Here is a 56952-nt window from a genome sequence, read left to right on the forward strand (position 1 = left end):
TGCTCCTCGCCGCCGGTGAGGGTGGTGAGGTCCGGTTCGCCGAGGGGGTGGCCGGGGGCGGTGTGCGCCTCCGGGTCCTTCCAGGACCGGGCGATGTCCTCGTCGCTCATCGTTCGACTCCTTCCTGGTCGCTCAGCAACAGCCGACGCTGAAGCTGCCGCAGGTGCCGCATCCGGTCTGCATGGAGGCGCAGATGTCGAAGATGGTGATCTGCTCCTCGCCGCCGGTGAGGGTGGTGAGGTCCGGTTCGCCGAGGGGGTGGCCGGGGGCGGTGTGCGCCTCCGGGTCCTTCCAGGACCGGGCGATCTCCTCGTTGCTCATCGTTCGACTCCTTCCGGGCCGTTCAGCAGCAGCCGAAGCTGAAGCTGCCGCAGGTGCCGCATCCGGTGATGTTGGTGGTGCAGATGTCGTACACGGTGATCTGCTCCTCGCCGCCGGTGAGGGTGGTGAGGTCCGGTTCGCCGAGGGGGTGGCCGGAGGCCGTGTGCGCCGTCTCCGGGTCCTTCCAGGACCGGGCGATGTCCTCGTTGCTCATTGTTCGACTCCTTCCGGGCCGTTCAGCAGCAGCCGTAGCTGAGGCTGCCGCAGGTGCCGCACGCGGTCTGGTTGCTGCAGATGTCGAAGATGGTCATCTCCTGCTCGCCGCCGGTGAGGGTGCTGAGGTCCGGCTCGCCCAGCGGGTGGCCGGGGGCGGTGTGCGCGGCCTCCGGGTCCTTCCAGGACCGGACGATTTCCTCGTCGCTCATGGCGTTCCTTCCGTTTCGGGTTCCGGGAGTGGAGGCGGGCCGAGCGTCAGCAGTGGGTGCCGGTGGCCCAGGTGGGGCAGCAGCCGGCGCTGCCGAGGGCCTCGCTGCCGCCCTCCTCGTCGGAGAGGCCGCCGATCATCAGGCCGAGGTCGACCTCGCCGGAGGGGTGGGCGGGGGCGGTGGCGCGGGCGGTGTGCTCCGGGTCCTTCCAGGCGCGGGCGATGCTGTCGTCGCTCATGGCGGTCCTGCCTTTCGGTGGGTTGTTGCGCGACCGGGCGGCCGAGTGGCCGACCGGGGCTCGGGGGACGGGCGTCGGGCGCCCGTCGGATTCGGTCCGTCGGAGACTCGGTCCGTCGGACTCGGCTCGTCGGATTCAGTGGCTCGCGGCGGGGCGTGCGTCGCTGTCGGCCGCGCCGAACAGCAGGCGGTAGACGCCGTCCTGCTCGATCAGCTCGTCGTGGCGGCCGCGTTGGACGATCCGGCCGTGTTCGAGGACGAGGATCTGGTCGGCGTTGCGCACGGCGTTGAGCCGGTGGGAGACGACGATCCGGGTGACGGCGAGGTCGGCGAGCGCGCCGTCGACGTGGCGTTCGGTCTGCGGATCGAGGTGGCTGGTCGCCTCGTCGAGCAGCAGCAGCCGGGGCCGGTGCACCAACGCCCGGGCCAGGGCGACCCGTTGGCGCTGTCCGGCGGAGAGGGCCGAGCCGCTCTCGCCGACGGGCGTGTCGTAGCCCATCGGCAGGGCCAGCACGTCCTCGTGCAGTCCGGCGATCCGCGCGGCCCGGATCACCTCGGCGTCCTCGGCGTCGGGCCGGCCGAGGGTCAGGTTGTCCCTGATGCTGCCGCCGAAGAGGCTCAACTCCTGGAGGACGGCGCCGCAGTGGGCGCGCAGGTCGGCCAGGTCGAGCCGGTCGATCGGCACGCCGTCGTGCCGTACCGTCCCCTCCTCGGGTCGCAGCAGGCCGAGCAGCAGCAGGGCCAGGGTGCTCTTGCCGGAGCCGGTCCTGCCGACGATGCCCAGCTTGCCGCCGGCGGCGACGGACAGGTCGATCCCGCTGAGGGCCGGCGCCCCGGACGGCTGGTAGCGGAACGTCAGCGCGCGGACGTCGACGGCGGTGGCCCGGTCCGACGCGAGCCGCAGCCCGCCGCCGGTCTCCGTGGGTGCGTCCAGGACGTCGAAGAGGCGTTCCACCTGGGCGTTGACGGTGAGGTAGAGCTGGCCGGTGGTGGACAGGGTCTCCAGCGGTGCCAGCAGGGACAGCACCAGGCTGTTCGCGGCCAGCATGGTGCCCAGGGTGGAGCGGCCGGTCATGACCATCCAGGCGCCGACGCCGAGCATCAGCAGCGGGCCGAGCGAGGTCATCGCCCGCTGGGCCCCGGAGAGCCGGGCGGTGGCCCGGCCGCGCCGCAGCATCGCGCCCTGGTAGCGGGTGAACAGCCCCTGCCAGTGCTCCACGGCGCGGCCCTCCACGCCGTTCGCCTTGAGCGGCAGGATCGCCTCCAGTGCCTCGACCAGGTAGCTCTGCTCCTCCGCCCGTGCCACCAGCTCCAGTTGGGCGAGGTTGCGCAGCCGGCGGTGGGACTGGAGGACCAGGAACAGCTGCAGCAGGAACAGCGGGGCGACGGCGAGCAGGTACAGGGGCTGCAGCAGCATCACGGCGACCAGGTAGCCGACCAGCAGGACGCCGTCCAGGGCGACGGTCATCAGCTGCTGGGTCATGGTCTCCCGGGTGCTGGAGACGCTGGACATGCGCATCAGCAGGTCGCCGCGTCCGCGCTCGAGGAAGAACTGCAGCGGCAGCCGGAAGAGGTGCTCGACGAAGGAGCGGGTCAGCACCAGGTCGCCGCGCCGGCGCAGCGCGAGCAGGGCCAGCGCGCGCAGGGCGGTGAGCAGCCCGGTGAGCAGGGCGATGCCGACGGCGGACAGCGCCAGCAGGACGGGCAGGCCGGTGCGGTGCTGCGGCAGGAGCGTGTCCACCACGGTGCGGGTGAGCAACGGGACGGCCAGGCCGAGCAGTTGCAGCCCTCCGGTGACCAGTGCGGTCAGGGCGAGCAGTGAGCGGCCGCCCGGGGCGGCGAGGAAGCGCCGCAGGTAGCGCACCATCGGACGGTCGCGCAGCGGGGTGTGCCGCTCCTCGAAGTGCTCGCCCGGTTCCAGGGCGACGGCCACGCCGCCGAACAGCTCGTCGAAGTCCCGCCGGGAGATCTGGCGGCGTCCGCCGGCCGGGTCGACCAGCCGGACGGAGCGGCGGTCGACCCGTTCCAGGACGACGAAGTGATGGGTCCTCAGGTAGGCGATCACCGGGCCGCGCAGCGGTCGTTCCAGGGCGGCCGGTCCGCGGTCGACGCGGACGGTCAGGCCGACCCGCCGCGCCGCGTCGACGAGCACGGCCACCGAAGCGCCGTCGCGTCCGGCGCCGAGCAGCGGGCGGCAGTCGGCCACCGTGGAGTCGCGTCCGTAGTGGCTGAGCACCATGGCCAGGCAGGCCGCGGCGCACTCGGTGCGGGTGAACTGGAGCCGCAGCGGCACGCGGTGGGCGCGTCGCCGGGGGCGGGTCCGGGCGGCGTCGGACGGGGAGGTCACGGGGCCTCCTGCGGCGCGAGCAGGAGCACGGGGGCGACGCGCTCGGGCGCGGCGATCCGCAGCAGGCCGTGGCCGATGCCGGCCAGGCCGGTCATCAGACCGGGCGTGGGGATGCCGCCCGGGGTGCCGCAGACCGGGCCGCGCTCCTCGATCCCGGCCAGCAGGGTGTCGCGGGTCCGCCGGAAGTGGTCCCCGGCCCGCGCGACGCCGGCTCGGGCGGCCGCGGCGAACAGCTCCAGATTGCCCAGCCCGCCGTGGCAGAGGCTGTCGTTGCCGTCCTGGCCGAAGGCGGCGGTCGAGCGTACGGCGCGCAGCAGGGCCCGATCGTTCGCCGGGGTGCGGACCGCGGCGGGCAGGTCGGCCCGGAGCAGTCCGATGCCCGGGGCGCCGTGGCACCAGGCGTGCACGTGGGCGACGGTGCCCGGGGGCGGGGTGGCCTGCCAGGGCCTGGGGGTCTGCTCCCGGAAGTCCGGCCAGTTGTCGAGTTCGGGGTCGAAGCCGTCCTCCTCGTAGGCCAGGGCGGCCCGCCCGGTGCGCAGCGCGTCCACGTCCCCGGTGCGGGCGGCGTGGCGCAGCAGCGCCCAGCCGATCCCGCCGGCGCCGTGGGACAGCCCCAGCAGCGGCCGTTCGCCGGTCAGCGCGGTGCGCCAGGCGACGGTGCCGCCGGGGTGCGGCTCGGCCTTCTCCACCAGCAGTCGGGCGCAGCGCCGGGCGCAGTCCCGCGCGGCGCGGCCGTGCCGCCGCACCAGGGCCTCGGCCACGGCGAGGCAGCCGGCGGCGCCGCCGATCAGGTCGAGCTGCCGGTCGTCGTCGAGGCCGTGGGCGGCCGCGGTGAGCAGCTCCGGTACGGGCTGCGCCAGCGCGGGGTCGTCGAGCAGGACGGCGGCGCAGTCCAGCGCGTAGGCGGTGCCGGACAGCCCGCCGAACGCCCCCCAGGTCCGCTTCGGGGTGCGGTGCAGCGCGTGCGCGAGGTGCTCCGGGAACGGTGCCAGGACGCGGCGGGCCCACTGCGCGTAGCGCTCCTCCCCGGTGACGGAGGCGAGCTGGGCGAGGAACAGCGCCGGGCCGGGGTAGCCGCCGTAAAGGTCGTCGCGCAGGGCGGTGACCCGCCACTGGTCCCGGGCCAGGTCGAGCCCGAGCCACCCGGTCCGCGCGCCGGTGTGGCGCGCGTCGGCCATCAGGCGGTCGGCGACGGACCGGGCGAGGCGCAGGGCGCGCTCGGCGGGGGAGCGGTCGGGGGCGGGCCGGGCCGGCCGGGCGGCGGTGGCCGCGGATTCCGGTCCGCCCGCCAACGGGTTGGTGGCGCGGGCGGCGAAGGCCGCCCGGATGATCCAGTCCTGGGTGGCGAGGTCGCGCTCGTCCATGGCGGCGATGATCCGCCGGGCCCGGTCGAGCCCGGACTCGGGCAGCGCCCGCGGCAGCGAGTGCCCGCGGTGGGTGTGCAGGTCGCGGGAGCCGACGACGGCGCGGAACAGCGGGACGTCGCCGCTCCAGAGGTCCTCGGCCTCCAGCGCCAGCAGCGGCCGCAGCGCCGGGTTCTCGGCGGACTGGGCGAAGATCAGCCCGAGCACCCGGTCGCGGTCGAGCGCGTCCCGGGTGACGTCCGGGTGGGTGCTCTCGCCCAGCAGGTGGGCGTAGACGCGGGTGGCGCGGACGATGGTGCGGGCGGTGTCCTCCCGGAACCGCTCCAGCGGGCCGTCGGGCGCGAGCAGCGCCTCGCGGTGGGCGGCGATCGTCCGGTAGCCGGCCTCGAACCCGGCGCGCAGGGACGGCAGGTGGTCCGCCGGGTCGACGTCCCGGCCGTCCAGGCTCGGCCGGTTCGCGCTGCCGCCGAAGGCGCGCTGCACCCGGGTCAGGCGCATCCCGTCGGTGCCGCCGTCCTCCCAGGCGGGCATCTTGAAGGGCAGCACGGCGCCCTTGTCGGCGCCCATCCCGCCGACGTCCAGCACCGCGCCGCCGTCGCCGACCAGCACCGAGGGCAGCAGGCCCACCCGCTGCACCGAGTGGGCGAGCAGGTGCTGCGCCGGGTCGTCGTCGACCAGCGGGCTGCCGCTCAGGTGGGGCACGCCCACGTGGAACAGCGACTCCAGGTCGACCGCGATCGGCTGTTCCCCCACGGCGATCACGTTCTCGAAGTGGAAGTCGGTGGCGGCGAGCGCGTAGAGCAGGGCGAGCAGCGCCCCGAGGCGGTGGTAGAACCGTTCGGCCGCCGCGTGGTCGGCGCAGGGCGTCGGCTCCACGAACTCGATCCAGCCGTACTCGCCGCGGTCCCACACCGCCACGGTGCCCAGGCCGAGGCCCGGCAGGGCGGTGTCGTACCAGTCGACCACCGCGTTGAAGTGCTCGTGGACGGCCAGCGGCCGGGGCTTGTACACCAGCCGGGCGCCGGAGGAGAAGGTCAGCAGCGCGACCGAGCGGCCCGCCTCGTGGCCGTCGCCGTGGCCCATCCGGACGTCGGTCAGCTCGCCGGGGTCGCGCCCGTCGAAGAGCCGCTCGACGAGTGACGGCCGGTCGGCGGTGAAGCGGTCGAGGAACTCCCGGTGCGCGTGGACGGCGTTCGCGGTGACGGACGCCAACAGCCGGGCCAGGACGGCGTATTCGTCGAGGAGCGCGGCCAGCCGCTCGGGCTGTCGCTGCCAGGCGACGAAGGAGCGGAAGCGTTCGCGCGGGGTGTCGCCGGCCAACTGGCCGGAGAGCCGGGCCACGTGGAGTTCCAGGACCAGGGTGCGGCCGAGCGAGGAGACCAGCTGGTCCCGCAGGCTGTCGGTGAGCGAGCGCCGGACCGCCGTGCGGGCGTCCTCGGCCGGGTCGGCGGTGGCGTTCCCGGCGGGGGCGGAGGCGGGGTCGGAGGCCGCCAGCAGGCGGTGGGCCTCGGCGAGGAAGGGTTCGACGAGGACCGCGAAGTCGGCGAAGCCGTGCTGGTGCTGGTCGCCGGGGGCCGCGTCGTGCTCGTCTCCGGGCTCGCCGCGGTGCGCCTCGTCGGGCTCGCTGCGGTGCGCCTCGTCGGGCGCCGGCGGCCGGTGTGCGGCGCGCGCCATGACGTCCTCGACGAACCGGGCCCAGTCCGGTTTGGCGGTCCGGGCGGCCAGGCTGTCGGGGTGTTCGGCGAGCAGCCGGCGCAGCAGCGGCGGGTCGATGCCGAGGGCCCGGGCCTGGGCGTCGGCGGTGTCCGGGGTGTGGTCGGGGAACGCCGAGCGCCAGCGGGCCAGCCGGCGGTCGGCGCGCCAGCCGAGGCTGCCCTCGGCCGGGCTGTCGGGCACCGGGGTGGGCGGTTCGCCGTCGGCGGTCAGGCGCTCGGCCAGCCACAGGCCGCGCGCCCACCAGCTGCCGGTCAGCGGTGCGCGGTCGACGCGTGACCAGGGGGCGGCGGTGTCCGCGGCATCGGGCGGGGTCTTCGAGGGCATGCTGAACTCCTGGGATGCGGAGGGCGGACGAGCCGGGGCGGACGGGGCGCGGCGCAGAGGCGGCCGTCGGCTGTCGTGAATGGAAGTACCCAGTCGATTCATATGAGCTGATGTCGACGCCAGGCGAGTCTGCCCGCGCTCATGACGGTGCGTCAAGTGGTGTGAATGGACATGCCCGAGCCATTCATCTCAGCTGTTGAAGCGAGGCGGTGAAGGCGGGTGGTGTGACCTGCCGGAACGCGCGCAGGTGCCCCCGGAGTGCCGAACACCCGGGGACACCTGTGGAGTTGGTCGGATCGATGCGGTTGTCGAAGGCGGAGCGCGGTGCTCAGCCCTCGTTCGGCGCGGTGCTCAGCACTCGTGCAGTGCCCACTTGTCGCTGTCGACCCGCACCGAGCCCGGCAGGGCGATGAGCTCGGGCTTGAACAGCGGCTGGGTGTCCATCGCGGGCTCCCAGGTCGCCAACCGCTCGTCCTGGGGGACCTCGATCCGCCGGTCCGCGGCGAGGTCGGCGACCACCTTCAGCAGCAGCCGCACGCCGAGCGGAGCCAGGTGGTCGCGCCACAGGCTCTGCGCGGTCGAGCCGGGCGGCACGAACAGGTGCTCCTGGGCGGCGATCGGGCCGCCGTCGGTGCGCTCGGTGAGGTGGTAGACGCTCCCGCCCGTCACCTTGTCGCCGTCGCGGATGGTCCAGCGGATCGCGTCCCGGCCGCGGTGCAGCGGCAGCAGGCTGGGGTGGTACCCGATGGTGGCGACGGCGGCCCTGGCCCGCGTCCGGCGGCCGAGGAAGGCGTGCGAGTGCGCGGCGAGGATGACGTCCACCCCGTCCGGGACGTGCATCGCGCGCAGTTCGGCCGAGTCCGTCCAGGGGATGTCCCGGGGGAACGCCCAGGCGCGCAGGCGGTCCCAGGACATCGGGTCGCCCTCGTCGGACTTCCCCTTGCGCAGCCGGGGCGCGGCCGCCCCGACGATCTTGTGCCCGTTGTCCAGCAGGGCTTCCGCGACCTGCACCGCGAACGCCCCTTGCCCTGACATGTAGATGTTCATCCGCACTCCCGCGGTCACTGGTCGGGTGGTTGCCGGTCCCTCAGGCCTCCGTCGGCGCGTCCAGCCCGGGGCGGTCGGGCTCGAAGCGCACCGGCATGGTGGAGAACCCGGTCAGGAAGTTCGACCGGATCGGCAGCGCCTCGCCGGTCTGCTCGAACCCGAGGGTGAAGTCCCGCAGGGCCTTGAGCAGTTCCGCGATCTCCACCTTGGCCAGGTACGAGCCGACACAGAAGTGCGGGCCGTAGCCGAAGGCCAGGTGCTTGTTGGGGGTGCGGCCGAGGTCGAACACCCCGGGCCGCGCGAAGACCCGTTCGTCCCGGTTGCCGGAGGCGTGCCAGAGCGTGACGATCTCGCCCGGCCGCAGCCGTACGCCGTGCAGTTCGGTCTCCCGCTCGACGCTGCGCCCGAAGTGCATCGTGGGCGAGGCCCAGCGCAGCACCTCGTCCACCGCGGTCTCGACCGCGACCTCGCCCCGCTTGAGCCGCCGCCACTGCTCGGGCTGGGCGGCGAGGGTGCGGACGCAGTCGATCATCGTCAGCCGGCTGGTCTCGTCGCCCCCGATGATCAGGCTGTAGCAGTTCAGCACGACGTCCTCGTCGGACAGCGGCACCCCGTCGATGGCGCTGCCGATCAGCATGCTGATCACGTCCTCGCCGGGCGACTCGCGCCGCTCCTCGACGACGTCCATGAAGTACATCAGGATCTCGTTGCGGGCCATCTCGGAGTCGACCTCGTCGACGTCCTCGTCGTCCGCCGACAGCGCGGTCCTGGTCAGCGAGAGCAGGTAGTCCCGGTCCCGCTCGGGCACGCCGAGCAGGTTCGAGATCGTGGTCATCGGGATCCGGCTGGCGATCCGCTCCGCGAAGTCGCAGCCGCCGGACTCGACGGCCTCGCGGATCCACCGCCGGGTGTTGGTCCGGACGGTCTGCGCGACCTCGTCGAGCACCCTCGGGGAGAGCACCCGCTGGAGGATCTTGCGCAGCTCCAGGTGCCGGGGCCCGTCGGTGACGGCCAGCATCCGGCCGGCCCCGGCGTCGCCGCCCTCCAGGAGGGTGACGAGCACGTTGCCGCGCTGGGACGTGAAGTTCACGTTGTCCCGGTAGGTGGCCATGATGTCGTCGTGGCGGGAGAGCACCCAGAACCCGGGGCGACCGCCGGCCGGCGGGTTCCAGTGCAGCGGCGCGGTGTCCCGCAGGGTTCGCCAGAACCCGTCGAGGTCGTGGTCCGCGAAGGTGGCCGGGTCACCCAGGTCCACCGTCTCCAGGGAGGGTGTGGTCGTCGGCGCGTTCATGCTCACCAGTCCGTGCGCCAGAACCGGCGGGGCTGGAACGGGTAGGTGGGCAGCGGCACCCGGCGGCCGGCCTCCCCGAGGTGCAGGGCGTCGAAGTCCACCTGCCGGCCGGTCACCCAGGCGGCGGCCAGCTCGGCGAGGGCCCCGGCGTCCCGGCCGGCGGGCACGATCCCGTCGCCGGTGCGGGAGAAGGCGTCCGGGTCGGTCCGCGGGGCGGCGGCGGTCGAGGTGGCCGGGCCGCGGGCGCCGTCGTCGGACAGCGCCGCGATCAGCTCCTCGCGGCTGCGGACCACGGCCGCCCACCGGCGGGCCATCACCTTGCGGCCGAGGTTGAGGGTGAAGCAGACGTCGTCCAGGCGCAGGCCCGGGTCGGCCTCCAGCCGCTCCCTGAGCCGGGCGCGCTGACGGGCCAGCGCGTCGTCGTCCATGGCGGACAGGGTGGCCAGCCACGGCCTGCCCGCCTCCTCGGGGGCGCGCTCGGCGGGCGTCGGCGCCTCCTCCAGCACCAGGTGGGCGTTGTAGCCGCCGCCGCCGATCGAGGTGACGCCCGCGCGGCGGATGCCGGCCTCCGGATCCCAGTGCGCGCCCTCGATCTGCGGCACGAAGGGGGTGCTGGGGAAGTCGAGGTCCGGGTTGACCTCCGTCAGGTTGATCGTGGCCGGGAGGGTCCGGTGGTACAACGCCAGCGCGGCCTTGACGGCACCGAAGCCGCCGGACACCACGCCGCCGTGGCCCACGTTGCCCTTGACCCCGCCGATCGAGGTGGTCGCGGTCTGCTTCCCGAACGCCATGGTCGCCGCGTGCACTTCGAGTTCGTCGGTCATCGGCAGGCCGAGCCCGTTCGCCTCGTACATGGACACGGTGTCCGGGGTGACGCCGCCCACCTCCATGGCGGCGGCGATGCAGGCGCTCAGCCGCTCGGGCTGGGCCAGGCCGTACGCCATCGCGCTGACGCCGTTGTTGTTGACGGCCGAGCCCCGGACCACGGCGTAGACGTGGTCGCGGTCGGCGACGGCCCGGCCGAGCGGCTTCAGCAGCACGGTGACGACGCCGCTGGAGAGCGCGGTGCCGGTGCCGTTGGCGTCGAACGGGCGGCAGTGGCCGTCCCGCGACAGGATGCGGTTCTCCTCCCAGAGGTGACCGCGGGGGTGCGGCAGGCGGACCAGCGCGCCGCCGGCGATCGCCAGGTCGCTCTGGCCGAGCAGCAGCGACTGGCAGGCCAGGTGCACCGCGTAGTGGAAGCCCGCGCAGACCGCGGCGACGGTGACGGCCTCGCCGGTGAGGCCCATGTAGTACAGCGCGTTGGAGGTCATGGTGTCCGGCGACCACGCCAGGCTGGCCTCGATCGCCTCGGGGCCGACCGACACCCGGTCCGGCGGGGAGCTGTACTGCGCGGCGGTCTGCGGGTTGTTGGCGCCGTACATGCCGACCTCGGCCTTGAGCCGGTCCGGGTCGTAGCCGCCGTCCTCCAGCGACTCCCACGCGCTCTCCAGGTACAGCCGGTTCTCCGGGGTCATCCTGGCGGCCATCCGGTCGCTGATGCCGAAGACCGACGGGTCGAACTTGTCGTACGTGTCGAGCACGCCGCAGGCCCGTACGTAGAACGGGCTGTGGATCAGGGTCTCGTCGACGTGGATGTCGTCCTTGGTCAGGAAGGACACGGACTCCCGGCCGTGGACGAGGTTGTCCCAGAACTCCTCCTTGGTGCGGGCGCCTGGCGCCCGCAGGGACATGCCGATGACGGCCACGTCACCCGGGTCGTACTCCTGCTCGGGGCTGTCGGTCATGGGAAGGCTCCTGCTTCGTCGGCTTCGTTGGCTTCGGGTGGGGCAGGGGGTGCTCAGCGTCCGCCGGCAGCGCCACCGCCGCCGCGGCCGCGCAGCGCGGCACGGCGGGCACCGGCGCGCTGGCGGGCGGACTCGACCACCTCGGGGGTGGCGCCGCTCTCGTCGTCCAGCCAGCGGGCGAGGGAGGCGATGTCGCGGAAGCTGAAGAGGTCGGGCACGCGGACGCGGCGGTCGAAGCGCCGGGTCATCAGCCGGGCGAGTCGGACCAGCAGCAGCGAGTCGCCGCCGAGGTCGTAGAAGGCGGACTGCACGTCGATGGCCGACGGTTCGAGGTCGAGCAGCTGGCCCCAGATCTCCGACAGCGCCACCTCGGTCGGCGTACTGGCGGCCGTCAGCGGACCGCCGGAGGCGGCCGGCGGCTCGGGCAGCGCGTCGCGGTCCAGCTTGCCGCCCGGGCCCAGCGGGAGGGCGGGGAGGACGACGAGGGTCGCGGGCACCATGTAGTCGGGCAGTTCGACGGCGAGCCGGCCGGTGACGGCGCTCTGCAGCGCGGCGTCCAGCCGGGGGCCGTCCTGGGCGGCGCCACCCGGGGCCGTGCCGTCCTGCGTCGCGCCGTCGCCCGCGGGCACGACGTAGCCGACGAGCCGGTTGCCCCGCACGACGGCGGCCGCCTCCCGGACCTCGGGGCAGGCGGTCAGCCGGGCCTCGACCTCCTCCAGCTCGATCCGGTAGCCGCGCAGCTTGACCTGGTGGTCGGAGCGGCCGAGGAAGCGCAGTTCGCCGTCCTCGGTGAACTCGACGAGGTCCCCGGTGCGGTACATCCGCTCGCCCTCGCGGAACGGGTCCGGCAGGAAGCGCTCGGCGGTGGTGCGCGGCCGGTTGACGTAGCCGTGCGCGACGCCGACGCCGCCGAGGTAGAGCTCGCCGGGTCGGCCGGGCGCCACCGGCCGCAGGTTCCCGTCGAGCACGTGGACCACGGCGTCGGCGGTCGGCGGGCCGATGGTCGGCTCGTCGGTGCCGTCCTCGGGCACCAGCCCGAAGGAGCAGAAGACGGTTCCCTCGGTGGGGCCGTAGGCGTTGAACACCCGTACGGCACCGGTCTCCCGGTAGGCCCGGTCCACCAGCTTGCGGCGCAGCGCCTCGCCGCCGAACACGATCGAGCGCACGTTCGGCGGCAGGGCGCCGGCGTCCAGCAGGCCGTTCATGACCGACGGGACGACGGTCAGATGGGTGATCCGGTCCGCGTACCGGCTCTCCGGCAGGTGCACGGCGCTCTCGACGAGCACCACGGCGCCGCCGCGGCAGAGCGCGTTGAAGACCTCCATCACGGACATGTCGAAGCAGATCGAGCTCGCCGCCGAGACGCCGCTCAGGTCGCAGCCCTCGAGGACCCGGTCCATCGCGGCGAGCATCGCCACGGCGCCGGCGTGCCGGACGGCCACGCCCTTGGGCCGGCCGGTGGAGCCCGAGGTGTAGATGACGTACGCGGTGTCCTCGGGCACGACCGCCACCGGCTTCGCGCCGGGCTCGGTCGTCACGGTGTCCCCGAGCACGACGACGGTCGCGCCGGGCGGGCAAGCGGCCCGGGACGCGGGCGTGGTGAGCAGCAGGCGGGTGCCGCTGTCCTGGACCATGAAGGCCAGCCGGTCGGCGGGGTAGTTCGGGTCCAGCGGCAGGTAGCAGGAGCCGGTGCGCAGGACGGCGAGGACGGCGACGAGCAGGTCGGGGGTGCGCTCGACGCAGATGCCGACCGGGACGCCAGGGCCCGCGCCGTCGGCGGCCAGCCGCTCGGCCAACTCACGTGAGCGCTCGTTCAGTTCGCCGTAGCTCAGGACGCCGGCGTCGGAGTAGACCGCCGTCGCGTCGGGGTTCTTGACGGCCTGGGCGATGAACTCGGAGTGCAGGGTTTCGGTCAACGGTCCGTCTCCTTGGGGAGGCCGGCCGGCGCGACGGCGCCGAGGGCCTGGTCGGGTCGGGCGATCGAGTCGAAGAGCACGGTGCGGTACAGCGACAGCAGCGCCGTCACGGTCCGCCGCTCCAGGTAGGCGGGCTTGAACTGGACGTGGCCGGCCACCCGGCCGTCGATGTCGGCCATCGAGATCTCCAGGTCGAACTTGGCGAGGTGCCGGCGGACCTGGAGGGGTTCGAGCGGCAGCGCGCCGTCCGGGGTGAGCGTGTCGCCGACGCCGTGGAAGAGCTTCACGGAGCGCGGGAAGGCCTCCGAGGAGAGCCAGTTCACCACCACGTCGAACCACGGGGAGCGGCCCTCCGCGCGCGGCGGCTTCAGCTGGGCGGCCAGCAGGTCGAGGGGGTAGTTCATGTGCTCCAGCAGGCCCAGCGAGAAGGCGTGGACCTCGCGCAGCAGCTCGCGGAAGCTGCGGTCGGCGGTCGGGTTCGCCCGCACCAGCACGGTGTTGAGGTAGTAGCCGATGGCGGACTCCCAGCCGGGTTCGGCCCGTTGGGCGATGGCCGTGGCGAGCACCGAGTCCTCGGTGCCGACCGCGCGGTTGAGCGTGGCGAAGAACCCGGCCAGCACGACGGTGCTCACCGACACGCCCTCGCGCACCGCGAACTCCCGCAGCAGGCGCGTCTCCTCGGCGCTCCAGCGGAACGCGACGTCCCGGCCCTCGTAGGTGACGCCCGGCGGCCGCTCCTTGTCGGAGAGGTCGAGGTGGGCGGGCGGGTCGGCGAGCTTGCGCGACCACCAGTCCAGCGCCGCCTCGGCGGCCGGCCCGGCCAGCCACTGCCGCTCCCACGCGACGAACTCGGTGTACGGGGCGACCGGCGCGCTGCGGGCCGGGTCGGCGCCCTCGTAGTACTCCTGGATCTCGCGGATCATGACGTCGGCCGACGCCGCGTCCGAGGCGATGTGGTGAACGAGCACCAGCAGGTAGTGGTCGGCGGGGCCGCGCCGCATCAGGACGATCCGCACCAGCGGCCCGTTGTCCAGGTCCAGCGGCTCGTGCCCGTACCGGGCCAGTTCCTCGCGGGCCTGTTCGTCGTCCAGGTCGGCGGTGTCCACGACGAGGAACTCGTACACCGGCTCGTCCAGGATGACCTGGTACGGGCTGCCGCCCGCCTCCACGAAGACGGTGCGCAGCGCGGGATGCCGGTCCAGCACGGCCAGGACGGCGCGCTCCAGGGCTTCCTCGTCGACCGCGGCCCGGATCCGGGCGGTCACCATGAAGTTGTACGGCACGGCGTCCGGCGCGACCATCTGCATGAACCACAGCGAGGCCTGGCCGTGCGAGGCGGGCGCCACCTCGAGGCCTAGGCCGTCGACGAGCAGCTGCTCCAGCGCCGGGGCGTCGGTCGCCTCCAGCAGCCCGCGCGCGTCCAGTTCCTCCAGCAGTTCCTCGGCGTCCAGTTCGGAGAGGTCCGCCAGGAAGCTCCGGTCCGGCCGGGCCTCGGGAGCGGTGACGGGAGCCGTGACGGGAGCGGAGACGGCGGGGACGGCGGGGACGGTGGGGGAGCCGGCGGGTGCCGGAGCGGGTGCGGCCGGTCCGGCGGTGAGCCCGACGAAGTGGGCGACGACCTCGGTGATGGAGCGCCCGTCCAGGAACACCACCGGAGACACCCGGTGCCCGAGTACGGCCTGCAGCCTGTTGACGAGGCGGATCGCCAGCATCGAGTCCAGGCCGAAGTCGCGCAGGCCCGCCGCGGTGTCGAACCTGCTCACCGGTACGCCCAGCGCGTCGGCGAGTTCGGCGAGGACGACCTCCGCCACCGGCCGGTCCGCCGCCGCCGGGCTCTCGACCACCGGCCGCGCCTCGACGGGAGCCGTGACGGCCACGCCCGCCGCCGCGGTCCCGACCGCCGCAGCCGGGGCGGGCACGGCCTCGCGGCGGGGCTCGGTGTCGATCCAGTAGCGCTCCTTCTGCCACTGGACGAGCGGGGTCTCCACCACCTCGACGTCGTCGCCGAACAGCGAGTCGAAGCTCAGCGGCAGCCCCCTGACGTACAGCGAGGCGACGGCGCCCAGCAGGCAGCGGACGTCGCTCTCCCCGCGGCGCAGCGAGTTGATCGCGTGCACCTCGGTGCCGCGGGACAGCCCGATCTCCTCGACCGCGCCGCGCAGCGTCTCGTGCGGACCGATCTCGACGAAGGTGGTGACGCCCCGGTCCACCAGCGCGCCGATCGTCTCGGCGAACCGGACCTGGTTGCGCAGGTTGTGCACCCAGTAGTCGACGTCGGTGACCGGGTTCACCGTGTCGGCCAGGGCGGTGGAATGGAAGGGGATGCCCGGTGTCAGCGGGGTGATGCCGTCGATGCCCGCGCGCAGCGGTTCGAGCAGCGGGTCCATGCCGGGGCTGTGCACCGGCCGCTCGACCCGGATCCGCCGGACGGAGACCCCGTCCCGCAGGAGGTCCGCCTCCAGGGCGTCGACGGCCTCGGGCGAGCCGGAGACCGCGGCGCTGGTGGGGCTGTTGACCACGGCGACGGCCGCGTGCTCGGCGTACGGGGCGAGCCGGGGCCGCAGCTCCTCCTCCGGCAGGTCGACCGAGATCATGGCGCCCTCGGCGGCCTTGCGCTCCAGCAGGTGCGAGCGGGCCACCACGACCCGGGCGGCGTCCTCCAGGGACAGCGCGCCGGACACGCAGGCGGCCGCGACCTCGCCCAGGCTGTGGCCGACGACGGCCGCCGGCTCGACGCCCAGGTCGAGCCAGACCTGCGCCAGCGAGACCTGCAGGGCGAACAGCACGGGCTGCTGGAAGTCCATCTCCTCGTACCTGGCCTCCTCGGCCGGGGCGGCGAGCAGGTCGAGCACCGAGAACCCGCCGGCCGCGCGGACGGCGGCGTCGCAGGCGGCCATCCGGGCCCGGAAGCCGGCGTGGGAGCGCAGCAACTCGCGGCCCATGCCGACCCACTGGGTGCCGCCGCCGGAGAACACCAGCGCCACCCGCCGGTCGGCGTTGCCGGAGACCGTACCCGTGACGACGTCGGGGTGCGGCCGGCCGGCGGCGACCCGGGCGAGTCCGTCCAGGACGTCCTGCCGGTCGCGGGCGAACAGCGCGATCCGGTGGCCGTGGTGGCTGCGCCGGGCGGAGAGGGTGTAGGCGAGGTCGGACACCCGTAGGGCCGGGTCGCGTTCGACGTGGTTGGACAGCTCGCGGCAGGTGTCGGCCAGCGCGCCGGCGGTCCGGGCGGTGACGGGCACCAGGTGCAGCTGCCCGTCGGCGGCGGCGTCGCCCGGGCTCGGCGCGAGGTGGCGGCCCCGGTCGCCGGCCAGGAACGGGTGGGCCGCGACGGGGAGTCCGGCGGTGTACAGGGCGCCGAGCGAGCCGAGCAGGGTGGCGGCCTCGTCGGCGCCGCGCCGCAGGGAGGGCAGGGTGGCCGCCGCCGGGAGGATCTCCGAGACCGACTTGAGCAGGAGGGGGTGCGGGCTGAGCTCGACCACCGCGTCGACGTCGTGGTCGCGCAGGGCCGTCAGGGCGTCGACCATCCGGATCTCCCGGCGCAGGTTGTCCGCCCAGTAGTCCGGCCCGAGCTCCGCGCCGTCGACGAGTTCGCCGGTGACGGTGGAGATCATCGGGATGCGGGTGGACCGGGCCCGGATGCCGTCGAGTTCGGCCTTCAGCGGGGCGAGGACGTGGTCGACCAGCGCGGAGTGCGGGGCGTGGCCCATCCGCACCCGGTGGTTGGTGACGCCGGCCTCGGTCAGCCGCAGGACGAGGTCGTCGATCTCCTGCGGGGTGCCGGTGACGAGGGTGGAACCGAGGCCGTTGCGGCCGGAGAGGGTGAGCCCGCCGGTCAGGTGCGGCAGCACCTCCTCCGCGGGGGTCATCACCACGATGCCCTCGCCGCGGCCCACGGCCAGCAGTTGGAGGAGCCGGCCGTGGTGGGCGGCCAGCCGGGAGGCGTCCTCGAAGTCGAGCGCTCCGGCGATGTGGGAGGCGGCGAACTCGCCGACGCTCTGCCCCACCACGACGTCCGGCTCCACCCCCAGCGAGCGCCAGGTCTCGGCGAGCGCGACCTGGAGGGAGAACAGCAGCGGCTGGAAGACGTCCATGTCGTCCAGGCGGCCGTCGGGGTCGAGCAGCTGCTCGACCAGCGAGAAGCCCAGCAGCTCCCGCATCCGCCGGTCGGACCTCATCATGGAGCGGCGGAACACGGGCTGGGCGGCGAGCAGTTGACGGCCCATGCCGACCCACTGCGAGCCGTTGCCGGAGAACAGGAACGCCACCCGCGGCCTGCGGCCGGCCTTCCCGACCTCCCCGACGCTCAGTCCGGGGGCGTCCGCGCCGTTGCCGAAGGCGTCCAGGCTGCCGCGGAGTTCGGCCATGTCGCGGGCGGTGGCGGCGAGCCGGAACGGGCCGTCGCCGGGGGTGCGGCGGCAGAGCGCGCGCAGGTCGTCCGCGTCGCGCACCGCCCGGGCCCGCTCGGCCAGCTCCTCGGGGGAGTCCGCGGCCAGCAGGAGCAGCGAGGCCTCGGGGCGCGGCAGTTCCTCGACGGCGAGGTGGCAGATCGAGCCGCCGAACCCGAACGAGCTGACGCCGCCGCGGCGGGCGTCGGAGCGCCGCGGCCACGGCTCCAGCCGGTCCTGGACGGTGAGGTTGTACTCGTCGAACAGGATCTGCGGGTTCGGCGCGCTGAAGTGCAGGCTCGGCGGCAGCACGCCGTTGCGCATCGACATCGCGAGCTTGACCAGGCCGACGATGCCGGCGGCCGCCTCCAGGTGGCCGACGTTGGATTTGACGGATCCGAGCCGCAGCGGCTCCGCGCGGTCGCCGCCGAGGACGGCGCCGATGGCGTTGGCCTCGATCGGGTCGCCGAGCGGTGTCGCCGAGCCGTGGCACTCGATGTAGTCGACGAGGTGGGGTGCGATGCCGGCCCGCTGGTAGGCGGTGCGGAGCATCTTCTCCTGGGCCTGGGGGTTCGGCGCCGTCATGCCGTTGCTGGGGCCGTCGTTGTTGGAGGAACTGCCCTTGATCAGGCAGTACACCGGCAGGTCGCGTTCGAGCGCCACGCTCAGCGGGGCGAGCACGACGACGCCGGCGCCCTCACCGCGGACGTAGCCGTCGGCGCGGGCGTCGAAGGACTTGCAGCGGCCGTCCGGGGCGAGCGCGCCCATCTGGTCCATGGCGGTGTAGTAGTCGGAGACGAAGCTCAGGTTCACGCCGCCGGCCAGCACCAGGTCGCTCTCGCCCAGCCAGATCGACTGGCAGCCCACGTGCACCGAGACGAGCGACCCGGCGCAGGCCGAGTCGATGGCCATGCTGGGGCCCTGCAGGCCGAGGACGTAGGAGACGCGGTTGGCGATGATGCCGTCGTGCATGCCGGTCGCGGTGTGCGGGGTGATCTGGCTGTCGGGGCCGCGGTAGTGGGCCAGGGCGGCGTAGTCGCCCCAACAGGAGGCCATGAACACGCCGGTGTCGCTTCCGACGAGGCTGTGCGGCGCGATGCCGGCGTCCTCCAGGGCCTCCCAGGACAGCTCCAGGACCAGGCGCTGCTGAGGGTCCATCTGGACGGCCTCGCGGGGCGAGATGCCGAAGAACAGCGGGTCGAAGCGGTCGATGTCGTCGATGAACCCGCCCCAGCGCACCCGGTCGTTCAGCAGCTCGCGGCGCGCGGCCGGCACCGGTCCGACGGCGTCGCCGCCCTCGGTCAGCAGCCGCCAGAACGAGGACGGGTCCGGCCCGCCGGGGAACCGGCAGCCGATGCCCACGATCGCGACCGGCTCGTGCGTGGGAGAGCGGCGTTCGGTGCTCCGGGCGGGCTCCGCGGCCCGCGGACCGTCGACCAGGGCGCGGGCCAGCCCGTCGACGGTCGGGTACTGCCACATCCAGGTGGCCGGGACCTGCCAGCCGAGGAACTCGGACAGGGCGGCCGCGAGGTTCACCGACTTCAGGGAGTCCAGTCCGTACCGGTGCATCGGCGCCCACCGGTCCACGGAGTTCGCGGAGACGTCCAGTAGCTCGGCGAAGCGGGATAGCAGGAAATCCGTGACGGCTGATATGTCTCGCGCTGCGCGCTCTTGGGGCATGGCGACTCCCTCGACAGGGCGGGTGGAATGGACGGTTGGAGCTTCACAGCCGATCGTTCGCAGAGGGGGACTGACGGTTCTTGCGCACAAGTGGAGTTCGGACACGAAGGAGAGCCTCAGGCATAGGCCTGTACATGACATGGCTGCGCTCGTGGTCGGGCGGCACTGCTCCTCTCGTGGCAGGAGGGAGGAACGGAGCGCCGATCGCGTGACTCGCCAACGCGTGTGGGGAACGGGGTGCTTCGAGGTGACCGGAGTGATCGCGGATCAGCGGCTCACTGTGGAATTCTCACCGGCGCTCACGGTGCCGTGCCGGCGGAGCTGTCGCGCATTCTCGCTGCCGGGATTTCGGCAGCGCTGTTCATCCGCGCGTTCGGGTGGGGAGCTTCTCGACTCCAGGATTGCGCACTTCGCGCTTCGGTTGTGGCAGTGGCGAAATTTGATCGACAAAGTGTCCGATTCGATCTCCTGGGACGGTACCATTCAGTGCCGTTTTGCGGGCCGGGGCGGAGTGGACAGCGGATGAGCGGCCAATGCAAGCTGTCCGCATGGCAGTTGACAAATTTGACGCGGCGTCGACCGATGCCGAGAACTCCTTACCCGGACCTGCCCAGGCCTCCCCGGTCCGCCGGCCGGGACTGGCACTCGGCGTGCTGGCCGGGGCACTCGCCCTGGACGTGAGCGGCCTCGGCGTGCTCAACGCCGCCCTGCCGTCCGTCGGAGAGCGCTTCCACCTGGACGAGACGACGCTCCAGTGGGTCATGACCGCCTACGCCGTCACCTTCGCCGGCTTCCTGCTGGTGGGCGGCCGACTGGCCGACGTGCTCGGGCGGCGGCGGGTGTTCGAGGTCGGCGTCGCGCTGTTCACCGTGTCCGCGCTGGTCGGCGCGGCGGCCCCGAACACCGCGACACTGCTGGGCGCGAGAGCCGCGCAGGGCATCGGCGCCGCCCTGTCGGGTCCGGCCGCGCTGGCGCTGCTCACCGACACCTTTCCGGCCGGTCCGGCACGCAACCGGGCCTTCGGGGTGTACGCGGCCGTCGGCGCCGCGAGCTTCAGCGGCGGGGTGCTGCTGGGCGGCGTCCTGACCGAGTTCCTCGGCTGGCGCTCGGTGCTGTGGTTCTCGGTGCTGCTCGGGCTCGGGGTGCTGGCCGCGACGCGCGTCGGACTGCCCGACGGCGCCGGCCACCGCGGCCGGCTCGACCTGCCCGGCGCGATCACCGGCACGCTCGGCCTCACCCTGCTCGTCGTCGGCGTCAGCACCGGCGGCGCCTCGGCGTGGATCGTCCTCGCCGCCGCGGTGCTCTTCCTGGTGCTGTTCGTCGTCCGGGAGCACCGCACCGCCGACCCGGTGCTCCCGCTCGGCCTCTTCCGGGCCAACGCGGTGCGGGAGGCGAGCCTGGCGGCGTTCCTCCAGTACACGGGCTCGGTCGGGATGCTGTTCTTCGCCCCGCTGTACCTCCAGGGGATGCTGCACTACTCGCCGTTCGAGTCCGGCATCGCCCTGGTGCCGATGTCCCTGGCCGTGTTCCTCACGGCCAACTTCGCCACCGGCCGGCTGCTCGCCAAGCACTCCCCGCGGACGCTGATGGCCGTCGGCCTCGTCCTGATCGGGGTGGGCACCGGGCTGTGGCTGGGCACGCCGCAGGACGGCGACTACCTGCTGCACGTGCTGCCCGGACTGGTGGTCAGCGGCATCGGTCAGGGGCTGAACTTCCCCTCGATGACCTCCGCCGGCCTCTCCGGCGTCCCGGAACGGCAGCACGCCGTCGCCGGGGCGGTGAACGTGGTGACCCAGCAGATCGGCGCCAGCGTGGGCGTGGCGCTGCTGGTGCTGGTCGCCGCGACCACCGAGGACCAGCTCGCCGGCTACCACCTCGCCTACGTCACCGCCGCCGCCGCGTGCGTGCTGGGCGCGGTGTTCATCGCGGTACGGCGACGGGCCTGAGCGTCCCGCGCGGTTCCGCGGGCGGGTGACGCGGACCCCGCCGACCAAGATGCCCGAGTCGCCGGTCCGGAGCCCCGGACCGGCGACTCGGGCCGATCCCATGGGGCGACGGTGAGCGGGGGAGCACCCGTGCCCAGCCGGCGGACCGTCAACGAGGCGGAGCGGCTCGTCCGGGCGAAGCCCGGCGGCGTCCCCGTCCGCCGGGAGCGGATGGCCGCGGTGGCCGACAGGCGTCAAGAGGCTCCCCGTGGCGGCCACGCCCACATGATCCTCCGTCAGGTGTACGGCCCGGAGCCGGAGTTCCGGGCCGTACGCCGTGTTTCCCGGCGCCCGCTCAGCCGGCCTCGCGTAGCTCGCTGTTCCTGGAGATGGCCGCTGCCCGGACATCTAGCAGCGCGAGCAGGACCGGTGGGTCGAGGGCGCGCACGGGGCGAAGGTGCAGTTCGAGGGGGTCCACCGGGACGTTCGTCCTGATCTCGATGGGGCCGACCGAGCCGACGGAGGCCTCGTCGGTGAGGACCTCCTCGCAGGAGGCGGGGACGGAGTGCGCGAGCAGGTACCAGGTCCCGGCCGGCACGTGTTCGAGGAGGAAGGAGCCGGGGCGGGGGAGCACGGCGCAGGCGGCCGGCCGGCCCTCGGGGATGCGGGTGCGGAAGAGTCCGACGAAGACGCGGCCGAGTCGTTCGGCGTCGCACGTCCGGATCTCGCCGCGGACGGTGGCGAGTTCCGTCGGCTGGTTCCAGCGCCGGGTGTCGAGCTCGATGCGGTTGGTGAAGCCGCGTAACTGGCGGAACATCGTGGGCGAGGTGCCGACGCTGCTGGCGAACCGTGAGCTGAAGGTGCCGACGCTGTTGTAGCCGACGCGGTGGCTGATCTCGGTCACGGTGCAGTCCGTCTCGAGGAGCAGGCGCTTGGCGGCCTCGATGCGAATGGCGGACAGGAAGCGTCTCGGCGAGACCCCGGTCACCCGCTGGAATTCCCGGGAGAAGTGGAATTTGCTGTAGATGGCAGCCTCTGCCATATCGTCTATGGTCAATAATTCGCCGATGTTCTCGTGCATGATCTCGATGGCTCGGGCCACGGCTTCTTCGATTGCAGGTTTCAAGGTGACTCCAGATTCTCGCTGTACCCGGTGGACGACGGAAACTTCGCTCCGGCGCTGCGTCCCGTGACGCAGCCGATCGGGGGGAGGACATTCGGCTGCCGGAGCGTGCGAGGTATCCCGGCTCCCTTCGTTAAAGTGCCAGTGACACTGCGTGTTCTCGCGATTGCGATTGACGACCGTAGCAGGCGGACATGACAAGTACAACGGTGTGTTCACGCCCTTATTCGGCAAAGTCGAAGAGGGGATACTCGCCGGTATATGTTTGAAATATCGCAGCAATTGAAGAGGTGTGGCGGAGGGGGGATGACGTGGCTGCCGGGTGGTGTGGACGGGGCGGGCGAGACGCCAGTGACCGGTGTGACGAGCGTGCCGGGCCGGTGCCCGCGGATGTCCTCCCCGGATCACGGCGGTTCCACCCCTCAATCCGCGTCGGCCGCCGAGTCCACCTCCTCCCGGAGCCGCTCCGCGGAGGCCGACACCGAGTTGACGGCGGCCTCCCGGGTGTCGCCGACGGCGACCATCAGCCCCACCAACTGCGCCTCCAGCAGGCTGTCGGCGTTCCAGGGCTCGGTCAGGTAGTCGCCGAGCTCCAGGACGACGAGACCGTGAACGGCGGACCACATCTGGTGTGCGACGAGGTCGGCGTCCGCCGCCCGGAACCGGCCGGCCTCGATGCACCGGGCGGCGCACTCGGCCACGCCCGCCAGCGTGTAGCGGCCGTATTGCCGGTCCTCCTCGCCCAGTGAGAAACCGGCCAGTGAGGACCCTCCGAACATCACCGCGTACAGGTGCGGGTTGGCCAGCGCATTGAGCCGGTACGCACGACCCAGCAATGCCAGGTCGCTCACCGGGTCGTCGCTGAACTCCACCAGGGTGAAGTAGTGCTGGAGCCGGGCGAACCCTTCGTGAACCATGGCGCGCACCAGGCCGCGCATTCCGTTGAAGTGGGTGTAGAGGGCCATCGTGGAGGCGCCGATCTCGCTCGCGATGCGACGGGCGGACAGCGCCTGCGGCCCTTCCTCCGCGAGCAGCCGGGCGGCGATGTCCACCAGCGCCGGACGGGTGCTGGGATCCGTGTGACGCGGACTCATTCCTTCAGTCAAGCAAAATGCCGTTATCCCAGGGCGGTTCGCGCCCACAACCCTCGGATCCCCGCACAATGCGAGAAGCAGCCCTTCGCGCGCCGGGCATAGCTTTCCAGTCACTCGGCGCGACATTCCAGGGCCCACCGGCGGCCGGAGAACAGCCGGGATATGTCGAGGGCCCTCGCGCGATCACCACACCCTTGGTCAACGGAGGTCGCTCTTGTCCACCACAGCCCCCGGCCGGACCACCGGCGCCACGCTGCTCCTCTCCCTGGGCAGCCTGATCGTGCTGGTCTCCTCGGCATTCGCCTTCCACCATTCCTTCGCCATGGATCCCTCGATGCCGATGGCCCACATGCCGGCCGACGACGGCCGGAAGCTGCACGGCATGGCACTGGCGGACATGCCGGAGATGTTCACCGCCCTCGGCGGACTGCTGCTCGTGGTGGCCGGCGCCGCGCTGCGCGGGCGGCCGAAAGCCGTCGAGGCCGACTCCGGGTCCGGGCGGCGCGGCCGGCTGCTGGTCGCCGTCATCGGCACGGCCGCCCTCACCATCGACATCAGCAAGACCTCGACCCTGGGCTTCGTCATCCCCGGCATGCGGGCCGAGTACGGGCTCGATCCCCGTACCGCCTCCCTGCTGGCGGTCTGCGGGCTGACCGGGACGGCGGCCGGGGCGCTGCTGTTCGGCGTGCTCACCGACCGGATCGGCCGGCGCAGCTCCTACCTGATCGCCACCCTCGGCTTCACCGCCACCAGCATGTGCGGCTCGATGCCCACCTTCGAGGGGAACCTGGTGATGTGCGGCCTGATGGGCCTGGCGGTCGGCGGCCTCGCCCCGCTGCTCATCACCCTGCTCACCGAGACCGCCGGCGGAAAGGTCCGCGGCTCCGTGGTGGTGGCGCTCTCCGTCGTCGCCACCGCGGTCGGCTACCTCGTCGCCGCCGGCTCGGCGCTGTGGCTGGAGCCGGTGTTCGGCTGGCGGATCCTCTGGCTGATCGGCGCCCCCACCGGCGCCGTGTTGGCCCTGCTCACCCCCTTCGTCCCCAACCGCGTCTCCGCCCCCGCCCCGGCGGCCGCGGACGCACCGGCCGTCCGGCACCTGCCCAGGTCCTCCCGGGCCCTCACCCAGGGCCTGCAGCGCGCCTTCGCCACCCTGATCGGACTGCTCACCTTCGGCCTCACCACCTGGGTCCCGAGCCTGGCCAGGATCGGCGGCGTACCGGTGCACACCGCGAACCTGATGCTCACCGTCGCGGCGATCGCGATGATCCCGTGCGCCCTGCTGCTGATGCTGGGCTACCGCCGCTTCGGCCCGACCTCCATGGCCGCGGGCCTGGCCACCGCAACCGCCGTACTGCTGTTGGCGCTCACGGCCAGCGGTGCGGTGGCCGAGGTCGGCTGGATCGCCGCGGGCGCGCTGGTGGCGGCGCTGTTCTCGGTGAACTCGATGGCGGCGATCTTCCTCCCGATCGCGGCCGACCTGGCGGAGCCGGAACGGCGCGGCCGAACCACCGGGTGGGTCTCCCTCTTCAACCGGCTGGGCGGCCTGATGGGGCCGCTGCTGCTGGCGAGTCTGGTCTCCTCGGCCTCCGCCGTCCTGGTGGCGGTCTCCGCCCTCGCCCTGCTGTGCGGCGCGGCCGCCTGGTACATCAGCCGCCGGCACCGCCTCGCGCTGGCGGGCCTCGAACCGGCGACCGACTGACCGCGACCGGCTGACCGCGACCGACCGACCGGCGGGCCGCCCGCGGGCCGCCCGCCGGTCGGCCGCGGGGCGCACGGGCGCACAGCACGAGCAGAGAAGCCCGCCGATCTCGGCCCGGCCGATACTGGGCAGGCCCCCGAATCCGACGCTCCGCAAAGCGAGTCGAGACGGCGTCGGCATCCGGACCCCCTGACGGAAGGAAGAGGCATGCCCGACTCACAGGACGTGACAGCCGCACTGGCGGCGGACGGCGACGCCGTCGAGGCCCTGGTGGCGGACCTCGCGGACGCCGACTGGGCGCGGCCCACCCCGGCGCCCGGCTGGACCATCGCCCACCAGATCGCCCACCTCGCGGCCACCTTCAAGCTGGCGGGCACCGCCGCGGCCGACCCGGAGGCGTTCAAGGCGCTGGCCGCGGGCGTCGGGCAGGACTTCGACGGTGCGGTGCAGCAGTCCCTCAAGCCCTACCTGGCGCCCTACCTGGCGTCCGGCGCGCCGAAGGAACTGCTGGAGCGCTGGAACGCCGAGCGGAGGAGCGCCGAGCAGGCCCTGGCGGCCGTCCCGGCCGGTCAGCCGGTGCCGTGGCTGGTCCGCCCACTGCCGGCGCCCGTCCTGGCCGCCGCCGGGATGATGGAGCTGTTCGGCCACGGCCAGGACATCGCCGACACGCTCGGGGTGCACCGCGAGCACACCGACCGGCTCCGCTACCTGGTCGAATTCGCCGTCCGCACCTGGGACTTCGGGTACCAGGCGCGCGGACTCGCCGCCCCCGCGACGGAGTTCCGCTTCGAGATCACCGCCCCGTCCGGCGCCCGCTGGGAGTTCGGCCCCGCCGACGCCGAGCAGCGCGTCAGCGGCCCCGCCGTCGACTTCTGCCTCCTGGTGACCCGCCGCCGCCACCGCGACGACCTCGCCCTGACGGCCGACGGCAAGGACGCCGACGGCTGGCTCGACCTCGCCCAGGCCTACCGCGGCCCGGCCGGCGAGGGCCGCACTCCCGGCCAGTTCCGCCCGTCCGGGAACTGACCGCCGTACCCGTCCTGAATCCGTAGAGAGGGGACCTTCATGGCCACCCGTACCGACGAATGTGCCGTGGTTCTCGGCGGAAGCATTGCGGGCCTGCTGGCGGCCAGGGTGCTCTCCGAGTCCTATCCGAGGGTCGTGATCGTCGAACGCGACAAGATCCTCGGGGTCCGCGGGCCGCGCCGCGGCGTCCCGCACGGCAACCACGCCCACGGGCTGGTCGCCCGGGGCCACCAGATCATGGAGTCGCTGTTCCCGGGCCTCACCGACGAGTTGATCGCCGCAGGGGTGCGGCCCGGTGACTTCAGCGGCGACATCCGCTGGTACTTCAACGGGCTGCGGCTGCGCCCGGCCCGTACCGGCCTGCCGTCCGTGCCGGCCACCCGGCCGGTGCTCGAGTACCACCTGCGCGAGCGGGTGCGGGCGCTGCCGGAGGTGTCGTTCCTGGAGGAGCACGACGTCGTCGCCCCGGTGACCGACGCCTCAGGGCACCGGGTCACCGGGGTCAGGGTGCAGCAGCGCACCCCCGGGGCCGAGGAGCGGACGCTCTCCGCCCACCTGGTCGTCGACACCACCGGTCGCGGTTCGCGCACCCCGCTGTGGCTGGCCGACCTCGGGTACCAGGCGCCCCCCGAGGAGCGGATCGAGATCGACCTGGCGTACACCACCCGCCACTACCGGCTGGAGAAGGACCCGTTCGGCAGCGAGATCGCCATCATCCCGGCCGCCACGCCCTCGCACCCGCGCGGGGGGTTCTTCTACCGGGTGCCCGGCGACGACAACCGGGTGGAGCTGTCGGTGACCGGGATCGTGGGTGACCACCCGCCCACCGACCCGGAGGGGTTCGACGCCTTCGTCCGTTCGCTGCCCGCCCCCGAGATCCACGAGGCGATCCGCGACGCCGAACCCCTCGACGAACCGCTGCGCTTCCGCTTCCCGGCCAGCGTCCGCAGGGACTACAACCGGCTGGAGCGCTTCCCCGCGGGGCTGCTCGTCATGGGCGACGCGGTCTGCAGCTTCAACCCCGCCTACGCCCAGGGCATGACCTCGGCCGCGCTGCAGGCGCTGGTGCTGCGGCGGCACTCCGCGGGGCGCCGGCTGCCGCGCCCCCAGGACTTCTTCCGCGAGGTCGCGCGGGAGATCAAGACCCCCTGGGAGTTCGCCGCGGTGTCGGACCTCGGCTACCCCGGCGTCAAGGGCCGGCGGACCGCCCAGACCGGCCTGGTCAACCGGTACGTCGCGCTGGCCCAGCGGGCGGCGGTGCACGATCCCCGGGTGACCGACGCACTGGTGCGGATCGCCGGACTGGTGGCCTCCCCGCAGTCCCTGATGCACCCGCGCACCCTGCTGCGGGTCCTGCGGGCCTGCCGCCGCCCCGTGCCGCCCTCGGCCTTCGGATCGCCGACTTCCTGAAGCGGACGTCGGCGATCCGGTTGGGAGGGACGACACTTCTTCGCCACTATGTCGAGAGCGGCGCTTCGGCGCCGACGAAGTAGTGGAGGGGGGCGCAGCAGGCGCCTCACGTCGCAGGGAGCGGAACCATGAAGTACCTGATCATGATGTACCCGAACGCCGCGGTCCTGGACGCGATGTCGGAGGAGGAGCGCAACGCCCTCTTCCAGGGGCACGGCGGGTTCATGGAGAAGATCAAGGCGAGCGGCGAGTTCGTCGGGACCCTGGCGCTGGCCGGCGTCGACCAGAGCGCCGTGGTGAGCGTCCGGGGCGGTGTGCCCGCGGTGACGGACGGTCCGTACGCCGAGGCCAAGGAGTACATGGGCGGAATCTACGTCATCGACGTCAGGGACGCGGAGCGCGCCCGGGAGGTCGCCGCGATGATCCCGGACGCCGCGGTCGAGGGCCTGGGCATCGAGCTCCGGCCGGTCGTCTACAGCGATGGTTTCTCTTCCTGACCGGTCGCCCGGGGGCCCTCGTGGCCCCCGGGCTTCCGGCTCTTCCGTGTTCTCACCCGTGCCGGCGGGTGGTCAGGTCCTGAGCTGGGGCTCCGGGGCCGTGCGGTCGGGTGCGCGTCGGGCCGGTGGCCGGCCCCAGCGGCGCATGGCCGGCACCTCGACGGTCTTGTGCAGCACCCAGGCAAGTGCCACGCAGAGCGCGTAGAGGCCGAGGATGAACAGGACGGCGACGGGTGTGGAGAACGTCGTCGGGGTGTATCTGCCCGCGTAGCCCACGAACTGGCCCGAGAACGCCGCGTGCGCCGCGAAGATCACGGTGATGTGGATGATGTAGAAGGCGAAGGACAGCTCGCCGAGCCACATCATGAAGCGCCCGTCGAGGATCGTGCCCCTGCCGGAGCGGTCACAGGAGGCCAGCGAGCCGATCAGCAGCGCGGCCGGGATCGGGTAGAGCGCCGCGACCGTGAAGACGGCGGGCAGGTGGGCCAGCAGCAGGAAGACGGCGAGGTTGAGCAGGACGGCCGGCAGGACGCGGATCCTCGGCCACCGCCCGTCGGCGACGATCCGGGCGAGGAGCATGCCCATCACGAACTCGATCGTCCGGACGGGCGGGAAGAAGCACAGCGCCCACATCTGGGGCCAGGACCCCGCGGGGTAGAAGCTCGGCGGGTACCCCGAGAGCAGCGGCCGGCTGATCACCGGGATCAGGGCGGCGGTCACGCCGAGGCCGATCAGCCAGGGCCACAGTGCCCGCTGGTCGAGCCGCCGGACGAACCGGAGCAGCAGCGGGAACAGGGCGTAGCACAGCAGGTCCACCGTGAGGGTCCAGCTCGGCCCGTTGAACTGGTACAGCATCAGGTCCTGGGAGGGCCACCAGGTCTGCACCAGGAAGAGGCCGGCGATGGCCGGAACCCATCTGATGGTGTCGCCCGCGGCGGCGAACTGGCTCAGGGCGAGGACCGCGATCAGGGCGTGGGACGGGCCGATGCGCATCAGTCTGCGCCGCCAGAAGTCGACGGTTCTGCGGCCCGGTCTGGCGGACCAGGTGAGGACGAATCCGCTGAGGACGAAGAAGACCGAGACCGCGAGGAAGCCGACCCGCCCGTTGCCGGTCAGGCTGTTGAAGGCGGAGTGGGCGGCGGGGTCCGAGAACACGGGGAGCAGGAGCGCGTGGTTGGCGAAGACGAAGACGACGGCGACGGCCCGCAGGCCCTCCAGCGACGGCAGCGTCATCGCAGGGGCGGGTAACTGGGATTTCACGGCAGTCCCTTTCTCCGGGGTGGAGAACGCTCGGACGGTGCCGCCCGGTCTCTCGGCCGGTACGCGGCACCGGGCGGCGCCGGGCGGCACCGCCGGCCCCTACGTCGAACGGGGGCGGGGGGATTCGACACCGTCGTGGCCCTTCTTCCTCGAGTCGCGCCGGGGCGGCGGGAGTTGCCGGATGTACCCGGGAACGGACCGACGGCTGTGGCCGGGGCTTTGCGCCCCGGCCACAGCCGTCGGCCGTCGTGGTGGGTGGTGCGGTCAGCCGGTCGCGGGGACGGAGTCCTCGCTGCCCTCGGCGGCGGCCTCGGCCGCCGGCTGGCCGGTGGGCGGCACGTGCCGGAGCAGGGAGGTGACCAGGGCGGCGGTGGCGACCAGCAGGACGCCGGAGATGGTCACCACGGTGTGGAGCTCGGAGGCGAAGGCCGCCCGGGCGGGCGTGAGGAGGGTGTCGGCGACCTGGGCGGACAGCGAGCCGGCGGCCTCCGTCGCGCCCGCGAGGGAGTCCTTCGCCGCCCGGACCGTGTCGGCCGGCAGGCCGTCCGGAAGGCTGAGGGTGCCGCGGTAGACGGCGGTGCCGATGCTGCCCAGGGCGGCGATGCCGAGGGCGAACCCGAGCTGGCCGCTGGTCTCGTTGAGCGCGCCCGCGGAACCGGCCTTCTCCTGCGGCGCGGAGCCCATGACCAGGCCCATGCCGAGGGTGACCATCGGGCCGGAGCCGAGGAAGACCACGGCGAAGCCGGTGATCAGCACGACCGGGCTCGTTCCGGGCTCCGCCATGGTGATCACCAGCATGCCGACCGCGGCGAGGACCAGTCCGCCACCGATGACGTACGCCGGGCGGAAACGCTGGCCGAGCTTGGGGGAGATGCCGAAGCTGATCGTGTTGGCGAGGATCGCCGGCAGCATCCACAGGCCCGAGTGGAGCGGGTCGCGGCCGTACACCAGCTGCAGCGTCTGGGTGACGAAGAACATCACCGCGCCGGTGAGCATGGTGCCGAGGAACAGGCTGACCAGGGCCGCGGAGAAGGAGCGGCTGCCGAACAGGCTCAGGTCGAGCAGCGGGTTCGGCAGCTTGCGCTGGCGGTGGACGAAGAGGATGCCGAAGCCGATGCCGACCAGCACGGCCGCGATCGACAGCGGCTGCCAGCCGTCCTTGGCGATCTCCTTCAGCCCCCAGATGGCGAGCAGGACGGCCGCCATCGACTCCAGCGCGCTGATCGGGTCCAGGCGTCCGGCCTCGGGGTTGCGGAACTCGGGCAGGAAGACCGGGCCGAGCACGAGCAGCAGCACCATCGGGGGGACACCGAGCAGGAAGGCCGAGCCCCACCAGAAGTGGTCGAGCATGGTGCCGCCGATGATCGGGCCGATGATGGCGCCGGCCGAGAAGCACGCGCCCCAGATGCCGAACGCGGCGCCGCGCTGCTTGGGGTCCTGGAACATGGTGGTGATCAGCGAGAGCGTGCCCGGCGCGAGGGTGGCGCCGGCGATGCCGAGCAGGGCGCGCGAGGCGATCAGCATCTCGGGGCTGACGGCGTACGCGGAGGCGACGGAGGCGAGGCCGAAGGCACCGGCACCGATCAGCAGCAGCCGGCGCCGTCCGATGCGGTCGCCGAGCGACCCCATGGTGACGAGCAGGCCGGCGAGCATGAACGAGTAGATGTCGGTGATCCACAGCTGCTGCACACCGCTGGCGTGCAGGTCCTCCGACAGGCTGGGCAGGGCCAGCAGCATGACGAAGACGTCGATCGAGACCAACAGGGTGGGCAGGGCGAGGACGGCGAGTCCGGTCCACTCTCGCCGTCCGGCCCGGGGTGCGGCCTCGCCGGGGGACGTGGTGTCGCTCATTACGGGGGTCCTTCCGCGTTCTCGGGGCACTCGGCATCCGCGGGTGCCGTCACACCGGTACGTCGGACCTGTCGACAAGGTCTCGACATCTCCGGCGGAAACTCGGGCGCAGCGGCGTCATCTCGGCTTGGATGTCGAGGGCGGGCCGCCTGCGGCGACGTCTCAGGTGCAGAGCACCAGCCGACCGCGCGAAGGACCAAGGAATGATGGTATGAAATACATGCTTCTGATCCATATGAACCCGGTCATCTGGGACGGTCTGCCGGAGCGGGAGCGGAACGAGGTCTACTCCGGGCACGCCACGTTCCAGCAGAAGATCCTCGACTCCGGTGAGATGGTGACGACCCAGGCCCTCGCCGATCCGTCCGCCAGCGCCACGGTCAGAGTCCGCGACGGGCGGCCCGCGGTCACCGACGGCCCGTACACGGACACCAAGGAGTTCCTGGCCGGCTACTACCTGGTCGACTGTGCGTCCAGGGAGCGCGCAGTCGAACTGGCCGGCCAGATCCCCGATGCCCGGTACACCGGCATCGAGGTCCGCCAGGTCGTCTTCGAAGCAGATGCGGAGAGTTGAGCCGATGAACCGTGACGCCCGGGTCGAGGGCCTGCTCCGATCGCTGGCACCGCAGGTCCTCGGCGCGGTCGTCCGCCGCTACGGACACTTCGACGCCTGTGAGGACGCCGTCCAGGACGCCCTGCTGGCGGCGACCGTCCAGTGGCCAGACCAGGGCGTCCCCAACAATCCCCGGGCGTGGCTGATCACCGTGGCCGCCCGCCGGGTGATCGACGGGCTGCGCAGCGAGCAGGCCCGCCAGCGCCGTGAGGCCACCGTCGCCGCGCTCACCCCGACCGACGAGACGGTGACGCCCGGCCCCGGCGAGGAGCCCAAGGCGGCCGAGCACGACGACATGCTCACCCTGCTCTTCCTGTGCTGCCACCCCTCGCTCACGCCCGGCTCGCAGGTCGCCCTCACCCTGCGGGCCGTCGGGGGTCTGACCACCGCCCAGATCGCGCACGCCTTCCTGGTCCCCGAGGCGACCATGGCCCAGCGGATCAGCCGGGCCAAGCAGCGGATCAAGGCCACCGGCTCGTCGTTCCGGATGCCTCCGCAGAGCGAGCGCGAGGAACGCCTGGCGGTCGTGCTCCAGGTGCTCTACCTGATCTTCAACGAGGGCTACACCACCACCAGCGGCCCCGACCTCCTGCACCCCGAACTGGCCCGCGAGGCGATCCGGCTCAACCGTGAACTGCACCGGCTGCTGCCCGGGGAGGGCGAGGTCGCGGGGCTGCTGGCGCTGATGCTGCTGACCGACGCCCGCCGCCCGGCCCGCACCCGGCCGGACGGCAGCCTCGTCCCGCTCGCCGAGCAGGACCGCTCCCGCTGGGACCAGGCCGCGCTCAAGGAGGGGCTGGCGCTGATCGCCGAGACGCTCCCGCGGATGGTGACCGGGCCGTACCAGGTACAGGCGGCGATCGCGGCCGTGCACGGCGAGGCCGCGCGCGCCGAGGACACCGACTGGCCGCAGATCACGGCTCTGTACGAGGTGCTGGAGCGGATGTCCCCCGGCCCGATGGTGACGCTCAACCACGCGGTCGCCCGCGCGATGGTCGACGGCCCGGCGGCCGGGCTCGAGATGCTCGCGACCCTGGAGGCCGACGGCCGGCTCGCGGGCCACCACCGGCTCGCCGCCGTCCGCGCCCATCTCCAGGAGCTGAACGGCGATCCGGCGGCGGCCCGGGAGAGTTACCGCGAGGCCGCCCGGCAGACCGGCAGCCTTCCCGAACGCCGCTACCTGGAGGCCCGCGCCGAGGCGACGAACAACCGGTGACGGAGCAACCGGTGACGGAACGGCCGGTGACGAGCCCGCCGGTGACGGACCGGCCGGTGACGAGCCCGGGCCGCTGAGGCCCGCCTCAGCGCAGGCCGCCGCGCGGGCGCGGCATGAGCGCCAACAGCACGGTCATGCCGAGCAGGGCCCGCAGGTCGGGGCCGATGTCCCGGCCGGCCGCCCGCTGCTGCTGCGCCAACTCGTGGGCCATCCGCAGCAGTTCGGAGTCGGTGCGGGGGACCAGCTCCGCGACGGCGGACAGCGTCACACCGGCGAGCAGGCAGGTCATCACGCCGTGCCGCCACCTGGTCTGGTCGAGGTGCAGGGCCGCGAACGGGCCCATCGCCGCCGCGATCAGCAGCGGGTCCCTGCTGCGCAGGCCGTCGGCGACCAGCTCCAGGCCGAGCCGGGTGCAGGAGGCCGGCAGCAGCGCCAACGCCCGTAGCACGCCGCGCTGTTCGGCGTCGTCGCCGCGGCGGTACAGCCGCTCGACCTGTTCCTCCAGGAGCCCGGCGGGCAGCACCTCGGCCAGCACCGTGAGCAGCCGGGCCCTGGCCCGGTCGTCGACGGTGCCGAAGACCAGGCCCTGCGGGTCGGCCTCCGGCCGGACGGGCCCCCGGCCGACCGCCCGGCCGACCAGCGAGAACTCCTCGTGGACGGCGCTGGGGCGCTGCCGGATGCGGCGTTCGGCACCGGCCAGCCAGCCGTTCTCCGGTGCGTGCAGGATGGCCACCGAGCCCCCTCGCGGGATGTCGGTGGCAGGCCAGGGATGTTCCTCGTGGTACTGCATGATCGACGGTCTCCGAATCGTGGACGACAGCGGTGCAGCCGTGGGCAGCAGCTGAACGGAAACGGTTTGTCCGGTGGCCGACTGGTGCCCGGCGGGCGGCGGTTGGTGCGCAGGCCTCAACCGCGGTCGGCGATGCTCGCTATGAAACAGCGGGGCGCGGAGCACGGTCAAGAACCGCTGCGGGGCCGCGAACCGGCCGGATGATCACGGGGGAGAACGCGTTCGCGCAGGTCGCGGCGGACGCCGGGAGGCGCGGAGGGGGCCCGGAGCGGGCACGGGGAGCCCCGTGGACACCGCACGACACGAGAAGGGAGGCGTGCGGGGCCTCCCGCGGGGCGCCGGGTGCCGGGCGGCCGTCGGGACGGCGTCCACTCCGTCCCGGCGGCCGCAGCAGCCGGCATCTCTGCCCTGCACTTGGTAGTCGAAGCCGACGACGCGTCATCGACATCCGCGGGCAAGATTCTTCGGACTTCTCTCGAAGCCGCCGCCGGGCCGCCGCCGGACCGCTTCCGGGGCCACCGCCGGGCTGCGACCGCGCCTCCACCGGGCCCCGGGAATGACGAACAGCGGTCACCGGCGCGGCGGCGGTGCCTGCCGCGCCGGTGACCGCTGTGCTGCCCGAGGGGCGCTCAGAGCCGCTGCAGCGCCTTGCGGTCCACCTTGCCGTTGGCGGTCAGCGGCAGGGTGACGACGAACCGGACGTCCCGCGGGTACTTCTGCGGCGACATCCGGGCGCGGACGAAGTCCTTCAGCTCGGCGGCCGAGACCTCGGCGCGGGGGACCACGTACGCCCTGGTGAGGGTGAGGCCGTCCTCCTGGTAGCCGACGACCGCGCACTGGTCCACGGCCGGGTGGTTCAGCAGGCAGTCCTCGATCTCGACCGGTGCCACCCAGACCCCGTGGACCTTCAACAGGTCGTCCGCCCGGCCCCGGTAGTAGAAGAAGCCCTCCTCGTCCCGGGTGAAGAGGTCGCCGGTGCGCACGGTGTGCTCCGCGGGGAAGGTCACGGCCGTCTGCTCCGGCGCCTCCCAGTAGCCCAACGCGGCCGTCTCGCCCACCACTTGGAGGACTCCGAGCTCGCCGTCCGGCAGCGGGTCGCCGTGGTCGTCGACCACGTCCACCCGGTACCCCGGCACCTCCTTGCCCAGGCTTCCGATCCGGGCCTCGCCGGGCCGGTTCGAGATGTAGGCGTGGTAGACCTCGCAGGAGCCGATGCTGTCGGTCACCTCGACGCCGAAGGTGTCCAGCCACCTGCGGTGCAGCTCGCCCGGCAGCGCCTCGCCGGCCGAGATGCAGAGCCGGAGCGAACTCAGGTCCCGGGTGCGGGCGTCGGGGTGGTCGACCATGGACTTGATCATGGTCGGCACGTTGACCAGGACGGTCGGCCGGTGCCGCTCGATCAGGTCGAAGATCCGCTCCGGCGTGCTGCGCTCCGGGAAGACGACCCCGGCGGCGCCGACGCCGAACGGGAACAGCACCGCCGTGTCCCGCGAGTAGCCGAAGAACAGCTTCGGCACCGGCAGCACGACGTCGTCCGGGCGCAGGCCGAGGACGCCGCGGGCGTACCAGTCGAAGCTCAGCACCGGGCTGCGGGCCGGCACCAGGACGGCCTTGGGCGCGCCCGTGCTGCCCGTGGTGAACTTCCACATGACGATGTCGTCCCGGTCGACCTCCACCGCGGCCAGCTCGTCCGACTGCCCGGCGAGCAGCGTCTCGTAGTGCAGCTCGCCCTCGAGCAACTCCTCCGGCGCCAGGCCCATCACCAGGAGGTTGCGTTCCCCGGCCTCGCGCAGGGCGGCCACCGTCGCCCGGTCGACCAGCGTGAGCGACGGCTTCACGTAGTCCAGGTAGTACCGGTAGTCCTTCGGGTGGAGGTAGCTGTAGACCTCCGCGGTGACGGCACCGATCTTCTGCACGCCGTACCAGGCCGCCACGTACTCGACGCCGTCGCTCAGCGCCATCATCACCCGGTCGCCGCGCCCGATGCCCAGGCCGCGCAGCAGGTTGCCCATCCGGTTGGCCAGCGCGCCCAGTTGTGCGTAGGTGGTGTGCCCGGTGTCGGTGATCAGCGCGGTGCGCTCGCCGTCGTTGCGGTCGACGAACCAGTCGGCGATGTTGAGCCGTGACGGCACGTCCGCGTAGCGCATCGGGCCCTGTGGCCCGGATGTCCCCGTCTCGGTCATTTGCCGGACCCCACCAGGTCGCGCAGCCGCTCGGCGGGGCGCTCGATGAGGTAGTGGCTCACCGTCGCGAACAGCACGCTGCCCGCGAGGACGAAGACCAGCAGCTCCCAGAAGCCCACCTTGCCGACGAACGCGCCGACCGGCATGGCGTGGTTGTCGAAGATGCTTCCGTTCTTGAACCAGGCGTGGATCATCGGCAGGTGCCAGAGGTAGATGCCGTACGACATCCGCCCGAGGAAGCGCACCGGCGGGTTGCCGAGCACGCCGTCCATCAGCCGCGAGCTGACGCCGGGGACGGTCAGCGGCAGCACCACCAGCATCGCGAAGAGGATGGTGAGGATCTGGACGGTCAGCTCCTGCGCCAGGGCGCCGTAGGTGCCGGTTCCCGGGATGCCGAAGGGCTTGGGGATGTTGAGCAGGAACACCACGCCCGCGCCGAGCCAGCACAGGTTGGGCCGCGCGGCCACCATCCGGAAGAGGGCGGGCGGCTGGGACGTCGTCTCGGCGTAGGCCAGCAGGGCCGCGAGCGCCATGCCTCCGGCGAAGAAGCTGAAGGAGCCGAAGGGGAAGAAGGAGTAGTAGAAGACGTCGGCCTTCATGGCGGGCAGGTACGCGAAGGTGGTCCAGCCCAGGCTGGCCAGCGCGACCAGGGCCAGCGGCAGGGCGATCCGGCGGGCCCGGCGGCTCGGGTCGGCGGCGCGGGACGCGTACTTCTGGACGAGCCAGCCGATGAGCGGCAGGCTCAGGTAGAACACCAGTTCCGTGGGGACCGTCCAGGTCGGCTCCAGGCCGGCGATCCAGTCCATCGGGTTCCTGGTCAGCACGAAGTGCACCATCAGGAACGGCTTGAGCACGTACCAGGGTCCGTCGATGTTGTCGAAGTCGATCAGCAGCAGGACGGCCAGGACCATCGCCCAGTAGCCCGGCACGATCCGCAGTGCCCGCTTCCAGAGGAACGGGAGCGTCGCGGGTCGCCGGGTCCCGGATATCGTCGCGCGCGCGAACGGGCGGAACAGCAGGAGGCCCGACAGCACGAAGAAGGGCGACAGGCACACCTCCAGGCCGTTGGCCAGCACGCTCCACAGGTCATGCCCCGGCTCGGCCATCGAGTGGCTGACGTTGGCCTCGTACGCGACGTGGTACGCGAGCACGCCGACGGCGGCCAGTCCGCGCAGCCCTTCGAGGGTCGGAACCCTCTTCGTCTTCTGTGCCCCCCCGGCGAGGCCGACGGATCTCTCTGTCACTGCCATGCGTGTGTCCCCCTCTGGTGACTGTGTTCCGGTGTTCGGGAGCCGTCAAGGGCCGGGCCGCCGAGGTGGCGGCCCGGCCCGACCAGAGGTCTCAGTTGGCGGCGGCGTGCTGCGCGACCAGCTCGCTGAGCTGGTCGACGGCGGAGGCGGGACCGGGGAAGAACCGGTTCTTCGTCAGCGCGAAGGCGATGCCGGTCGCGGTGTCGGCGTAGGCCGTACTGCCACCCATGCCGGGCATGCCGAACGTGGTGAGCGTGTCCTGCGGGTTGGCACCCGGCCGGCCCAGGTTGTAGCCCAGCGCGCGCGGCATCGGGAAGCCGATCATCTGGTCGACGTCGGTGGTGGCCACGGCCGTGACCTCGCGCAGCCGCTCGTCCGAGATCAGCCGGACGCCGTCGACCTCGCCGAGCAGGGCGGCGTACATCCGGGCCACGGCGCGGGCGGACATCGTGCCGCCGGAGGGGATGTCCGAGCCGAGCACCAGCGGGTGGTTGCCGTAGTCGGCGCTCGGGGTCACGGCCGCCGGGGTGGCCTTGAACAGCGGCAGGTCGGCGGGCATCATCGCCAGCATCTCGGCGGTGCCGGGCGCGTCCTCCAGCCGGGCGAGCCGGCCGAGCTCGGACTCCGGGACGCCGAAGAACAGCTCGTCCGCGATGCCGAGCGGACCGGTCACCTCCTCCTTGAGCACCTGGGAGATCGGCTTGCCGGTGGCCCGGCGGACGATCTCGCCCATCACGAAGCCCCAGGTCATCGCGTGGTAACCGGTCTTGGTGCCGGGCTCCCACCACGGCTCGGCGTCGGCGAGCAGACCGACCATCCGGTCCCAGTCGGCCAGGTCCGGGATGGTGAGGTCGGACGGCACCGCCGGGACGCCGACCGAGTGGGTCAGCGCGTGGCGCACGGTCGCCTTGTCCTTGCCGTGGGCGCCGAACTCCGGCCACAGCTCGACGATCGGGGTGTCGTAGTCAAGGGCGCCGCGGTCGGCGAGGACGTGCACCACCGTCGCGGTGACACCCTTGCCGGTCGAGGCGCTGTAGAACGGGATGTCCGAGGTGACCGGACGGCCGCTGTCGGCGTCGGCGACGCCCGCCACCGCGTCCACGACCAGCTCGCCGTGCTGGTACACCGCGACCTGGATCCCCTGCTCGGCGCCGGACTCCACCATCTCGTCGATGGCCTGCTGGACGATCTTCTGCATGATGCTCATGCCCTTTCGACTTTCGCTCTGTGGATCCGGCGCCCCACGGGCACCGCTCACATGAGACATCGGTGCCGTCGTCGGGATCTCGACATCGGCCCGCCGGGTGCTCGAAGATTTTTTTCGGTTCACCCGGGGGGCGGCGGTCAGCCGGTCCAGCGGTGGCTGTAGAACTCGAAGTCCAGCGCCTGCCCGTCGAGAGCGGCGTGCAGCTCGGCGACGGCGGCCCGGGCCGCGGCCCGCACGGAGGGCACCCGGCAGTCGGCCGCCAGCCCGTGCAGCACGCGGTAGCAGTCGCGCAACCGCCCCTCCTCCTCGGGCGAGAGCCGGGCCGCGGCGGCGGGGGAGTGGTCAACCGGCTCGTTCGTCATGGAATCGCGCTGCCTTCACTTCGAATCGGGGGAGACTGCCGGGGTCGGCCAGCTCGACCTCGGGGCGCAGGCCGAGCTGGCGCTTCATCTCGGCGCCGATGCGTGCGCAGAGCTCGACCTGGTCGGAGCGGCGCGCGCCCGGTGCGGGCCGCGGTTCGACCCGGACGACGACGGTGTCGAGCCCGCGCACCGTCCGCAGGACCGTCTGGTACTCGCTGACCTGGTCGAAGCCGCGCATGATGTCCTCGATCATCACCGGGGTGACCGAGATGCCGCGGATCTTGCGCATGTCGTCGGTCCGGCCGAGGATGCCGCCGTCGTACCAGTCCCAGCTCCGGCCGCAGCCGCACTCGTGCCACGGCCGCTTCACCACGAGGTCGTCGGTCCAGTACCGGAAGATCTGGATGCCCTCGCGGCCGAGCGCCGTCATCACGCGGACGCCCTGCTCGCCGTAGCCGACCGGCTCGCGGGTGACCGGGTGCAGGACCTCCTCGATCACCCCGGGCTCGATGATGTGGCAGCTGCCCGCCCTCGCCGGGCACTCGAACATGAAGACGGTGGCGAGTTCCGTCATCCCGGCGAAGTTGTACACCCGGGCGCCGAAGGCGTCGGCGATCGCGCGCGCGGTCGAGTCCGGGCGCGGTTCGGCGCCGGTCACCACGATCCGCACGTTCGCCTCCGCGGCCAGGTCGACGCCCATCTCCCGGGCCGTCTCCACGAGCCTCATCGCGTAGGTGGGCGTGCAGCCCAGGACGTCGATCCGCTGGTCGACCAGCAGCCGCACCCGGCTGCGGGAGTCCATCGAACCGACCGGGACGACCATGCTGCCCATCCGCTCCAGGGCGTAGTGCATGCCCCAGTAGCCCATGAACAGGCCGTACCCGAAGGCGACGCAGCCCCGCTGCCCGGCCCGCACGCCCGCGCCGTACAGGGCCGTGCACCACATGTCGACGGCCCAGGTCCAGTCGCGCGCCGTGTCGAAGGTGCGGAACGGCGGGTTGCCGCTGGTGCCGCTGGTCTGGTGGTAGCGGACGGCCAGGGCCGGATCCGTCGAGGGGATCGTGCCGTACGGGGCCGGCTCGGCCTGCTGGGCGGCGATCAGGTCGGACTTGTACACCAGCGGCACCCGCTCGGTGTACTCCTCCAGGGAGGCGATGCCCTTCGGCAGGCGCTCGCGCCAGAACGGCGAGTGCTCGGCGTGTTCCAGGGCGCGCCGCAGCTTCCGCCACTGCCACCGCGCCAGTTCCTCGCGCGGCATGGTCTCGGTTCTCGGGTTCCAGTACGGGGTGTCGGTCGGCAGGGGCGTCATGACACCACGTCGGTCTCGGTGGGTGCCGGGCGCAGCACGCAGAGGTCGGCCCAGCCGGCCGCGAGCACGGTGTGGACCTGGTCGAGGGTCCGCAGCGCGTCGTCCACCATGACCGCGATCCCGGCCTCGTTGCGTACCGCGTCGGCGAGTCGAAGGACGTCCGAGGGCTCGTCGGCGGCCTCGCGCGCCTCCAGGAGCAGCAGGTCCGCGCCGTGTTCGGCCAGTAGCCGGGCCAGCGCCACGAGCGGACCGGACCCGGTGGACCGCGGGCCGGCCGGGTCGGGGCCGAGCGCCACCGCGAGCGGGCGGGGGGAGGGCCAGGCGGCCCGCAGCGAGTCCAGCGCCGCGAGGACCCGCTCCGGCGGGCCGGCCGCGGGCTCCGGCCACGGCTCGGCGCAGAGGTCGAGCAGCAGCATCGCGCAGCCGTCGTCGACGGCCTGCCGGGCGAGTTCCGGGTAGCTCCCCGGGGCGTCCGCCAGGGGGAGCCGGCGGCAGGTCGGCGCGGCGGCCCCGTCCACCGGGCCGGGTTCCGAGCCGAGCACCAGGGCGCTGCCGAGCGTCCCTGGCGTCCCGGCCTCGCTGACCAGGCGGTTCTCCAGGTGCAGCCCGCCGATCCGCAGCGGGGCGAACGCCGGCGGCGGCGCCAGCTGCGTCTGCCGTCCGGTCGCCCGGCTGTGGAACCAGCCGTCGAAGCGGGCCGAGAACTCGGGGTCGCGGGCCGCGATGTCGGCGTGGGTGATCCGCCAGGACCGGGCCACCAGCTGGTACGCGAACTGGGTCGGCTCGTAGTCGGTGTAGCGGTGCAGGTTCTCGAAGTAGCGCTCGGACCTGCGCGCCGCCTGCTGGAACTTCTCGACCCGTGGCATCCGGGCCCGCTCGAAGCGGGCCAGGGCGTCGGTGAGGCTTCCGGACCGTGCCCGCAGTTCGTCGGCCAGCACGATGGCGTCCTCGATCGCGAGCCGGGTGCCCGATCCGATCGACCAGTGCGCGGTGTGGGCCGCGTCGCCGATCAGGACCACGTCGCGGTGGTGCCAGGTGGCGCAGCTGAGCTGCCGGAAGTTGGCCCAGGGCGCGCCGTTGGACCGGATCGGCCGTCCGTCGAGGTCCGCGGCGAAGATCTCCTCGCAGCGGCGCACCGACTCCTTCTCGTCCAGCTCCGGGAACCCGGCCCGCTGCCAGGTCTCCTCGGAGACGTGGATGATCATCGAGCTCCAGGGCTGCCCCGACGGGTAGCAGTACCCGTGGAAGCGGCCCCACTCGGTGTCGCGGAAGATGTAGGTGAAGTAGGGGAAGACCTTGTCGACCCCGTACCAGACGTAGCGGAATGCCGACTGTTCGAACTCCGGCCGGAAGACGTCCTCGTGGGCCCGCCGGACCACCGAGTTCACGCCGTCGGCACCGACCACGAGGTCGGCCCCGGAGTGGTCGTCGAGGCTCTCCACCCGGTGGTGGTGGTGCACCCGCGCGCCGAGCCCGGTCGCGGCGTCGCGCAGGATGGCGAGCAGGGCGGCCCGGGGGACGCCGTGGAAGCGGTTGCCGTTCACCAGCAGCCGGGAGGAGCGGTACCGGACGTCCACCGGGGTCCAGGTGGTGCCGGCGGCGACGATCGCGGCGTGCGTCGCCGGGTCCACCCGCCCCAGTTCGTCCAGCGCGCCCTCCGGGAAGACGACCCCCCAGCCGTACGTCGTCTCCGGGCCGTTGCGCTCGAAGACCCGTACGTCGTCCGCGATTTCGTACCGGCGCAGGAGTACGGCGAGGAAGAGCCCGCCGGGACCGCCGCCGATGATGTCGACCCGCATGTGTCTCACTGTTCCGTTGGGGATCCGTCAAGGAGGGTGGCCGCCTTCCAGCGGCCGATGTGCTCGCGAAGTGCGTCCGGGCGGGCCGTGGGCGCCGCCCGGGACAGCACGCTGATCAGCCGGCTCCCGACCACCACGCCGGCCGCGTCCGGGGCCAGGGCCCGGATCTGCCGCTCGTCGCGGATGCCGAAGCCGACCAGGAACGGCCGGGCGGCCGTCGCGCCGAGCCGCCGGGTGAGGCGGGTGGCCTCGTCGAGGTCGAGGTCCGCCCCGGTGCGGTCGGCCAGGTTCCGGTACGTCAGGTGGGCGGCCGCCGACTCCAGCCGCCGCACCCGCGCCGGGTCGGCGGCCGGAGCGATCCCGGGGACGGCGCTGAGGCCGGCCGCCGCGACCCGCTCCAGGTCCTCGGGCCCGTCCGGGCGGGCGAGCACCAGCGCGTCCGCCCCGGCCGCGGCCGACCGCGCGAGGAGCAGGTCCCAGCCGAGGTCGGCGACGGTCTGCGGGTACACCAGGAGCAGCACCGGGAGGTCCGCCGCGGCCCGGCGCAACTCGCCCAGCCACTCCCAGAGTTGCTCCTGGTCCGCCCCGCGGGCGCGGTCGAAGGAGCGCGCGATCTCCGCACCGCGCGGGCGGGTGCCCGGAGTCGGGATGCCGAACTCGAGCATGTCCGCGCCCGCGTCGACTGCCGCCAGGGCCAGGTCCGGCCGGTCGCCGGTCAGCGGGTCACCCAGCGTCAGGTAGATCGCCAGGGCCCGCTGCCGTACGGCGGCCAACCGGTCCAGGCAGCGTCCGAGCCGGTCGCCGGGTCCGCCGGACGAGGCCGGTGGGAGATCGTCGGACACCTCCTAGGCCCTCGCCGCGTCTCGCAGCGACCGGACGGTGGCCGCCGGGTCGGCGCTCTTGGCGATGGCCGTCCCGACGAGGATGCAGTGGGCCCCGGCGTTCGCGGCCCGGGACACGTCCGCCTCGGAGTGGAAGGCGCTCTCGGATATCACCAGGAGGTCGTCCGGGCAGCCGGCGATCAGCTTCTCGCTGAGGCTGACGGTGCCGTCGTCGAGTTCGAGCGCCGTGATGTCCCGGTTGTTGATGCCCACGGCGACCGCGCCGAGCTCGATCGCCCGCTCCAGCTGCTCGGCGTTGTGGACGCCGACCACGACCTCCAGCCCGAGGTGCTCCGCGCGGCTCTTCATCGCGCCGAAGAGCTCCGGATCGGGGACCGTGCTCAGCGAGATCTGCACCGCGTCGAAACCCGCCTCGTGCGACTCGTCCATCTGGTCCACCGTGCGGAAGAACTCCTTGCGCATCAGCGGAACCCCCGCCACCCGGCGGATCCTCCGGGCGATCGGGATGCTGCCGCCGAAGAAGTCGGGGTCGGTGGGGGTCGAGAGCGCGTCGGCGCCGCCGTCGAGCAGCACCCGGACGTAGGGCTCGAGCTGCTCGTCGGAGATCAGCTCCCCGTCCCGTGGGGACCGGCACTTGACGTCGACCATCAGGGCCGGCCGGCGGTCCCGGCGTGCGGTGGCGAGTACGTCATACAGGCTCAGGCTGTTCATGATCCTCCTCTCGGGTCGGTGCCACCACATTGTGGTCGGCCCCGGCGCGACGGACTTCTTCCGTCGTGCTGTGACGGATCCGGTCGGAGACCTTGACCCAGCGCGCCAGCAGGTCCGCCGCCGCTCCCGAGTCGACCGCCCGGGCGGCCCGCGCCAGCCCGGAGGCGAGGTCCTCCTCCAGGGATCCGGTGAAGCCGGTGTACGCGGCCAGGGCCGCGGCCGCGTTGAGCAGCACCGCGTCCCGCACCGCGCCGCGTTCGCCGCGGACCAGCCGACGGACCGCCTCCGCGTTGGCCGCCGTGTCCCCGCCCCGCAGGTCCCGCGGCCGGGCCCGGGGGACGCCCAGCGCGACCGGGTCGAGCGTGCGCTCGGTCACCGTGCCGCCCTGGACCAGCCAGACCCGGCTGGTGGTCGTGGTGGTGAGTTCGTCCAGGCCGTCGTCGCCGCGGACCAGCAGCACGGTCGCGCCGCGCCGGGCGAACACCTCGGCCAGCAGCCCGGTCCGCTCCGGGAAGGCGCAGCCGACCAGGGCGTGCGACGGCCGGGCCGGATTGAGCAGCGGCCCGAGCAGGTTGAAGACCGTCGCCACGCCCAGGGCCCGCCGGGTCTCGGCGATGTGCCGCAGCGCGGGGTAGCACACCGGACCGAACAGGAACCCGATGCCGATCTCGGCCACGCAGCCCGCCACCGCCTCCGGTTCCAGGTCGACGGCGACCCCGAGCCGCTCCAGCACGTCCGCCGAGCCGGACCTGGACGTCGCGCTGCGATTGCCCACCTTGGCGACGGTGGCGCCGGCCGCGGCGGCCACCAGCGCCGCCATGGTCGAGATGTTCACCGAGTCGGACCGGTCGCCGCCCGTGCCCACGATGTCGAGGGCACGGGCGGCGAGCCGGACCGGACGGGCGTAGCCGAGCGTCGTGTCGGCCAACGCGCCGACCTCGGCCGGGGTTTCGCCCTTCGCGCGCAGCGCCACCAGGAAGCCCGCGACCTGGGCCGGGGCCGCGGCACCGGACATGACGCGGCCCATCACCCAGGCGATGTCCTCGGCCGAGAGGTCCCGGCCGTCCAGGAGCTGCTCGATCAGCCGCTGCCAGCCGGGCACCGCCCGGCCGGCGACCGGCTGACTACGCGCCGGCAGCGCTCCCATTCCCGCCCCCCGGCTCGTCGTGCCGGGCGGCCGCACCGACGACCGCCGGAACCTCCGCCGGACGGGCCTCGATCAGCGACGACCTCGCCGAGCGGTCGATCCCGACGAACTCGAACCCGCTCTCGGTGAGCAGCCGCCGCCAGGAGCTCTCGCTGCGCTCGCGTCCCCCGAGCAGCACCAGCATGTGCAGGTCGAGCAGCTTCGCGGGGTGCGGCCGGGAGTCGTCCGGGATCACCTGTTCGAGGATGAGCAGCCGGGCCCCCGGCCCCATGGCCCGGTGACAGCTGCGCAGGATCTCCACGGCCCGGTCGTCGGACCAGTCGTGCAGGATCTGCGCCAGGACGTAGACGTCGCCCCCGGACGGGACCTCGTCGAAGAAGTCGCCGCCCACCACCCGGCAGCGCTCCCGCAGTTCGCCCCCGCCGAGCCCGGACAGCGCCTCGTCCGCCACCTTCGGCAGGTCGAACAGCACCCCGCGCAGCTCCCGGTGCCGGGACAGCAGGGTGCCCAGCAGCGTGCCGTTGCCGCCGCCGACGTCGACGACCGTGCCGACCCCGCTCCAGTCCCGATCGAGCAGGGGCAGCAGCCGCAGCGTCACCAGCCCGGCCTGGCCCTCGTTGAAGGCGGCCAGCTCCGCGGGATGGTCACCGAGCCAGTCGAACATGGGCTTGCCGAAGACGGTCTCGAAGGCCGCGCGGCCGGTGCGCAGCGAGTGGCCGGCCGCCGTCCACGCCTGGTACGCCTCGCCGGCCATCAGCGAGGCGAGGTGGTGCAGCGAGCCGGGCGCGTCGCGGTGCAGCAGGGCGCCGAGCGGGGTGACGGCGAAGGTGCCGGCGGGCTGCTCCACGAAGAGCCCCTCGGCGGTGAGGACCCGTAGGAAGCGGTGCAGGGCGTCCGGGTCGGCGCCGACCCTGCGGGCCAGCTCCGCGGCCGGGACGGCCTCCTCGCCGAGGCTCTCGACCACCTTGAGTTCGGTGACGGCGAAGATCGCCTGGGAGACGATGTACCCCATGATCTTCCGGCGCAGCAGGCTGTTCTGGTCCTCGGGGTCGGGCATGGTGTTCTCCGTCGGTCGCGGCGGTCTCCGGTTGTGGTCGCGGGTGCGTTCCCCCGCGCCCCGCAGGTCCGGGAAGAGTGGTATCGCGGCGGTGGCCTTCAGGTAGTCGGCACCGGTGGTGCCACCGGTGCCGGGGGAGTCCTTGATGATCTTCCGGGTGATCCCCCAGTGGGTCCGCTTCATGGCGCGCCAGCTGTCGTCGAGCCGGGCCATCGCCGCGGCCACCGGCTCCAGCGCGGGCTCCCCGAGCACCGGTGCCAGCTCCTGGAAGACCTCCTGGAGGGTGGGGCTCGGCACCTCGACCCGGGCGACCTTGTCGTCGGTCGCCGTACGGGGCCGCGGCGCGGTGATCCGCTCCACCTGCCGGTAGGCGCGGGACTGGATGGCGCTGCGCCCCTCGGTGTGCGCGCGGATGATCGCGAAGCCCTCGCGGGACATCGTGGTGAGCACCCGGTAGAGGATCGGGGTGCTCTCCACCCGCTCGGCCGCGGCCTCGAGTTCGGCGACCGCCGTGCCGAGGTCCGCGGCCCGCAGTGCCGTCAGCGCCCGCTCCAGGCACCGGTACGTCCGCCGGTAGACCAGTTCGAAGAGCTGCACGCTGCGCACGAACATCAACTCGTCGTGGACGGGCGTGGACGGGAGCATCGAGATCTCGGCCGCCTGCCGGACGGCCTCCGGCGTCGCGTCCAGCGCCGCCTGCGCGAGCCGCCGGCCGAGCGCGGCCAGCGCCGGGTCGTCCCGGTCGAGCGTCCGGACGAACCGCGCCGGCGGCACCACGCCCCCGCGTGCCCTCGGCGCCAGTTCGGCCACCCGCGCCAGGGCCTGGGCGACCGCGTGGGTTCGCACCCGCTGCCAGTGCGCGTCCGGCGTCACCGCCAGGGCCTCGCTCTCGGCGAGCAGGAGGTCGGCCAGCAGGACGCGGATCTGGGTGTCGAGGCCCGGGTCGGTCTGCGACTCGCCGTCGGCGGCGGCCAGCCGTTCGAGCATCGGCACGAGGAGGTAGGAGTCGTAGTCGCCGTCGTCCTGGTCGAAGGTGCTCGGCAGCCAGTCGAGGAGCAGCCGCCGGTCGAGCGGCAGCCGGTGGTCCGGCAGCGCCGTTTCGGCCAGCCGCCGCTCCAACCCGCGTAAGGCGTCGACCAGTTCGGGGGAGGCGTAGTTCCGTCCCGTGGTCTGGAAGTGGTCGAGGATCTCCTTGAACGGGAAGCTCTCCGGTGACCCGCGCTCGCCGTCGGTCTCCAGCCCGGCGGTCCACTCGGCGAGGCGGGCCAGGGCCGCCGCGGGATCCGGTCGGTCGCTGGGGCGGGCTCCGCGGAGGCTGATTCCCGCCACGCCGGTGTGCTGCGGCCACTCGGCGGTCGGGCCGGCCGGGGTGCGGCCTTCGGTTCGGACGGACGGGGACTTGTGTTCCGATAGGTACATGCCACACCTCGTGGAATAGTGGCGGGATGGCCGCCGTGAGGTGGATCAGGGATCGGTCTCACATCTCGCTGCGGATCGCCCAGAGGTCCGGGAACACCGGCTGGTGCAGGGTGCCGCGCAGGTACGCGGCACCGGCGGATCCCCCCGTGCCGGGCTTGGCACCGATGATCCGTTCGGCCATCTTGGCGTGCCGGTAGCGCCACTCCTGGATGAGTTCGTCGAGGTCGAGCAGCCGCTCGCACAGCTGCGCCGCCACGCCGTCGTCGCGGTAGACCCGCAGCAGCACCGACTGCACCGCCTCCGAGGGCTCCTGGGGCAGCGAGACGTCCCGGTGCAGGCGGTCCTGCGGCACCGGGTAGCCGTGCTGCGCCAGGTAGCGCAGGACGGAGTCGAACACCGGCGGCCGGGTCATGGCCGCGGTGATGGCGGTCCGCTCGGCACTGTGCTGCGGGTACTGGCTGACCATCGCGTCCCCGCGCCGGCCGAGCACCGCCTCGATCTCGCGGAACTGCGCCGACTGGAAACCGCTGCCGTTCAGCACCGACCGGAACGCGTTGAACTGGTCGGCCGTCATCGTCTCGATCAGGCCGACGTGACCGACCACGGCCCGGAAGACGGCGAGCAGCCGGTTCAGCCGGCGCAACGAGCCGCCGCTGTCGCCCTCGGACAGCGTCCGCTGCATTTCCGCGAATTCATGGAGGATCAGCTTGAAGAAGATCTCGTGCGCCTGGTGGACCACGATGAAAAGCAGCTCGTCGGGCACGTCGGTGCGCGGCCGCTGCAATGCCATGAGTTCGTCCAGTGCGAGATATGCGGAATAGTCCAGAACCGCTGTGTCTTCGCCCGTCACAACCCACATCCGATTCGAGTAGTGAATCTTGAGCTGGAATGTCCGCCAGGCTAGCGGGCGGCGCCGAAGGTCAACAAGGCGAGGATGGGGAGTTCAGCAATCCGGAAGATGTGACGTACCGTCAGGTCGGTGCCCCGCGGTCACCGTCGGGCCGGTGACCGCGGGGCGCGGAGGACCGTCAGGTCAGCGACCGCAGGGCCAGGACGGTGGTCAGGACGTCCGTGTGCGAGACGTAGAGGCCGTTCAGGCCGAAGCGCAGCAGGTTCGGCGGCCGCACGTCACCGGTGATGCCGCGTTCGACCAGGGCCGCCATGAGCCGGGCCGCCTCCGGATGGCCGAGAGTCAGCTGACTGCCCCTGCGGTCGTCCTGGCGCGGCGTCACCAGCTCGAAGCCCCGGCCCGCCAGGTGTTCGTCGACGCAGGCGATGAAGAACCGGCTCAGCGAGAGGCTCTTCCGCCGGAGCTGCCGGAGGTCGACGCCGTCGAAGACGTCCAGTGCCGCGTCCAGGGCCAGCAGCGACAGGACCGCCGGTGTGCCGATCCGGCAGCGGGCGATCCCCTCGGCCGGCCGGTAGTCCGGCGTCATCGCGAAGGGGTCGGCGTGGCCGTTCCAGCCGGTCAGCGGCTGGTCGAGGCGGTCGTGGTGGCGGCGGGCCGCGTAGCCGAAGGCGGGGGCGCCCGGGCCGCCCGACAGGAACTTGTAGCCGCAGCCGACGGCGAAGTCGACGCCGTCCCGGTCCACCGCGAGCGGGACGGCGCCCACCGCGTGGCTGACGTCCCAGACCACCACGCCCCCCTCCCGGTGGGTGGCCGCGGTCAGCCGGGCGAGGTCCCACAGCTCGCCGGTGCGGAAGTCGACGGCGCTCGCGGTGGCGACGGCCAGGCGCTCGCCGCAGTCGGCGAGCGCCTCCTCGAACCCGGACACCGGGGCCTCGCGCAGCTCCAGGCCGAGCATCCGGGCCACCGACGCGGCCAGGTAGCGGTCGGTGGGGAAGCCCGCGTCGTCCATCAGCAGGATGTCGCGCCCGGGGCGCAGCCGGGCGGCGGCGGTCAGGGCGTTGAACAGCTGGACCGAGGTCGAGTCGCCGGCCACCGTCTGGCCGGGGGCCGCCCCGAGCAGCCGCCCGAGCCGGTCGCCGACCCGCAGCGGCGCGTCCCACCAGCCGTCCTCGTACCAGCCGCCGATCAGGTGCTCGCCCCACTGCTCGGCGACGACCCGGCGGACCCGCTCCGGCACGGAGGCCGGCAGCGCGCCCAGCGAGTTGCCGTCCAGGTACACCGTGCCCGGGGGCAGCAGGAACGCCTTGCGGGCCGCGGCGAGCGGGTCGTCCCGGTCGAGCTGCGCGGAGACCTCGTGCGTGGTCACAGGCCCACCTGCGCGAACACCGCGGCGCCGAGCCCGGTCGTCGGATCGGCCAGGTCGAACGGCAGGTCGAAGTGGTTGCGGTCGGCGGCGACGAGCTCGCGCACCACGGCCGCGCGCGGACCGACGGCCCGTACCAGGTCGTCGTGCTGGCGGGCGAACTCGTCCGTCTCGGCGCCGCCCCTGGCCACCACGAGGGCGGGCAGGCGCGCGGGCAGCCGCAGGATCGGGCTGAGCCGGGCCGCCGCCGCGGCGTCCAGCCCCAGCGGCTCGTTGACGTAGGTGTGCCGCAGCGGTTCGAGGTCGTAGACGCCGCTGAGCAGGACCGCCCCGGCGAACGCGTCGGCCGGGTGGCGGCCGCCCGGCAGCCAGTCGTCCAGCAGCGCCATCAGGGCCAGGTGGGCGCCGGCGGAGGAGCCGCCGATGTGGACGCGGTCCGCGTCCACCCCCAGTTCCCGCGCGTGCTCCAGCAGCCAGAGCAGGCCGCGGCGGACCTGCGCGACGATCTCGTCCAGCCGGTACTCGGGCGCCAGCCCGTAGCCCAGCGCCGCGAACGCGGCGCCGGCGGGGACCAGGCCGCGGGCCGGGAAGGACGCGTCGTCCTTGCTCAGCTCCTGCCAGTAGCCGCCGTGCAGGAAAACCACCAGCGGCGCGTTCCGGTAGCCCGCCGGAAAGAAGTCCAGGGATTCCGCGGGCGAGCGGCCGTAGGGTATTCCACGGCGGACCTCGAAATCCGCCCGGGCTTTCTCGCTGTCGCCGGCGTACCGGTCCACGAAGACGTTCAGGTCGGGCACGCGGGAACTCGGCGAGTACTGCCGGTCCAGTGTGCACTGGTCGTATCCGCGATACACCGGCGATTCCATACCGGGCCTCTCCGTTTCTGCCCGGCGCCGCCACCGGCGCCGGGCGGGTCGAGTTTTCGGTCAGCGCACCCGGCGCGCGAAGGTCCGGACGTCGCCGACGAACAGCTCGGGCTCCTCCAGTGCCGCGAAGTGCCCGCCGCGCTCGAACTCGGACCACTGGGCGAGGGTCGGCAGGATCCGCTCGGCCCACCGGCGGATCGGCCGGACGGCGTCCTCGGGGAAGACGGCGACCCCGACCGGCGCGGCGAGCGGCCACGGGCCGGCCCAGGTGCGGATGAAGTCGGCGTCCAGCCGGTTGGACTCGTAGTAGAGCTGGGCGCTGGAGCCCGCGGAGGCGGTGAACCAGTAGATCGCGGCGTTGGTCAGCAGCCGGTCGCGGGCCACCGCGTCCTCCGGCACCGTCTCCGCGGCCGTCCACTCCTTGAACTTCTCGACGATCCAGGCGAGTTGGCCAACCGGGGAGTCGGTCAGACCGTAGCTGAGGGTCTGCGGGCGAGTGGACTGGATCTTCCGCCAGCCGGCCCCGTCCTGCTCGAAGTTCGCGGCGAACTGCAGCCGGGCCAGGTCCGCCTCGCCCAGGTTCGCGAACTCGGCCGGGTCCTGCGGCGGGAAGGTGGCGAGCATGTTGAGGTGGACACCCGCGACGTGCGCCGGATCGGCCAGGCCGAGCTGGAGCGAGACCGGCATGCCCCAGTCGCCGCCCTGGACGAGGTAGCGGTCGTAGTCGAGCCGGTGCATCAGCTCGGCCCAGGCCCGGCCGACCCGGGCGGTGTCCCAGCCGGCCTCCTGGGGGCGGCCGGAGAAGCCGTAACCGGGCAGCGAGGGGATGACCACGTGGAACGCGTCGGCGGGGTCGCCGCCGTGCGCCCGCGGGTCGGTCAACGGCCCGATCACGTCCAGGAACTCCGCCACCGAGCCGGGCCAGCCGTGGGTGATGATCAACGGCATGGCGTCCGGCTCCGGCGAGCGCACGTGCAGGAAGTGGATGTCCACGCCGTCGATCTCGGTCAGGAACTGCGGGAACGCGTTGAGCTGCTCCTCGGCCTTGCGCCAGTCGAAGCCGGTGCGCCAGTACTCGGCCAGCTCCTTCAGGTAGCCGAGCGGTACACCGCGCTGCCAGCCCACGCCCGGCAGCTCACCGGGCCAGCGGGTCGCCGCGAGCCGGCGGTCCAGGTCGTCGAGGGCTTCCTGCGGGATGTCGATACGGAAGGGGCGCATGGTGAGTCCTCTCGGTGGGACGGTCGGGGCGAAGGCGGGGCGGCGGCGGGGCCGGAGGCCGGCCGGGTCTCGGGCGGCGGTGCCTCAGGCGGCGAGGGGGGTGTTCTGGTACGAGGCGATCCGCCAGTCGGCACCCTGGCGGGCCAGCACCCAGGTCGCCCGGATCGCGCGCTCGGCCGTCACCTCGGCGTCCCCGGGGGCCAGCACGCCGCCCCGGGTGACCAGCACGGCGACGTCCTCGGCGAGCGGGCGGACCGACACCGGCTCGCCGGTGACCCGGGTCCCCTTGAACGGGCCGGCGAAGGCCTGGGTCATGAAGGCGCGGATCTGCTGACGGCTCGTCAGGAACACGTCGCCGGGCAGGATCAGCGTCGCGTCCTCGGTGAAGACCTCGGCGAAGCCGTCGGCGTCCTGCGCGGCCCAGGCCGCGACGATGCGCTCGGGAACGGCGCGCAGGGCGGCGGCGTCGGGGGTGTTGGGCGCGGGAGTGGCGGACATGGTCTCTCCTTCTCCGGTGGTCCCGGCCGCGATCACGCGGGCCGGGTGACGGCCAGCCTCACAGCAGGCCGGGAGGGGGGACAACTCCCGGATTGCGATGGTGTGTTGCCCGGAACCCGGGGCAGGACATGCCTCGGGTGCGCCGCAATCCGGGAGATGCGGGCACCCCGGCCGACTGCCAGCCTCGACAGGGCCGATCAACGACCGCGGCCCGGACGGCCAAGCCGTCCCGAGTGGGCCGCCCACTCCGGAGGAGCCCCCCCGATGACAGCCAAGGAATCCCCGTCCAGGGAAGAACTGGTGAGCCGTGCCGCCGAGCTGGTGCCGCTGCTGCAGAAGAACGCGCTGTGGCACGAGGAGCACCGCCGGCTGTCCGACGAGACCCTGGCGGCGCTGACCGACTCCGGACTGCTGCAGATCCGGGTGCCGCGCCGCTACGGCGGCTACGAGTCCGACATGCGCACCGTGGTGGACGTGATCGCCGAGCTGGGCCGCGGCGACGGCTCCACGGCGTGGGTCATGGCGGTCTACGCGATCAGCTCCTGGATGGCCGGCCTGTTCCCGGACGAGGTGCAGGACGAGATCTTCGCCGACCCGGGCGTGCGGGTGAGCGGCATCCTCAGCCCGACCGCGGTCGCCGTGCCGGTCGAGGGCGGCGTGCTGCTGAACGGCAAGTGGACGTTCAACTCCGGTGCGCTGCACAGCTCCTGGAACACCAATGCGGCCGTGCTGATGACCCCGGACGGCCCGCAGCCGATCATGGTGGCGGTCCCGCTGGCGGACCTGGAGATCGTCGACGACTGGCACACCACCGGCCTGCGCGGCTCCGGCAGCGTCACCACCGTCGCCACCGACCTGTTCGTTCCCGAGCCGCGGGTGCTGCCGATGGTCCCGGTGCTCCAGGGGCAGCACCGCTCCCTGGCGAACGCCGACTCGCCCATCTACCGGGCGCCGTTCATGCCCACCGCGTGCGCCACCGTGGCCGCGCCGGCCCTCGGGCTGGCCCGGGCCGCCAAGGAGGCGTTCTTCGAGCGGCTCCCCGGCCGGAAGATCAGCTACACCGAGTACGCCAACCAGGCCGAGGCCCCGGTGACCCACATCCAGGTGGCCGAGGCCGTCACCCGGATCGACGAGGTGGAGTTCCACGCCCACCGCGCCGCCGCCCTGCTCGACACCAAGGGCCCCACCGGCGAGGAGTGGACGCTGGAGGAGCGCGCCCGGATCAGGCTCGACCTCGGCGCGGTCTGCTCGCGCGCCAAGGAGGCGGTGGACATCCTCAACACCGCCAGCGGCGGCTCCTCGATCTACACCACCGTCCCGATCCAGCGCATCGAGCGGGACGTCCAGACACTCAACCTGCACGGCATCCTGCACCCCAACACCAACCTCGAGCTCTACGGGCGGGTCGCCTGCGGGCTCGGCCCGAACACGCTCTACCTGTAGCCGACGCTCTGCCCTGACAGGGCCGCCGCCACCAGCGGCGGCGGCCCTGTTCGGCATGCCGTCCGACCGTTCCCATCGACCGCTCGGAGACCTCCATGGCAATCCCCGAACCCGTCGTCATCGACCGCACCGGACGTGACATCCACGCCGAGGCCGCCCGGATCCGGGCGAACGGCCCGGTCACCCGGATCGAACTGCCCGGCGGCGTGCTCGCCTGGTCGATCGCCGACCACGAGACCGCCCGGCAGGCCCTCAGCGACCACCGGCTGTCCAAGGACCCGCGCCGGCACTGGACGGACTTCGCCGAGGGCCGGATCGGCGAGGACTTCCCGCTCATCGGCTGGGTGCTGATGGACAACCTCACCACCCGGTACGGTGCCGACCACACCCGGCTGCGCCGACTGACCGCCGGGGCCTTCACCCCGCGCCGGGTCGAGGCCATGCGCGCCGAGGTCCAGAAGGCCGTCGACGAGCTGCTGGACGAGCTGGGCCAGTGCGAACCCGGCGAGGTGCTGGACCTCAAGGCCCGCTTCGCCCGCCCGATGCCCGCCCGGGTGATCTGCGACCTGTTCGGCGTCCCGGCCGAGGACCGCGCGCAGATCCTGCGCGGCGGCGAGGCGAACATCGACACCAGCCTCACCCCGGAGGAGGCCGCGGCCAACGTCGAGCAGTGGCACCGGGAGATGCTGGAGTTCGTCGACTCCAAGCGCCGCAGCCCCGGGGACGACCTGACCAGCGACCTGGTCCAGGTCCAGGAGGAGGACGGCTCCCGGCTGAACGACTCCGAACTGGTCGGCACCCTGCACCTGCTGCTCGCCACCGGCACCGAGCCGGTGATGAACCTGCTCGCCAACGCGACCCGGGCCCTGCTCACCCACCCCGAGCAGCTGGCGCTGCTCCGCAGCGGCGCGGTGAGCTGGGAGGACGTGATCGAGGAGACCCTGCGCGTCGAGGCGCCGGTCGCCCACCTGCCGTTCCGCTTCGCGGTGGAGGACATCGAGCTCGGCGGCGTCGTCATCGCCAAGGGCGACCCGGTCCTGATCAACTTCGCGGCGGTGGGCCGCGACCGCGCGATGCACGGCCACAGCGCGGACGCCTTCGACGCCGGCCGGCCGGACAAGGAGCACCTCTCCTTCGGCCACGGCGTCTACCGCTGCATCGGCATGCCGCTGGCCCGGATGGAGGCCGAGATCGCCCTCTCCGCGCTGTTCAGCCGCTTCCCCGACCTCGAACTCGCCGTCCCCGCAGGGGAACTGGAGCCGCAGGTCACCTTCATCATGAACGGCGTGCAGACCCTCCCGGTCCGCCTCACGCCGCGAACCCGCTGACACGAAAGGATGGTCGGGCCGATGTGGGCTGCCGTCGTACCGGAGGCCAAGGCGCGCTGGGAACTGCGCGAGATCCCCACCCCCACGGCTGGACCGGGTCAGGTGCTGATCCGGGTCCACGCCTGCGGGGTCTGCCACAACGACCTCTGGGTGAGCCAGGGCGTCTTCCCCTTCCCGCCGCTCGACCCGGTGGTGGTCGGGCACGAGGCGGCCGGCGAGGTCGTCGAGGTCGGCCCGGGTGTGACCACCCGCCGGGTCGGCGACCGGGTCGGCACCACCTGGGTGCAGGCGACCTGCGGCCGGTGCGACTACTGCCGGCTCAACCTTCCGCTCACCGGGCAGTCCGGGATGAACTGCCCGGAGTCGGTGATGAGCGGCCTCACGGTGCAGGGCGGCCACGCCCAGTACGTCGCGGTGGCGGCCGACAGCACGGTGCTGCTGCCGGACGCCCTCTCGTACGAGACCGCCGCGCCCGTGCTGTGCGCCGGCTACACCGCGTGGAGCGCGCTGCGCGCCGCCGACCCCAAGCCGCACGAGCGGGTCGCGGTGCTCGGGATCGGCGGACTCGGCCACCTGGCCGTGCAGTTCGCCCGTGCGGCCGGCTTCGAGACCGTGGCCGTCACCAGCTCGCCGGACAAGCACGAGCTGGCCCGTTCGCTCGGCGCGGACCACGTGGTGGCCGACGGTGAGCAGCTGCGGGCGGCCGGCGGCGCCGACGTGGTCCTGGTGACCGGCACCTCCTACCGGGCGGCCACCGAGTCCCTCCAGGGGCTGCGGCCGAACGGCCGGATCGTGCTCGCCACCATCGACCCGGTCGACTCCTTCACCATCCCGCCCACCAGCCCGTTCTGGGCGCAGCGCCAGCAGGTGATCGGCGCCACCCACAACGGCCTCGACCAGCTCACCGAGGCCCTCGACCTGGTCGCGTCCGGGGCCGTCACGCCGATGGTCGAGGTCTTCCCCAAGGAACGGGTGGCCGAAGCACTCGAACGGGTCGAACAGGGTGGGGTACGCTTCCGCGCGGTCGTCAACTATCTCTGATCAGCCGTCAAATACCGCAACCTGCAAGAAGCGTACGGTCTGATCAACGATCAGGATGGCGACCTGGGACGCACCCGAACAACGTTTCGGGTGCGCGGATACCGACTTGGGGAGGACATCCTGAACAGGCGACACTTTCTCGGCCTGGCGGGCATAGCGGCGAGCACCGGCGTACTGCTACCGGTGAGCGCGCTGGCCGCCGGGGAGTCGGAGCGCCCCGGGCAGGCCGCCCGGGGCGCGGCCTCCGGGCCGTTCTCCGTACGGATGCCGGTACCGCCGACCCTCAGCCCCGTGGCCCGCACCGCCGACACCGACGTGTACCGGCTCGACATCCTGCCGGCCGAGCTCGAGCTGATCCCCGGCGTCAAGACCAAGTGCATGACCTTCGGCGGCAGCTTCATCGGCCCGACGATCCGGGCCAAGGAGGGGCGCCGGGCCCTGGTGACCTACCGCAACTGGCTGCCCGAGCACGCCAACGTGCACCTGCACGGCGGCCACGTCCCGGCGGACAGCGACGGCCACCCGATGGAGGTCATCGACCCGGGCGCCGAGCGGCAGTACGAGTACCCGAACCAGCAGCCCGGCGCCACGCTCTGGTACCACGACCACAGCCACCACATGGAGGCCGAGCACGTCTACCGCGGCATGCACGGCTTCTACCTGATCGAGGGTCAGGGGGAGAGCCAGTACCAGCTGCCGTGCGGCGAGTACGACGTCCCGATCGCGATCCGCGACGCCGAGATCGACGCCAACGGGCAGCTGGTGGCCGGCGACCCGCGGAACCGGAACGTGATCCTGGTCAACGGCCGCCAGAAGCCGTACTTCCCGGTGGCCGCGCGCAAGTACCGCATCCGGCTGCTGAACAACTCGACCCTGCGGTTCCTGAAGTTCAACTTCGGCTCCCTGCCGGTGCTCCAGATCGGTTCGGACGGCGGTCTGCTGCCCGCGCCGATCGACCGGACGGGGACGGACTTCCCGCTCGCCGCCGGCGAGCGGGTCGACCTGGTGGTGGACTTCTCCCAGCAGCGGGTCGGCACCCAGTGCTTCCTCACCAACCAGGGCCAGTTCACCGGCAACGACGAGGTCGAGCAGGTGCTGCGCTTCGACGTGACCCGCCCGGCCTTCGACTTCAGCCGGGTGCCCACCGCGCTGCGCGCGATGCCCGCGCTGGCGCCGGCCACGGTCCAGCGCGAGGTGCGGCTCTCCTTCGACCTGACCGGAAACCCGGTCGGCCTGATCGACGGCAAGCCGTTCGACGAGAACCGGGTGGACCAGCGGATCCAGCGCGGTGCCACCGAGATCTGGACGATCATCAACGACGACGGTGCCACCAAGTACGGCCCGATCCAGCACTCGTTCCACATGCACATGACGCAGTTCCGGGTGCTCGACCGGGACGGCCGGCCGCCGCTGCCCGGTGACGTCGGCCTGAAGGACACCGTCCCGCTCCCGCCCGGCACCTCGGTCCGGGTCCAGGCGACCTTCGCCGACTACCTGGGCAAGTACATGTACCACTGCCACATGCTGGAGCACTCCTCGGCGGGCATGATGGCGCAGATGGAGATCGTCGACTGACCCCGCGCAACACGAAGGCGGGGGGGGGGGGGGGGGGAGAAAAAACCCCAACCCACACCACCCCTCCTCAGGTGTCCTCACACCCCCCCCCCCCCCCCCCTCCCCCCCCCCCCCCCCCCCCCCTCACCCCTTGGTTTTTC

Annotated in this window: 41 protein-coding genes and 1 pseudogene; 11 read left to right on the forward strand and 31 right to left on the reverse strand. The window is 72.9% G+C overall.

The features are described 5' to 3' along the window. Positions 1-132 precede the first annotated feature (132 nt). From ACZ5OX_RS34480 to ACZ5OX_RS34530, 11 genes are all read right to left on the reverse strand, one after another. Entirely contained in the window at positions 133-321 is a 189-nt protein-coding gene (locus ACZ5OX_RS34480; protein ID WP_402399422.1) for a hypothetical protein, read from the reverse strand. A 22-nt stretch (positions 322-343) separates the two neighbouring features. Beyond that, the gene (locus ACZ5OX_RS34485; protein WP_465635634.1) at positions 344-535 is read right to left on the reverse strand and encodes a hypothetical protein; all 192 of its coding nucleotides are present in this window, start codon (positions 533-535) and stop codon (positions 344-346) included. Positions 536-557: 22 nt separating this feature from the next. Then, positions 558-746 carry a hypothetical protein gene (locus ACZ5OX_RS34490; protein WP_465635635.1) on the reverse strand — a complete coding sequence of 63 codons (189 nt, stop codon included), beginning with the start codon at positions 744-746 and terminating at the stop codon, positions 558-560. Positions 747-792: 46 nt separating this feature from the next. Then, positions 793-984 carry a hypothetical protein gene (locus ACZ5OX_RS34495; protein ID WP_465635637.1) on the reverse strand — a complete coding sequence of 64 codons (192 nt, stop codon included), beginning with the start codon at positions 982-984 and terminating at the stop codon, positions 793-795. Between the two features lie 135 nt (positions 985-1119). Next, positions 1120-3330 (reverse strand): peptidase domain-containing ABC transporter, encoded by a 2211-nt coding sequence (locus ACZ5OX_RS34500; protein WP_465635639.1) that lies wholly within the window; start codon positions 3328-3330, stop codon positions 1120-1122. After that, positions 3327-6734, reverse strand: a complete 3408-nt coding sequence (locus ACZ5OX_RS34505) for a type 2 lanthipeptide synthetase LanM family protein (RefSeq protein ID WP_465635640.1) — start codon at positions 6732-6734, stop codon at positions 3327-3329. Before ACZ5OX_RS34505 ends, ACZ5OX_RS34500 begins: the two co-directional genes overlap by 4 nt. Positions 6735-7085: 351 nt before the next feature. Then, on the reverse strand, positions 7086-7781 hold the full coding sequence (locus ACZ5OX_RS34510; RefSeq protein WP_465635642.1) for a formyltransferase family protein: 696 nt from the start codon (positions 7779-7781) through the stop codon (positions 7086-7088). Positions 7782-7821: 40 nt separating this feature from the next. Then, positions 7822-9072, reverse strand: coding sequence for a cytochrome P450 (locus tag ACZ5OX_RS34515; RefSeq protein ID WP_465635643.1), 1251 nt, complete (start codon positions 9070-9072; stop codon positions 7822-7824). A 2-nt stretch (positions 9073-9074) separates the two neighbouring features. Continuing rightward, complete coding sequence (locus ACZ5OX_RS34520; protein WP_465635644.1) at positions 9075-10859, reverse strand: beta-ketoacyl synthase N-terminal-like domain-containing protein; 1785 nt, start codon at positions 10857-10859, stop codon at positions 9075-9077. 53 nt (positions 10860-10912) lie between these two features. Then, entirely contained in the window at positions 10913-12775 is a 1863-nt protein-coding gene (locus tag ACZ5OX_RS34525) for a non-ribosomal peptide synthetase (protein ID WP_465635646.1), read from the reverse strand. After that, complete coding sequence (locus ACZ5OX_RS34530; RefSeq protein ID WP_465635648.1) at positions 12772-18843, reverse strand: acyltransferase domain-containing protein; 6072 nt, start codon at positions 18841-18843, stop codon at positions 12772-12774. The genes ACZ5OX_RS34525 and ACZ5OX_RS34530 overlap by 4 nt, the downstream gene beginning before the upstream one ends. 548 nt (positions 18844-19391) lie before the next feature. On the opposite strand from ACZ5OX_RS34530, the gene ACZ5OX_RS34535 reads away from it, so the two are divergent. Next, positions 19392-20789: an MFS transporter gene (locus ACZ5OX_RS34535; protein WP_465635650.1), complete on the forward strand. Its 1398-nt coding sequence runs from the start codon at positions 19392-19394 to the stop codon at positions 20787-20789. Between the two features lie 334 nt (positions 20790-21123). Here the strand turns inward: ACZ5OX_RS34535 and ACZ5OX_RS34540 are convergent, their stop codons facing one another. After that, positions 21124-21849, reverse strand: coding sequence for a helix-turn-helix transcriptional regulator (locus ACZ5OX_RS34540; protein WP_465635697.1), 726 nt, complete (start codon positions 21847-21849; stop codon positions 21124-21126). Positions 21850-22313: 464 nt separating this feature from the next. Further along, positions 22314-22985, reverse strand: coding sequence for a TetR/AcrR family transcriptional regulator (locus ACZ5OX_RS34545; RefSeq protein WP_465635651.1), 672 nt, complete (start codon positions 22983-22985; stop codon positions 22314-22316). Positions 22986-23199: 214 nt separating this feature from the next. Here ACZ5OX_RS34545 and ACZ5OX_RS34550 point away from each other — a divergent pair, with 214 nt between their 5' ends. The 4 genes from ACZ5OX_RS34550 to ACZ5OX_RS34565 all read left to right on the forward strand — a co-directional run bounded on the left by ACZ5OX_RS34550 (position 23200) and on the right by ACZ5OX_RS34565 (position 27617). Further along, positions 23200-24684, forward strand: coding sequence for an MFS transporter (locus tag ACZ5OX_RS34550; protein WP_465635653.1), 1485 nt, complete (start codon positions 23200-23202; stop codon positions 24682-24684). 207 nt (positions 24685-24891) lie between these two features. Further along, positions 24892-25710 carry a TIGR03084 family metal-binding protein gene (locus ACZ5OX_RS34555; RefSeq protein ID WP_465635655.1) on the forward strand — a complete coding sequence of 273 codons (819 nt, stop codon included), beginning with the start codon at positions 24892-24894 and terminating at the stop codon, positions 25708-25710. Between the two features lie 39 nt (positions 25711-25749). Then, positions 25750-27120, forward strand: a complete 1371-nt coding sequence (locus tag ACZ5OX_RS34560; protein ID WP_465635657.1) for an FAD-dependent oxidoreductase — start codon at positions 25750-25752, stop codon at positions 27118-27120. Between the two features lie 128 nt (positions 27121-27248). Continuing rightward, complete coding sequence (locus ACZ5OX_RS34565; RefSeq protein ID WP_449790569.1) at positions 27249-27617, forward strand: YciI family protein; 369 nt, start codon at positions 27249-27251, stop codon at positions 27615-27617. A 72-nt stretch (positions 27618-27689) separates the two neighbouring features. On the opposite strand, the gene ACZ5OX_RS34570 is transcribed toward ACZ5OX_RS34565, so the two are convergent. Further along, positions 27690-28850, reverse strand: coding sequence for an acyltransferase family protein (locus ACZ5OX_RS34570; protein ID WP_465635659.1), 1161 nt, complete (start codon positions 28848-28850; stop codon positions 27690-27692). A 291-nt stretch (positions 28851-29141) separates the two neighbouring features. Next, the gene (locus tag ACZ5OX_RS34575) at positions 29142-30728 is read right to left on the reverse strand and encodes an MFS transporter (protein WP_465635661.1); all 1587 of its coding nucleotides are present in this window, start codon (positions 30726-30728) and stop codon (positions 29142-29144) included. A 211-nt stretch (positions 30729-30939) separates the two neighbouring features. Between ACZ5OX_RS34575 and ACZ5OX_RS34580 the strand changes: the two genes are divergently transcribed. Continuing rightward, complete coding sequence (locus tag ACZ5OX_RS34580; RefSeq protein ID WP_465635663.1) at positions 30940-31302, forward strand: YciI family protein; 363 nt, start codon at positions 30940-30942, stop codon at positions 31300-31302. Between the two features lie 4 nt (positions 31303-31306). Then, the gene (locus ACZ5OX_RS34585) at positions 31307-32557 is read left to right on the forward strand and encodes an RNA polymerase sigma factor (protein ID WP_449790565.1); all 1251 of its coding nucleotides are present in this window, start codon (positions 31307-31309) and stop codon (positions 32555-32557) included. An 85-nt stretch (positions 32558-32642) separates the two neighbouring features. On the opposite strand, the gene ACZ5OX_RS34590 is transcribed toward ACZ5OX_RS34585, so the two are convergent. From ACZ5OX_RS34590 to ACZ5OX_RS34665, 16 genes and pseudogenes are all read right to left on the reverse strand, one after another. Beyond that, positions 32643-33347 carry an EboA domain-containing protein gene (locus ACZ5OX_RS34590; protein WP_465635665.1) on the reverse strand — a complete coding sequence of 235 codons (705 nt, stop codon included), beginning with the start codon at positions 33345-33347 and terminating at the stop codon, positions 32643-32645. 629 nt (positions 33348-33976) lie between these two features. Next, positions 33977-35530 carry a benzoate-CoA ligase family protein gene (locus ACZ5OX_RS34595; RefSeq protein WP_465635667.1) on the reverse strand — a complete coding sequence of 518 codons (1554 nt, stop codon included), beginning with the start codon at positions 35528-35530 and terminating at the stop codon, positions 33977-33979. Beyond that, complete coding sequence (locus ACZ5OX_RS34600; protein WP_465635669.1) at positions 35527-36774, reverse strand: acyltransferase family protein; 1248 nt, start codon at positions 36772-36774, stop codon at positions 35527-35529. Before ACZ5OX_RS34600 ends, ACZ5OX_RS34595 begins: the two co-directional genes overlap by 4 nt. Positions 36775-36871: 97 nt before the next feature. Further along, complete coding sequence (locus ACZ5OX_RS34605; protein ID WP_465635671.1) at positions 36872-37987, reverse strand: serine hydrolase domain-containing protein; 1116 nt, start codon at positions 37985-37987, stop codon at positions 36872-36874. A 137-nt stretch (positions 37988-38124) separates the two neighbouring features. Further along, positions 38125-38349, reverse strand: a complete 225-nt coding sequence (locus tag ACZ5OX_RS34610; RefSeq protein ID WP_465635673.1) for a DUF6052 family protein — start codon at positions 38347-38349, stop codon at positions 38125-38127. Beyond that, positions 38330-39658 (reverse strand): phenylacetate--CoA ligase family protein, encoded by a 1329-nt coding sequence (locus tag ACZ5OX_RS34615; protein WP_465635675.1) that lies wholly within the window; start codon positions 39656-39658, stop codon positions 38330-38332. The genes ACZ5OX_RS34610 and ACZ5OX_RS34615 overlap by 20 nt, the downstream gene beginning before the upstream one ends. Next, positions 39655-41457, reverse strand: a complete 1803-nt coding sequence (locus ACZ5OX_RS34620; protein ID WP_465635677.1) for an FAD-dependent monooxygenase — start codon at positions 41455-41457, stop codon at positions 39655-39657. The genes ACZ5OX_RS34615 and ACZ5OX_RS34620 overlap by 4 nt, the downstream gene beginning before the upstream one ends. A gap of 5 nt (positions 41458-41462) precedes the next feature. After that, positions 41463-42299: a tryptophan synthase subunit alpha gene (locus ACZ5OX_RS34625; RefSeq protein ID WP_465635679.1), complete on the reverse strand. Its 837-nt coding sequence runs from the start codon at positions 42297-42299 to the stop codon at positions 41463-41465. A 3-nt stretch (positions 42300-42302) separates the two neighbouring features. Then, a complete protein-coding gene (locus tag ACZ5OX_RS34630) occupies positions 42303-43010 on the reverse strand; it encodes an indole-3-glycerol-phosphate synthase (protein WP_465635681.1) in 708 nt (235 codons plus the stop codon). 82 nt (positions 43011-43092) lie between these two features. Beyond that, a pseudogene (gene trpD, locus ACZ5OX_RS34635) lies at positions 43093-44157 on the reverse strand (anthranilate phosphoribosyltransferase); the annotation flags it as partial. After that, on the reverse strand, positions 44135-46633 hold the full coding sequence (locus ACZ5OX_RS34640) for a methyltransferase (protein ID WP_465635683.1): 2499 nt from the start codon (positions 46631-46633) through the stop codon (positions 44135-44137). The gene ACZ5OX_RS34640 and the pseudogene trpD, both read right to left, overlap by 23 nt. A 58-nt stretch (positions 46634-46691) precedes the next feature. Then, complete coding sequence (locus ACZ5OX_RS34645) at positions 46692-47492, reverse strand: tryptophan 2,3-dioxygenase (RefSeq protein ID WP_449808874.1); 801 nt, start codon at positions 47490-47492, stop codon at positions 46692-46694. A gap of 169 nt (positions 47493-47661) precedes the next feature. Continuing rightward, on the reverse strand, positions 47662-48849 hold the full coding sequence (locus ACZ5OX_RS34650) for a kynureninase (RefSeq protein WP_465635685.1): 1188 nt from the start codon (positions 48847-48849) through the stop codon (positions 47662-47664). Then, complete coding sequence (locus ACZ5OX_RS34655; protein ID WP_465635687.1) at positions 48846-49640, reverse strand: alpha/beta hydrolase; 795 nt, start codon at positions 49638-49640, stop codon at positions 48846-48848. The genes ACZ5OX_RS34650 and ACZ5OX_RS34655 overlap by 4 nt, the downstream gene beginning before the upstream one ends. A 129-nt stretch (positions 49641-49769) precedes the next feature. After that, complete coding sequence (locus tag ACZ5OX_RS34660) at positions 49770-50927, reverse strand: epoxide hydrolase family protein (protein ID WP_465635689.1); 1158 nt, start codon at positions 50925-50927, stop codon at positions 49770-49772. Positions 50928-51011: 84 nt separating this feature from the next. Continuing rightward, positions 51012-51425 carry an SgcJ/EcaC family oxidoreductase gene (locus tag ACZ5OX_RS34665; protein WP_402399514.1) on the reverse strand — a complete coding sequence of 138 codons (414 nt, stop codon included), beginning with the start codon at positions 51423-51425 and terminating at the stop codon, positions 51012-51014. 264 nt (positions 51426-51689) lie between these two features. On the opposite strand from ACZ5OX_RS34665, the gene ACZ5OX_RS34670 reads away from it, so the two are divergent. From ACZ5OX_RS34670 to ACZ5OX_RS34685, 4 genes are all read left to right on the forward strand, one after another. Then, positions 51690-52868 carry an acyl-CoA dehydrogenase family protein gene (locus ACZ5OX_RS34670; protein WP_465635691.1) on the forward strand — a complete coding sequence of 393 codons (1179 nt, stop codon included), beginning with the start codon at positions 51690-51692 and terminating at the stop codon, positions 52866-52868. A gap of 95 nt (positions 52869-52963) precedes the next feature. After that, positions 52964-54196, forward strand: coding sequence for a cytochrome P450 family protein (locus ACZ5OX_RS34675; protein ID WP_465635692.1), 1233 nt, complete (start codon positions 52964-52966; stop codon positions 54194-54196). 21 nt (positions 54197-54217) lie between these two features. After that, the gene (locus ACZ5OX_RS34680; RefSeq protein ID WP_449790548.1) at positions 54218-55237 is read left to right on the forward strand and encodes an alcohol dehydrogenase catalytic domain-containing protein; all 1020 of its coding nucleotides are present in this window, start codon (positions 54218-54220) and stop codon (positions 55235-55237) included. A gap of 183 nt (positions 55238-55420) precedes the next feature. Continuing rightward, positions 55421-56812 (forward strand): multicopper oxidase family protein, encoded by a 1392-nt coding sequence (locus ACZ5OX_RS34685; protein ID WP_465635694.1) that lies wholly within the window; start codon positions 55421-55423, stop codon positions 56810-56812. The last annotated feature ends 140 nt before the right edge of the window (positions 56813-56952 follow it).

It is taken from the genome of Kitasatospora sp. NPDC032121 (genome assembly GCF_055580145.1).

What these genes read in the sequence shown, in the direction of transcription:
- ACZ5OX_RS34480 (WP_402399422.1), bottom strand. Translation starts at nt 321, where the DNA reads ATGAGCAACGAGGAGATCGCCCGGTCCTGGAAGGACCCGGAGGCGCAC.
- ACZ5OX_RS34485 (WP_465635634.1), bottom strand. Translation starts at nt 535, where the DNA reads ATGAGCAACGAGGACATCGCCCGGTCCTGGAAGGACCCGGAGACGGCG.
- ACZ5OX_RS34490 (WP_465635635.1), bottom strand. Translation starts at nt 746, where the DNA reads ATGAGCGACGAGGAAATCGTCCGGTCCTGGAAGGACCCGGAGGCCGCG.
- ACZ5OX_RS34495 (WP_465635637.1), bottom strand. Translation starts at nt 984, where the DNA reads ATGAGCGACGACAGCATCGCCCGCGCCTGGAAGGACCCGGAGCACACC.
- ACZ5OX_RS34505 (WP_465635640.1), bottom strand. Translation starts at nt 6,734, where the DNA reads ATGCCCTCGAAGACCCCGCCCGATGCCGCGGACACCGCCGCCCCCTGG.
- ACZ5OX_RS34510 (WP_465635642.1), bottom strand. Translation starts at nt 7,781, where the DNA reads ATGAACATCTACATGTCAGGGCAAGGGGCGTTCGCGGTGCAGGTCGCG.
- ACZ5OX_RS34515 (WP_465635643.1), bottom strand. Translation starts at nt 9,072, where the DNA reads ATGAACGCGCCGACGACCACACCCTCCCTGGAGACGGTGGACCTGGGT.
- ACZ5OX_RS34520 (WP_465635644.1), bottom strand. Translation starts at nt 10,859, where the DNA reads ATGACCGACAGCCCCGAGCAGGAGTACGACCCGGGTGACGTGGCCGTC.
- ACZ5OX_RS34530 (WP_465635648.1), bottom strand. Translation starts at nt 18,843, where the DNA reads ATGCCCCAAGAGCGCGCAGCGCGAGACATATCAGCCGTCACGGATTTC.
- ACZ5OX_RS34535 (WP_465635650.1), top strand. Translation starts at nt 19,392, where the DNA reads ATGGCAGTTGACAAATTTGACGCGGCGTCGACCGATGCCGAGAACTCC.
- ACZ5OX_RS34540 (WP_465635697.1), bottom strand. Translation starts at nt 21,849, where the DNA reads ATGCACGAGAACATCGGCGAATTATTGACCATAGACGATATGGCAGAG.
- ACZ5OX_RS34545 (WP_465635651.1), bottom strand. Translation starts at nt 22,985, where the DNA reads ATGAGTCCGCGTCACACGGATCCCAGCACCCGTCCGGCGCTGGTGGAC.
- ACZ5OX_RS34555 (WP_465635655.1), top strand. Translation starts at nt 24,892, where the DNA reads ATGCCCGACTCACAGGACGTGACAGCCGCACTGGCGGCGGACGGCGAC.
- ACZ5OX_RS34560 (WP_465635657.1), top strand. Translation starts at nt 25,750, where the DNA reads ATGGCCACCCGTACCGACGAATGTGCCGTGGTTCTCGGCGGAAGCATT.
- ACZ5OX_RS34565 (WP_449790569.1), top strand. Translation starts at nt 27,249, where the DNA reads ATGAAGTACCTGATCATGATGTACCCGAACGCCGCGGTCCTGGACGCG.
- ACZ5OX_RS34570 (WP_465635659.1), bottom strand. Translation starts at nt 28,850, where the DNA reads ATGACGCTGCCGTCGCTGGAGGGCCTGCGGGCCGTCGCCGTCGTCTTC.
- ACZ5OX_RS34575 (WP_465635661.1), bottom strand. Translation starts at nt 30,728, where the DNA reads ATGAGCGACACCACGTCCCCCGGCGAGGCCGCACCCCGGGCCGGACGG.
- ACZ5OX_RS34580 (WP_465635663.1), top strand. Translation starts at nt 30,940, where the DNA reads ATGAAATACATGCTTCTGATCCATATGAACCCGGTCATCTGGGACGGT.
- ACZ5OX_RS34585 (WP_449790565.1), top strand. Translation starts at nt 31,307, where the DNA reads ATGAACCGTGACGCCCGGGTCGAGGGCCTGCTCCGATCGCTGGCACCG.
- ACZ5OX_RS34590 (WP_465635665.1), bottom strand. Translation starts at nt 33,347, where the DNA reads ATGCAGTACCACGAGGAACATCCCTGGCCTGCCACCGACATCCCGCGA.
- ACZ5OX_RS34595 (WP_465635667.1), bottom strand. Translation starts at nt 35,530, where the DNA reads ATGACCGAGACGGGGACATCCGGGCCACAGGGCCCGATGCGCTACGCG.
- ACZ5OX_RS34605 (WP_465635671.1), bottom strand. Translation starts at nt 37,987, where the DNA reads ATGAGCATCATGCAGAAGATCGTCCAGCAGGCCATCGACGAGATGGTG.
- ACZ5OX_RS34610 (WP_465635673.1), bottom strand. Translation starts at nt 38,349, where the DNA reads ATGACGAACGAGCCGGTTGACCACTCCCCCGCCGCCGCGGCCCGGCTC.
- ACZ5OX_RS34615 (WP_465635675.1), bottom strand. Translation starts at nt 39,658, where the DNA reads ATGACGCCCCTGCCGACCGACACCCCGTACTGGAACCCGAGAACCGAG.
- ACZ5OX_RS34620 (WP_465635677.1), bottom strand. Translation starts at nt 41,457, where the DNA reads ATGCGGGTCGACATCATCGGCGGCGGTCCCGGCGGGCTCTTCCTCGCC.
- ACZ5OX_RS34630 (WP_465635681.1), bottom strand. Translation starts at nt 43,010, where the DNA reads ATGAACAGCCTGAGCCTGTATGACGTACTCGCCACCGCACGCCGGGAC.
- ACZ5OX_RS34640 (WP_465635683.1), bottom strand. Translation starts at nt 46,633, where the DNA reads ATGTACCTATCGGAACACAAGTCCCCGTCCGTCCGAACCGAAGGCCGC.
- ACZ5OX_RS34645 (WP_449808874.1), bottom strand. Translation starts at nt 47,492, where the DNA reads ATGTGGGTTGTGACGGGCGAAGACACAGCGGTTCTGGACTATTCCGCA.
- ACZ5OX_RS34660 (WP_465635689.1), bottom strand. Translation starts at nt 50,927, where the DNA reads ATGCGCCCCTTCCGTATCGACATCCCGCAGGAAGCCCTCGACGACCTG.
- ACZ5OX_RS34665 (WP_402399514.1), bottom strand. Translation starts at nt 51,425, where the DNA reads ATGTCCGCCACTCCCGCGCCCAACACCCCCGACGCCGCCGCCCTGCGC.
- ACZ5OX_RS34670 (WP_465635691.1), top strand. Translation starts at nt 51,690, where the DNA reads ATGACAGCCAAGGAATCCCCGTCCAGGGAAGAACTGGTGAGCCGTGCC.
- ACZ5OX_RS34675 (WP_465635692.1), top strand. Translation starts at nt 52,964, where the DNA reads ATGGCAATCCCCGAACCCGTCGTCATCGACCGCACCGGACGTGACATC.
- ACZ5OX_RS34680 (WP_449790548.1), top strand. Translation starts at nt 54,218, where the DNA reads ATGTGGGCTGCCGTCGTACCGGAGGCCAAGGCGCGCTGGGAACTGCGC.